The organism is Paenibacillus sp. FSL P2-0173 (assembly GCF_038008045.1).
Classification (GTDB): Bacteria; Bacillota; Bacilli; order Paenibacillales; family Paenibacillaceae; genus Paenibacillus; species Paenibacillus polymyxa_B.
Window position 1 is genome coordinate 171,187 of the sequence record NZ_JBBOYK010000006.1, and the last position, 57,671, is coordinate 228,857.

Here is a 57,671-nt window from a genome sequence, read left to right on the forward strand (position 1 = left end):
TAGTTGGATGTTTTTTTCACGGTTACGAGGGACAATATGTTATGCTGGAATGTAATCGCAGAGGTGTCTGTATATCAACCGGAAGCGCATGTGCCGCCGGACACCACGATCCTTCGCCTGCCTTACAAGCGCTTGGAGCATCCGACCGTGAAGCATTACAATTTATCCGTATTTCTTTCGGAAGGGCAACCACCATCGAGGAATTGAATGTACTGGTAGATATTTTGACAGACCTGACGCATCGACAAGAAAGGAGCTTATCCCGTTGACTGAATCTTTAAAGCGGTCAGGTACGGATCGCCGCGAGCAGCTGCTGTTGTGGCTGAAGAGCGAATCACCGCTGACCGGGAGCGAACTGGCACGCAGATCCTCCGTTTCCAGACAAGTAATTGTACAGGATATTTCCCTGTTAAAAGCAAGCCAAGAGCCTATCCTTGCAACGAGTCAAGGATACATTTATATGGAGCCTGCGGGTCAGACAGCCCCCTTAGCCTCACGTATTATTGTGTGTAAACATCGACCTGAACAGACAGAAGAGGAACTAAAGCTGATTGTGGACTACGGTGTAAGTGTGCAGGATGTTATTGTTGAGCATCCGGTATACGGGGATCTAACTGCTCCGATACGGGTTGGAACTCGCAAGGAAGTGGACGATTTTATCCGTAAAATCAGTTCCACCCAGGCCACTTATTTGTCCCAGCTGACGGGAGGCATCCACCTGCATACCTTGAATGCCTCGGATGAAGATAAAATTAACGATGCCTGCGCTGCACTGGAGCAAGCAGGCTTCCTGATGACGGACTAACTTAGTGCGCTATAGCGGAGTAAAGAAAATCCTGTCCAGTATGTGGAGTGCAACTGTGCTCCACATGGACGGTATGTAAGTAGCGAGAAATAAAAAAATCCCGGCCCCCTCATATAAGGGAATCGGGAATGAACTATGTGAGCTTAATTTCAAGCAACTCATATTTGATTACAGCCATGGGTGCATCCACATGAATGATACTGCCCACTTCTTTCCCCAAAAGTGCCTTGCCTAAAGGACTCTCATAGGAAATTTTGTTATCCAGAACATCCGCCTCAGCAGGACTTACAATTTTGTATTCCATCTTCTCCGAAAATTCGATGTCATTCAGAATGACAGTCGATCCGATACTAACGGTTCTAAGGTCTAAATTACTCTCGTCCACGACCCGGGCTTTGGTCAGCATCTTCTCCAATATGAGAATGCGGGTTTCCATAAATGCTTGGTCGTCCTTGGCTGAGTGATACTCACTATTTTCCTTCAAATCACCGTAGCTGATAGCCAACTTAAGCCGTTCGGCTAGCTCCTTACGTTTTACGGTCTTCAGTTCCTTAAGCTCATCCTCTAGCTTGGCCAATCCCTCTTTAGTTAACAATACTTCTTCATTCGACATATTTTATCTACAACTCCTATTTCAGCATTTGCTTAATTCCAATTCAACGCTCAAAAATACAATAAACGAACTAAACCGTTTCGGTCTAAACATTGCTGATTGGAAACGCTCTTGGGATGTATGCAAATTGCTCATTTGGCTTGCTTTATTGTAGTTTACTCTAAATCGGACCAACATGCGAAATAAATTACTGATAATAGTAGCCAACTACCTTCAGCCAGGGTGATTCTTATAGTAACCAATGCTCTCTTATTCGCATATCGTATGATCATAACGTATATTGATGAGCACATGCAGTGCCGCTGTCCTTGTCCCGAATTTTGTGAAAACCAGGCAGGAGCAGTATATGGCGGGAGGAAGATTCAATGGCTTCCTTAGGAAAGAATGGTAATGGGAATGGGAATCGTAAATCCAAATCCCCCCCCAACGGTCAAAAGAAAAATGGATTAAACAGTAATTCGGCTATCTTTTCTGCTCTTCAAGGGAAAAATGTGGAGGTCTTAGTGGCAGCCCTCCTACTAACAGGAAAACTAAACGTCGATTCCGTGACTTTATACAGACAAGCAACATTGTTTTTGGGACTCACAGGAAAATACAAAACATTAGCATCTACTCCTTCCAATGTCGATAATATGGTGAAATTTTTAAATGATAACGGGAACATGACACTGGACCAGGTAATACAGGCCTTTTCACAGAAAGTAAACAATTAACAAGTGGCGAAAGGAGATATTTGTGGTGAGTGAGTTTGATGGAGAATATTTTGCAGAGGTTGTCATTATTGTGATACTAGTTGCCTTGTTCTTCTATGGCTCCTCAGATATAGAGGGACTGTCTGCTCAACCAACACAATCCTAAAATGATAGTACCCGCTGCGGGTACTTTTTTCATGCTTCTCTCTTATATAAATACAGCTCGACAGAACACCATAGTGGCAGACATATCGTAAAAATAAAATAGAGCATCTATAGACTCTCGAAGGTCAATAGATGCTCTTGCTTTTTAACGATCCATCATTTTTACTTAACGTTCCTTCACTTCCACGCTTATCGTTTTACTACTAACTTCTCCTGAAGCATTGACTAGCTCGGCCCGATACTCATATGTACCCGGCTTTTGATTTTGGATGTTGGTGACTGCACTTTGGGCCTGCGGGCTTTGGCTTGGCAGATCCTGTGCGTCGATCAGTTCTCCATTTTCATATAAGTTGTATTTTGTCGCATTCGTGCCCCACCACATGTTCATTGTAAGGGTGTAGGTGCCGTCACCGTCCCAATTGTCATGAGACAGCACTGGAATGCCAGGGGATGCATCGGTCACTTCGACAGTTAATGGGTCGCTGGTCGTTTTACCAGAAGCGTTGATCAGTTCTGCAGTATACGTGTAGGTACCATTGGTCTTGCCTGTAACAGGAATGACTGCATGCTGTGCTCCAAGGGAAGCGGCTTGCAACGATTGGGTGCCAATCAGCTTGTCGTTTTCATACAACTTGAGCTCATCACCATTCGTACCCCACCACAGATTCATGGTGATGTTGTAGTTGCCATCCTTCAGCCCGGTGTCCTGCCCGTTATCATGCGACAGCACAGGTTTTCCTGGCACTTCACCTACAGCAGTCTTTTTGACTCTAACGGCTACAGGATTGGATACCACTGTTTGACCGTCCAAGGTGACGCTGGCTGTAATCTCCGCGCTCCCCTCTTTTAGGGCCTTAAGTTCTCCATACGTATCCAGTGAAACGGATTCATGACTGCTGATATACTGAACAGAAGCGCGGCTTAAATCAGCTTCGCTGCCATCTGTCAGCGTACCCTTGAGATGTGTCGCTGCCGTATCCCCAATGTTGAGGGTCGTTTGATCCAGTGAAAGCTCTACTTCCTGCAATGCTGCGCCTGTCTGAGCTGAAAAATCATCCAGTCCACGCGGTTTTAACTGATAATTCCCTTTGAAAATCGCCGAAATTCCCTTCAGCTTCACTTGCTGTCCTTCTTGATATGGAAAAGATGTCCGTGTTAAGCCTGTACGTGCATCGACGCGCACATGGTGACTTCCTTCACCAGATACTGCATCAAATTCAAACGAACCTACGGGAGTCGCGTCTATCACATTACGAATCATTGCCGTAGGAAGCTCAACTAACTGTCCTTGGTTCGCATCACTGAGTTCGGTGACTTGTACAGCTTCCGGCGTTTGTCCTTCTCCCGTTTTTTCAATTGCCACTGGATCGGTTAACTCTAGCTCACTATTATACAGTGCCAAGCTTGCTGTAAGCTTTACTCGATCACCTTGGTGAAAGCCGCTTTGGTTCTGATATACATAAATCCCACCACTTTCATCCTGCATGTAAAAGGCTTGACCCCCGAATGCACCTGGTTCTGTCGTCACAACACCCTCTAAGGTCACGACTTTGCCAGCCGGGAGACTCCGTGCTTCTGCGACACTGATACGAGCTGGAACCGTATTGCCTTCCTCAGGCAACGGCTGGGCCGGGACATCAGCCAGCACGACGGATTGGGTCAGCAGATTGCTGCCGTTTTGCCTCAGTCTAAGATTAGCTGAACCACTGGTTCCCGGCTTGATCCGCACCGTCAAGTCCTTATAGGCATGCCCTTTGCCGTTGGACTCCAGACTAAATGTTCCGCTATAGCCGTATGTGGTTGGCCAGCTTCCATCCGGATTTTGAATCTGGGCTACTTGATTGCCGCCCGCTACATAAATACCTGTGCTAAATCCGCTAATCGTGCTGTTAGGAGCCAGTTGGTCGGCAGTAACTCGAATTTGAAAAGGCTCTGCATTGGGCAGCTGCTCTTGACGAACGATGCTGTACACAGGCTGCGCACTGGCTGTAGGTCCGCCATAGGACCCTGCTTTGAATGTTTGCTGATCCCACCATTTGTAGCCGGCTGCGGGAGCGGACCAAGGCTCGGCTTGTGGTTCCGTGGAAGCCTGTGGCTCTTCAAAAGGCAGTAATGCCGTCGGCTGGTCCAGCTGTAAGCTTTTCACTTCCGTCAGGCTGGTATACTCCTCCTTGTTGGACAACCAGTCTACGATATTGACCAATAACACAGCGTCATCCTGCTCCTTAAAGCCGTCATACGTTGTCTTCTTGGTTCCTGTCTCTTCGCGCAAATATTTTGGCGTTGCATCTTCGACAGGAGACGAGTCCCCAATGAAAGCAGCTTTGCCTAGTCCTACTTTCGATACAGCTGCATAAGGTCCTTCTGGAATTCCGCCTCCGTTATAAACGCCCTGATCTACCGCGTTGCCCCAAGCCTGATTGGTTTTAGGAAGATATACGATTCCCTTGGCTTTCGCTGGGTCGATAATCGCGAGTGTTGATCCTGCATGCATTGCCACATTACTCACTCCAGCTGTAATGCCAAACGCCTGCGCTGGCTCGACAATCTGATTGGCCGTGATATCGCCTAATGCATTGTAGCGAAAGCGCACACCAAACTGGCTGCCCAGCCAATCTGAGCTGACTACGCCCTGCATTGCTGCCGAGCTTTTTTCTTCTGCACTCATTCCCTTCGCAGGGTCTTCCCATGCACCACGACGGTAGCCATTAATACTCTCCGATCCGTCCCAGCGATTCTTGTTGCGGTCCGCGTTATAATGATCTCCAATGAAAAAAATACTATTGCCTGCTTTTACATACTGCTCCATTGCAGCCTGTTCGCTCTGTTTAAAAGGAATATTTGGCTCTGCCGTAACAAATACATCATAATTCTTTAGATCATTGTAAGTAATAGACGTAGATTGGCGAAGCTCGTGTACATCATAGCCATTGCTCGCGAGGGCTTGGCCGAAGTCTGAAAATCCACCATTAATCACCCAATCTGCTGCGCCAGCCGTCTGTCCATGTGTATTATCAAACAGCACTTTTTTACCAGCGTTCTCATTGACCACTTTCGCAGCAATGAAGGGGGCTGGGTCCGCCGGACCTTCTGCCCGTACCGGTTGTATGCTGCCCGCAACACCAGCGTACAACGATAAAGTGAAAACCATAGCAGTTGCGTATTTGAAGCTACGGGATGTAAAGCGACGAAAGATTCCCATTATTCTCCTCCTGTTTGTTGGTTTAAAGCCCCTCTGGGGGGCATCAGATACAAATTTTAGCATTCATTTATGTTCGAATATGCATTGTTTTGTAAATCTTTAGGAATAATGAATAGGAAGTAAATTCCAATAAAAGAGATACACCGTATGCAGCAATGTGAGTACCGCAAATAGGATTTTCCCAGCAGCCCGGGGTCTCCTTTCCCCTGTAATCAGCTTTGCGCCATTCACGATCAGTACCCATACGGCAATGAGAGCTGAAATGAGCGGTAACGTGCAAATTCCCCAGATATACCAGGCGGAATAGCCATACACTATCTGATTGTTACCATAGATGACCTGCACCCCGAGAAAAATCGAATTTAGTGACGCAATGAATGCAAGGTTGGACGAAATGTGATTATTCGTTTTACGGATATCTCTGATCACATATCTTACGATCCAAATCAGCAAGGTTGTGATGAAAAATAAGGAGGCGGCAGCGTAGCTGACAAGCAGAGTCCAGGTACGGTGCCAAAGTGTCGTCTGCTTCATGGTCTTACTGTCTGGGGCAACCATCATCCAAGTACCGTTTTCCTGATACAGCAAAATTTTAAGCTGGCCCCCCTTTTCCACAAACAATCCATCACCTGCTGCTTGAAACACTTTGTCTGTTGCTTCATTCTCATTTGGGTGTTTTCCTTTAACAATTAACGTATGATCATCTTGAATTCGCACGGTGTATGTAATGCTTCCCAGTATCCGAATCCATTTTCCCCAACCATGAACAGGATTAGAATCCACCTGATATACGCCCTCGATCTCTGGCGAAAGTTTCACTTGTGTGGAAGAGCGAGCTAGTGACTGCGAAACGGCCTGCGGCTCTGAGGGCAGCATTTGGGCTATCGCATGGATGACTTTTCCATGTAGCAGGGTGTCCGTGTCAGCTGAATTAATGATCACAAAAATACCAATCTTTTGGGACGGAATCAATACCATCTCAGAAATAAAATCATCAATTTCCCCGGTAGCCCACAGCATAGGTACTCCCGTCTCCAAATGACCACGAAAAAATCCGTAGCCCACGCCATCCAGGCGTGCATCGACTGCAAATTGCTGCGCATGCATCACTTTTACCGTATGTGGCTGAAGCACCACTTTGCCCTCATACTTGCCTTGGTTTAAATGAGTGATCAGATAATGGGAAAACTCGTTGGGTGTGATGTTCAACGCTCCTGCTCCCGGCAGATTGATATACGACAAAGGCTGTTTCAAATACGCTCCGTCCTTCCACTGATACGACTGGGCCAGTGCAGGATGATTTAACGGCAATTCCAGTGTCGCGCTGGGCATATTCATCGGCTGGAACAGATGTGTACGGAGGTAATCATTCAGTCCCTGACCGCTTACTTGCTCCACGATATTACCGATCAGACCGTAGGCGACATTGCTGTAATCATACTGAATTCCAGGTTTGCGGATGGGAGGCTGATTTTGAAAATACGTGCTGAGATACTGCTCTGTGGGCAAAACGCCTGCCCGAGTCGAGCTGTTAATGTCGTACAGCGCTTCATCTAATCCCGAGGTATGTGTCAAAAGCTGATGCAAATTGAAAGGCTGATTTTGGTATTGCGTAGCTTTATAGCTGTGGAGATAGCTGTTCACGTCTTCATTCAAATCAAGCTTATTTTGCTCAACCAGCTGCATCGTGGCGCTTGCACTAAATGATTTGGTTAGAGATCCGACACGAACAATGGTCTTTGCTGGATCGAATACCACTTTCCGCTCCATATCTGCATATCCATAGCCTTTACTAAAAAGGATTTGGTTTTCCTGGGTCACGACGACTGCAGCCCCCGGAATATGCAATTTTTCCAATTCTGTACTCATAATATTGTCCACTGTTTTTTCCAATGAATCAGGTGTTATGCTGTCTGTTGCCCATGCCGAAGCAATGAGCAGGTTCGAGAGAAACAACGCTGCTAAAAAAGCGGATAGGTAGCAAATGCCTTTATTCTTCATATTGAAGTACCATCCTTACGTATGAAGTTGATTTAATGATTTGAACCGTGCGGTGATTGCATAGCGAGCAGATATTTATACTCCATATGGAAGCCATCAGCATGGCGCTATGGAATCATCGCACTTCCCATCGCGGGAGTGCACATAATAAAGCGAATCCTGATCGAGTCGCGTAAGCAGAAGGCTTCTTACCTGTCGATCAGGATTCATGTGTTACAGATTAAAAATTAGTGATTCAGTTCGTTACATCATCGACCGTAGATTTTCAAGATTTATGATGTGCCAAGTCTTGTGTCATGTCTTTGTCCGTGTTCCGAGTTATCTTTTGTATGGTGGCACGGATACTTTTTACATTTTCCTCGATAAATCCGGGTTCCAGCAGTTCATAATGATTGCCAATCAAGCTATGCTCTTCATAGCTACCTTGTGTAGCGTCTTTCCATAAAAGTCGATTATCTCCTGTACCCTTGACCGTTTCCGATCCAACGGCGACAAAGCCGTGAATATTCGCCTGAACGCTCTCTGTATTCACAAGCTGGTTGCCATATACCGCGTAAGCGATCATTTTACGTTGGTACGTTTCATTCAACAGCTCACGGTAGGAGTAGGGAACTTGTTCCAGCATGTCATGAATTTCATGCTCTGTTTCTTCAACTGTGAAGGGCAGGGCTTCCGCCCTTTTGACCGAATCGAGCATAAAAATATCGGATACAGTATGACCTTGACGTTCCAGTGTGTCAGCAACCTTATGCGCCAGATTACCACCTATGGAATAACCAAGCAGCACATACGGACCTTGCGCTTGCGTGCTGACGATCAAATCAACGTAACGTGCCAGCATGGCCTGCTCATCCGCAGCATCATCTACGAACTCCAACCCATACACGACTGCGTCCTGATCCAGTTGTTTCGCAAGCTCCGCGAACGACAGCCCGTATCCAAGCATAGGAGGAAAGCAGAAGATGGAGATCGGACCGTGTTCATTCAACCGAATGATTGGACTATCGGCCTTGTATTCCAGATCGGCTTTCAATAATGTGAGCGCCTGCGCTTCTATAGTCGGGAAGTCCAGAACACTACGGATGGGAAGCTCAATATCTGTAGCAAGGTGAACTTTGCGTATAAGCTCCAGTACTTTTAAGGAATGTCCACCTAACGTGAAAAAGTCATCGTGGATACCCACTTGTGGAATTTCAAGTACTTCCTGCCAAATGGCTGCCAGCAACTGTTCCACATCAGTTCGCGGTGCGACATATTCTATACCCGTGTGCAGCCCTTTGTCCGGCACAGGTAAAGCTTTGCGGTCGATTTTGCCGTTTGTCGTCAGCGGAAACCGATCCAGCTGTACAAATGCGGATGGAATCATATAGCTCGGCAGACTGGCCGACATCGCAACTCGAATCTCACGGATGGTCAGCTGTTCATCGGCGGTGAAGTAAGCACATAATTGCTGCTGACCCGCTCCATCCCGCAAAGCAATAACAACGCTATCCCGCACGGACGGTACACTTGCCAGCCGCGCCTCCACCTCGCCCAGCTCAATCCGGTAACCGCGAATTTTAACCTGTTGATCAATCCGTCCAGCGTATTCCAGTATGCCGTCTTCACGCCAGCGAACAAGGTCTCCCGTACAGTACAGGCGATCTCCGTCCACCCACGGGTTAGCTAGAAATCTCTCAGCTGTCAGCTCAGGACGGTTCAGATAACCACGTGCAACTCCGTCTCCGCCGACAACCAGCTCACCCCAAGCTCCGACCGGCTGCAGGTTAAATGACGAATCCACAACATACGCCGTCGAATTGCGGATGGGGCGTCCGATCGGCACAGAATCCAGCTGTTCTTCCGTAATGTGATACGTCGTCGAAAAGGTTGTATTTTCCGTTGGCCCATAGCCGTTAATGATGTTGATGTCCGGATTATCGCGCAGGACCCGGTTAATATGGGGTGCAGACAAAACATCACCACCAACCAGCAAATACTTCACATCGCCGAAAAGTTTACTATCCTGCTGTGAAAGCTGATTAAATAACGGAGTGGTCAGCCACATCATGGTGACGCGATGATCCCGTATCGTCTCTTTAAGCTTGGCCGCGTCCAATAGATCATCCTTATGCACAAGAACAAGCTGACCGCCGTTCAGCAGCGCGCCCCAAATTTCAAACGTAGATACATCAAATACAAACGCGCAAGTCTGCAGCATTCGGGTCGATTCATCAAATGGCACATAATCCGTATTGCGGACAAGGCGCACGACACTTTGATGCTCAACAACGACACCCTTAGGCTTACCTGTTGAACCTGAGGTATAAATGACATAAGCAGCATGATTACCCGCTCCATCTATACCCAGATTGGAAGCATCTGCACTGTAGGACGGATCCTCATTCAGATTGACAATCTGTCCATCAAAATAGCAACGATCCAGTAAATCCTGCTGAGCCAGCAGCAGCTTGGCTCCCGAGTCCTCCAGCATATAACGGATACGGTCCTCCGGATATTGAGGGTCTACCGGCACATACGCGCCACCAGCCTTCAAAATAGCGAGTGTTCCCGTAATCATATCCAGTGAGCGCTCCGTCAAAATGCCCACAGGTTCATCGGATTTCACCCCTGCATCACGCAGCGTATGCGCTAAACGGTTGGCTGTCTCATTGAGTTCCCGATAGGTCAATGATTGATGACCCAAAGCTACGGCAATATGATCCGGCGTGCGCTCTGCCTGCTCCTCAAACAGTTTTTGGATCGTGTGATTGCTTGGATATGCACAGGCAGTGTCATTAAACTCTCCTGTAATTTGTTGTTTTTCCGCCGCTGTAACCAGTTCCAGCTCTTCTACGCAAACATTCGGGTTAAGCAAAACTTGCTCCAACAGGTTCACAAAATGTCCATGCAGACGCTCAATGCCTGTTTGATCATAACTTAACGCGTTATACATAAAACGAATCTTGATGCATTCTCCCGGCATAACGACTAAGCTCAGATCATAGTTAGTCTGCTCTGCAGCCACCACGTTGGAAATCGGGAATGTATCCTGCCCGTCACTTCCCAGTTCCTCGACCTGCTCATCTACCGGATAATTTTCAAAAACCATAATATGGTTAATTAAATCCTGTTTCTGGTCGGTCAATGCCTGAATCTCAAACAGTGGATACGTATCATATGCATGAGAAGCCAGCGCCTGCTCCTGCGTTTTCTTCATAACTTCTGCAAAAGATTCCCCTGCCTCACTAAGGATGCGAACGGGAATGGTATTAATGAACAAGCCGATAATATCCTCTACCCCGATAATATCTGATGGACGGCCTGAGACGACACTGCCAAATACGACATCACTGTGGTTGTTATATTTTTGCAGCACAATCCCCCATGCGGTTTGTAATAACGTATTCATGGTCACTTGATATCGCTTAGCCGTCTCCTCCACCCGGAGGGTCAACTCACGTTCCAAAACCGTCACCCAATCACTAGCCGTGTTGCCTTCACTCTTGCGACCGGATTTTACAGCTGGTAACGCTGTTTGCTGCTCATATCCGGATAAATAGCTGCTCCAGTAGTCGGTTGCCGCCTTGCGATCCTGTGCTTCCAGCCATTCAATAAAGCGGCTGTACGGCACTGCCGGTGCCAGTTCTGGTACTCTGCCCTCCTGAAGTGCTGCATAGCTTTCAAACACTTCTTTGTTTATAAGGGACAGACACCAGCCGTCCATGACGATATGATGAAAGCTCCATACAAAATGATAGCTGTCTTCTCCGGTACGTAAAATCGCTACACGCAGGAGGACATCCCGACGCAGATCAAAGCCCCGTGCTTTATCTTGTAGCTTGAAATTTTTCACCCAGGAATCTATTTCATCCTCATCTAGATGGTGTAAATCTTCATATTGAAAGCCGCAATCCCGATTTCGATACACCACCTGCAACGGTTCCGTATCTCTGCCAAAATAAAAATGTGTACGCAGCGCCTCATGTCGCCGAACCAGAATATTCAGGCTTTCTGCGAAAGCCCGAATGTCCATCTGACCTCGCATATCATAAGAAACCTGCTCAAAATACGCGTCATTCGCAGCTGCTTGACTATCTAGCTGGCTGTGAAACAGCATCCCTTTCTGCATCGGGGTCAGTGCATATACATTGTCAATCTCACCCGCAGCACCCATTTCAGATAAGAGACTGTCCAAGCCCTCCACACTCATTCCTTTATAGGAAATATCACTTGGGGTAAGCTCCGGGTGTTCTTTATGGATGCAATGCGCCAAAATTTCACGCAGGCTCGATTCTAGAAATTTCGCCAATCGCTCGATCGTCTCCGCTCTATAGCTCGTACGGCTATAGCTAATCGTCAGACCCAGTTGGCCTCCCGAAATGATGCCGCCAAAATCCAGTGTATACGTTCGAGCCATGGTCGGGCTCAGCGGCATCCCACCCTCATATGAGGATGATTGCAAGTCGTTCCCTTTCATATCTTGATCGAACTGTCCCAAATAGTTAAAGCTGATTTCGGGATCTGTCGTAAATATGGCTGGAGATGCCTCCGGTGCCTGTGTCTGACGGTCGGATAAATATTTCAGTACACCGTAGCCAATCCCTTTTTGCGGGATACCGCGCAGTCCTTCCTTCACACCCTTGATCCGTTGCGAAAGTGCCAGTTCTTCCGGCATATCGAGCAAAACAGGATATTGGCTTGTAAACCATCCTATCGTTCGGGTAATGTCCACCTCTGGTAAAATGGCTTCACGTCCATGTCCCTCCAGATTAATCAGGAAACGCTCATGTCCGCTCCATGCTTGCAATGCCATTCCTACCGCCGTCAACAACAGGTCATTAATTTCTGTACGGTAGGCACGATTGGCCTGCTTGAGCAGCTGCTCTGTCTCTGCATGTGTCCACAAAGCAGTAACCGACTCACTATCGCCAATCAATGGCTTTTCGTGCTCGTTATGCCCGTAATCCTGCGGCAAAGTAGCCAGTTCCGCTTGTGCAAGTTTCCCCCAATACGCTCGCTCACGTTCCATAGCTGGACTGTTGGCATAAGCGTGCAGCTGCTCGGCCCACGTTTGGAACGAATCTGTTTTATGAGGCAGCTGAATCACCTGTTCACCCTTGGAGGCTTGATCATAGGCAGTCGCCAAATCCTCGAATAAAATGCGCCAGGATACCCCGTCCACCGCCAAATGATGAATCACGACCAGCAGATGATCTCCATCCGGGCAACGGAACAGCCCCAGTCTCATCAGCGGACCTTCGCTTAGGGAAATACCAGATTGAATTTCATTGCATTTCGCTTCAATTATCTTCGCCAAATCTTGCTTGTTTACATCGCTGTCATTATAGTCAAAGCACTCCAGATGGTACGGTTCGCCTTCCTCTACACTGCGGTTCCATGCTGTACATCCGTTCTCCGACAAACTAAAAACCATACGCAATGCATCATGGTGCGAAGTAATCTGATGGAGCGCCCGCCGTAGTGCCTGTTCGTCATAGCCTTCCTGACGATAGAGCATGACAGATTGGTTAAAATAGTGTGGTTCTTCCGTTGGCTGTTCAAAAAACCAGCGCTGAATCGGTGTAAGCACTACATTTCCTGTAACCTCGCCCTGCTCGGCTATTCGGTTAACAGGCTGAATATATGTGCTTAGTCCCGCAATTGTCGGGTATTTGAACATGTCCTTCATTTCCAGCTTGTATCCAGCCTGAAACAAGCGGGACGATACTTGGATGGCCTTGATGGAGTCACCACCCAAATGGAAAAAGTTATCCTGTATTCCGACTTTCGGGATACCAAGAATGGCTCCCCAAGCCGTAGCCAGTGCCTGTTGGACATCCGTTTCGGGTGCCACATAATCCATACCTGTATCGAGATTGTGCTCAGGTGCGGGCAGTGCCCTGCGGTCTACTTTGCCATTCAGCGTCAAAGGCAGTCTGGAGAGCTGCACAAAGTAAGACGGCACCATATAGCCAGGCAGATCCTGCGACAAAATGTTACGTAAGTCGCTGGCGCTCAATTCACTGTCTGTTGCAAAATAGGCACACAGCTGTTTTTGTCCGTGATCATCCTGCCGCACGGTAACAACCGATTCCTTCACACCTGGAATCGTGGACAATCGGTTTTCAATTTCACCCAGTTCAATGCGGTAGCCGCGAATTTTGACCTGTTCATCCATTCTTCCCTTGTACTCCAGTACACCATCAGCACGCCAACGCACTAAGTCTCCTGTACGATAGCAATATTCTCCAGACCGGAATGGACTTTCAATAAATTTTTCCGCCGTAAGCTCAGGCCGATTCAGATATCCTCGCCCAACACCGTCGCCACCGACGATCAGCTCTCCCCAGGCTCCGACAGGTTGCAGCTTCAACGAACGATTGACCACATAAGCGGTCGAGTGATCAATTGGACGTCCAATGGGAATAGCCTGGGTTTGCGGTTCTGTAATGTCATAGATGGTGGAAAAGGTGGTGTTCTCCGTCGGACCATAAATATTGGCCAGGCGAAGCTGCGGGTACTCCTTCAACACACGATTGACGTGTGGTACAGACAACACATCACCACCCACGAGCAACTCCTTCAAGGACGCAAACACTCCGATTTCTTGCTGCGAATACTGATTGAATAAAGCCGTGGTCATGAACATCGTGTTAACACGATACTTGTCAATTGCCTGTTTGAGCTTGGAGGCATCCAGAATAGTGTCATGGCTTACCACATACAGTTGTCCCCCGTTCAGCAGCGTTCCCCAGATTTCAAATGTGGAGGCATCGAACACAACTGCGCCCAATTGCAGCATACGTGTATTTTCATCAAGCATGGCATAGCTTTTGTTTTTCACTAGGCGCACGACATTACGGTGCTCAATCATCACGCCCTTCGGCTTGCCTGTCGTACCAGAGGTGTAGATCACGTACGCAAGATCGGAGGAAGATCCCCCTGTTGTAATCGCAATTGTTCCATCCGTCTGAGCGTCACATTCAGATTTGCTATTGCATCGCTGTTCATCACTCAAATCGATGACCGGAATGCCGGGTTCAAAAGGAATCTGCTCACGTCGCTGTAACAGTAACAGCCCAGCACTGGAATCCTCCAGTAAATAACGGATACGCTCTTCAGGATAATCAGGATCAATGGGAACGTAAGCCCCTCCGACCTTCAAAATCGCCAGCATACCGACGACCATTTCAATGGAGCGTTCAGCCATAATCCCTACTCGCTGTGTCTCTGGCTCGGACCCGCGCTGTATCCCATGGGAAGCGAGTATGCGTGCCAGACGGTCGGCACGTTCATTCAGCTCGCGGTAGGTAAGCTGCATGTCCGCAAAGGTGATGGCCAGCCGATCTGGTGATTGCGCTACCTGTTCCTCGAACAGCACATGCAGTGCTTGATCTCGTGGATACGGATAGTCTGCTACCGTATCATTGAATCTCTGCACAAGCAGCTCTTTTTCTTGGGCCGAAACCATTTCAATAGCCGAAAGAGCGATATCCGGCTGTTTTATAACCGCATTGATAAGCTGCTGCAAATGTTCAGTCAGTCGTTCGATGGTTTCCCGTTTGTACAGCCGAGTTCCGTATTGAAGAGCACAGGAAATTTGTTCTCCATCCTCCACTGCGAACAGACTCAAATCAAATTTGGCCGCCGTTTGTTCACTTGGATAAGATGCCAATTGCAGCCCCGCCAGCTGCTGCTCTTTTTGCTCTATGTTTTGTAGTGCAAACATGGTATCAAATAACGGATTACGGCTTAAATCTCGATCCACGCCCAGCTTCTCCACCAGCTCTTCAAACGGATAATCCTGATGTTCAAAAGCCTTTAACGCGTTTTCCTTGACCTCCAACACATAATCGCGGAACGTTTTCCCGCCTTCTGGATAATTACGGATTGCCAGTGTATTCACGAACATCCCGATCAGACTGCCAAGATCTGCATGGGGCCGCCCTGCAATTGGCGAACCGACAATAATATCTTCCTGCCCGCTATAGTGGCTAAGCAAAGCCGAATAGGCAGCCAACAGCACCATATATAATGTCGATTCCGTCTGCACCGCAATGCTTTTTAAGCCTTCGCTTTGTCGTTGGTCAAGCGTAAATTCCAGCACATCTCCTTCAAAGCTTCTCACCGCTGGGCGTGAATAATCAGTCGGTAGATCAAGCACAGGTAGCTCTCCTGCGAAGGTATTGAGCCAGTAGTTTTCCTGTTCCCGGTAGCGTTCACTTTGCTGCTGCTTCTGTTGCCAAGCGGCGTAGTCTTTATACTGAATGCGCAGCGATGGCAGCGTGTCGCCTGCATATAAATGAATGAAGTCCTGAATCAGTACATTTATAGAGGTACCGTCCGAAATGATATGATGCATATCTATGAGCAAAATATGATGCTCTGGGTCTGTTTCAATCAAACCAACTCGGAATAACGGAGCTTGCCCCAGATCGAACGGCTGAACAAAGTTATGTACCAGCTCATCCGTTTCCTTTGGGGCAGCTCCGTGAGCATAGGTCAATTCCATGCGAAAAGGAACCTCGTCATGTACTCGCTGGACAGGTTCACCGTTCATGGTCTCAAAACTTGTGCGCAATGTTTCATGGCGTTCAATAAGCTGACGGAACGCGTTATCCAGTGCCTTGTGATCAAGTGAACCGGTCAGAGTCAGGGCACCAGGTATGTTATAGCTAATTCCCGCTCCATCAAGCTGATTGAGGATATACATCCGTTTTTGAGCCGAAGAGACCGCATAAAATGGCTTATTCTCCGTAACAGGGATGGATTCATAGGTGGTTTGCTCCAGTGCTTCAATAACCTGCGCCAGCTGTTCAATTGTCGGATGCTGGAACAAGTCCTTTAGCTGCACATTTTTATGCAATTCCTTATAGATGAGTGATATGACATGTGTCGCCCGCAGGGAATGTCCTCCTGCCTCAAAAAAGTTATCCTTAATCCCAATGCGCTCAAGCTCCAGCACATCTTTCCAGATGCTAGCCAGTTGTGCTTGTAATTGATTTTGAGGAGGTACATATTCTGCGCCTGAGCTTACACCTCCCTCTGGCTGTGGCAACGCTCGGCGATCCACCTTGCCGTTGGGCGTCAGTGGCAATTGCTCCAGCTGTACAAAATACGACGGTACCATGTAACCCGGCAGCTCCTGACTCAAAGCACTACGCAGCTCACTTGTCGCTACTTCCGCATGGGTGACCACATATGCGCAGAGCAGCTTTTGCCCCTGCTCATCTTCATGTGCAATTACAACAGCTTCTCGGACTGCCTCCAGCTTCAACAGCTGTGCTTCCACCTCGCCCAGCTCAATCCGGTAGCCTCGAATTTTCACCTGCGCGTCGATTCGTCCCTTATATTCCAGCGTTCCGTCCGCATTCCAACGCACCAGGTCCCCTGTACGATAGCAGCGTTCGCCGCCACGGAACGGGCTGTCGATGAACTTTTCGGTCGTCAGGTCTGGGCGGTTGCGATATCCGCGAGCCACCCCGTCACCGCCGACGATCAGCTCCCCCCACGCTCCAATAGGCTGAAGCTGCATCGAACGGTCCACGACATATGCCGTCGAGTTATGGATCGGGCTACCAATGGGCACAGATGCCGATTGAACGCCGGTAATGGCATGTGTGGTGGAAAAGGTCGTATTTTCCGTCGGACCGTAGCCGTTAATGATATGTAGATTCGGATGGGCCTCCAATACCCGGTTAATATGCGGTACGGACAGCACATCACCACCAACCAATAGCTCCCGCATCCCCTCAAATAGTTCCAAGTCCTGCTGGGATAGCTGATTAAAGAGTGGTGCGGTCAGCCACATCGTGGTAATGCCGTGATTGCGAACAACTTCCTTGAGCTTGGGAGCGTCCAAAATAACATCCTGACTCACCAGCACCAGCTGTCCACCGTTCAATAACGCACCCCAAATTTCGAAGGTGGACGCGTCAAAGACAACAGACCCGGTCTGCAAAATGCGCGTGTCGGCATTCAAGCGTGCATAATTTGTGTTTGTCACCAAACGCACGACATTACGGTGCTCCACCATAACCCCTTTGGGCTGGCCTGTAGTCCCTGAGGTGTACATAATATAGGCCAAACGACCAGCTGCGCTCGCCTTCGGTTGTTCTCCAGCTGCATAAGCCTGCTGTATTTGTTCTGCTTGTTCTGATTGCGTAGCTTTTGGTTGCATGGTTTCTGGTTGTATGGTTGTCGTAGAAGCAAGTTCGGGACTGGCGAAAATGGAGTAGAACGGATCTAGGCAGTCCACGTATCCCGGATCAGTATTCGTCCCGTGATCATTCGGCAAAATTGGATCGTAACGATCAGCATCATCCGTTCCATAAATTGCAGCATCGCTAAGGTCAAGCACCATTCCCTTAAAATCAGTGGGCCGATGTTCCATTCGCTGCACGAGCAGTATGTCCGCACCGGAATCCTGCAGCAAATAGCGTATACGCTCATCCGGGTAATCAGAATCAATGGGTACATACGCTCCACCTGCTTTGAGAATTCCGAGCATACCGACAATCATCTCGATCGAGCGTTCAGCTACAATGCCGACCGTCTGCTCGGTGCGGATTCCCTGCTTACGTAAAGAATGAGCCAGTCGGTTGGCCTTTTCATTCAATTCTGCATAGGTTAGGCTATCTTGCCCACACACTACCGCCACCTGCTGTGGTGCCTGCTTCGCCTGTTTCACGAACAATTCATGAATAGACGCATGACGTGGATAATCCACATTTGTATCGTTGAAGGTATGGACCAGCTGCTCTACTTCTTGCTCTGACAGTACTTGTGCTGTGGAAATCGCCAACTCTGGCTGCTGCAAAACAATAGTGTACAGCCGCAGAAGCTGCTCAACAAAGCGCTCAATCGTCGTCTCGCTATAACGGTCGCTACTATACTTTATGTTCAGGGAGACCGCTTCATGTTCCCATTGAAACTGGAAATCCAGTTCAGATTGTACGTGATTTAAAAAATCAGAAATATGAATATTTTGCAAGGATACTGTGGTGTGAATAAGAGGCTTTTCATCCTCATTACGTTGAATGTCAAGTAATTCAGAATAGTTCCAAAAAGGAATGTTTTGATGTTCAATAGCTTCGCCGACAGAGGTTTTGATTTGAGACAGCAAAGCTTTGAAGGTTGTGCTGGAATCCAGCGTATTTTTCAATAAAAGCAGATGGTTGATCGGCTTTGTAGCACCGTTGCCAGACTTGGCTACCGGGATGCCCAGCAGCACACGTTCCTCACCTGTGTATTTATGCAATAAGCTCTCTACTCCAGCAAGCAGGACCATAAACACGGCCCATGGAGCGCCGCCTGTTATAGATGATATTCTTTGGGAAATTTCAGTTGGAAATGTGAGTGTGTTCGTATGGGAATTTAAACTCGTTACAGTTGTACTTCTGGACACATGGTTGGTGTATGGTAGGCAGATGATATGATCCTCAGATTCCAGTTTATGACTCCAGTAATTTTTTTCCTTCTCAAATAAGGCTTTCAATGACATCCCTCCTGCTTCTCGGGGCCTGTTCCCCCGGTTGGATGGTGCGCGTTGTTACGTACATGAGCGTTGTGTCAGAAAAAGAATACTTTGCAGGCAAGGGCAGTCGGACAAGCCGCCGCCCTCTGCACAGCAAAGTGAAATCATTGCATCTTAGAAAACTGATTTAGAAAACAAAATCGATGGAATCCGGCGAGAAGCCTTCTGGCTGCTCGTCCGTGTTCACCTGAATATCGCTTAACAGCAAATCTGGGTCGGTTCCAATCTGGGACAGGATCGCTATCAAATCTCTGGTTAATCTCTCAATAGCGTCGGCCCCAAACAGCTTCGTGCAATATTCAAAGGAACCCTTGATTTCCCCATCTTCATCACTCATGGACAAAGTCAAATCGAATTTGGAGATACGATGCTCCTGAACATACGGGCTGAAGGACAGCGTCTCAAGCTGCGCTTCCTGTGACTCCGTATTTTGCAGTACAAACATAGTGTCGAATAACGGGTTACGGCTTGCATCCCGTGCTACATCCAGCTTTTCCACCAACTCTTCCAGTGGATAATCCTGATGCTCGAAGGCTTGCAACGTACGATCTCTGGCTTCCAGCAAGTAGCTGTGGAACGTTTGGTTGCCCTTCGGCTGATGCCGGATGGCTAGCGTGTTGACGAACATTCCGATCAGTGGCTCCAGTTCAGGCAACAAGCGGCCTGCTACCGGCGTACCGATGATCAAATCGTCCTGACCGCTGTATTTGGACAGCAGAACGGTGTAGGCACTCAATAGCACCATGTACATCGTACTTCCGGTCTGTGCCGCAATTCGGCGCAGTTGCTCAGATACATTCGCGTCCACTGTAAATTCATACATCGTACCCTCGAAGCTGCGAACAGCAGGTCTAGGATAAGCAATTGGCAAATCCAGTACCGGTAATTCTCCAGCTAAATGCTCCAGCCAGAAGTGTTCCCGGCGTTGGTATGACTCACGCTGCGTCTCCTGCTGCTGCCATACGGCATAGTCCTTGTACTGAATTTGCAGCGGCTCCAATTCCTGCCCTTCGTACAGTTGTACCAGCTCCTGCACGATATTGTTAGACGATACACCGTCTGAAATAATATGGTGCATGTCGTACATCAGGAGATGGCGCTCTGGTCCGGTTTGAATAAGACGGACACGCAGCAGTGGTGCCTGGCGAAGATCAAAGCTGCGTACAAAGGACTCGATATAGGCTTCGGCTTCGGACTCTCTGGCCTGCAGGTGCTCTACTGCAAACTCCGCTTGATCGTAAATCCGCTGAACGACCTCGCCTTCCACCATTTCAAAGGAAGTCCGCAACGTTTCATGACGGGCTATTAACTGACGGAACGCATCCTCCAGCCGATCGGCCTGAAGCGGTCCCTCCACGGTTAATACACCCGGCATATTGTAGCTGAGATCCCCACCTTCCAGATGGCTCAAAATGTACAGTCGTTTTTGAGCCGAGGAAACCGGGTAGTACGCCTGTTGCGCCGCCGCAGGGATCACCGTATAGGTGTCTGTACCGTGCGTTGCGATGAGCTGGGCTTGCTGCTCAATCGTGAAGTGTTGGAACACCTCACGCAGCGTAATCCGACTGTCCAGTTCCTGATGGATTTTAGCCACCAGCGTCGTTGCCCGCAGGGAGTGTCCACCCACGTCAAAGAATGAGTCGGTGACTCCTACGCTGGACAGCTTCAAGACATCCTGCCAGATTTGGGCTAGCTTGGTTTCCAGCGGTGTCCGCGGTGCAACGTACTCCAGGCCTCCTTCGAGGCGTGCTTCCGGTGCCGGCAACGCCTTGCGGTCGATTTTCCCGTTCGGTGTCAGCGGGAAACGATCCAGTTGTACCACATACGTCGGGATCATGTAATCCGGCAGCTTCGGCTGCAGCGCATTGCGCAGCTCCGGCAAACTCAGGGACTCTGAAGCTATGATATAGGCACACAGGTCCTTGTGTCCGTCTTCGTTGTCCCATGCTGTGACCACGGCTTTCTGAATGCCGTCCACGGTCAGCAGCTGCGCTTCCACCTCGCCCAGTTCGATCCGGTACCCCCGGATTTTCACCTGGTGGTCGATCCGGCCCAAATACTCAATACTGCCGTCTGGCATCCACCGTGCCAAGTCGCCCGTCCGGTACATCCGGTTTGCGTGATCCGCTGGATCAGCTGCTGCCGCATCAGCGAACGGATTCAGGACGAACTTCTCTGCCGTCAGCTCCGGCAGGTTCAGGTATCCTCGTCCCACACCTGCACCTCCGATATAAAGCTCACCTGCGATACCGATCGGTACCAGCTGTTGCTGGCTGTTCAGGATGTACACCGACTGGTTCGCTATCGGCGTTCCGATGGATACTGTGTGCTCCCCTTTTTCCAGCAGTACGTTCAGGGACTCCACATCTTCAATCGTATAAGCAGTCGCATCTACCGTCGTTTCGGTCGGGCCATACACGTTCGTAATGACTGGACGATACCCGGACCACTTGTGCAAGAACACATTTACCAGTTGCACGGATAATGCTTCGCCACCGATCAGGTAATGCTTCACTTCCGGCGCTTCCGTCACACTGACGCTTTCGTTCAAAATATGCAGATGTGCAGGTGTGCCGTCCGACAGATCAATCCGGTGCGTGCGGTAGTAGGCGATCAAATGCTCTCCGCTCAGACTGACGTCACGGGACACCACATGCAGGGTGTGGCCTAACAGCAAGCTGGCAAAGATTTGCTTCACTGAAGCGTCAAATACAAATGCCGACAGCCATGCGACATGAAGCGGCTGTTCATAACGGCTGTATACTCGTTCCAATAAAGCATCTACCAGATTGCTAACACTGCCCTGCTCGATCATGACCCCTTTCGGCTGACCGGTGGTACCTGACGTGTAAATCATATAGGCCAGGTTGTGCGGGCCGGCGACAGGGATCAGATTGCCCGCATCCTGTGCTCCCAACTGAGCTTGAACGTCCTCGTCATCCAAGACTACAGCTCGAACTGTGGATGGCAAGCTGAGCGACAGGTTGGCGACTCTGCTTGTAATCACGACCTTGGCCCCACTGTCTTGGAGCATGTAGTCGATGCGCTCCTGTGGATACACCGTATCCATTGGTACATATGCGCCTCCGGCCTTAAGTACCCCCAGAATGCTCACCAGAATATCCGCAGAACGTTCCAGCAATACGCCAACCGGTTGATCTGCTTCGACCCCTTCCGCTCGTAACACACGAGCCAATTGGTTCGCACGCTCATTCAGCTCAGTGTAGGTCAGCGCGGTGGCCCCAGACACAACTGCTATCCGCTCAGGGTTGCGCTTCGCTTGCTCTTCAAAGCGCTCGCTGAGCGAACGGCCTTGTAATGCTCCAAGCAGGCTGTGCGCATTCGGATCATTGAACACCTTCAGAATCTGCTCGGTTTCTTCTGCCGTAATCAACTCCAGCTCACCCAATTTCGCATCCGGGTTCGCCGCGACGGCTTCGGCCAAGCGAACAAAGTGACGCGTCATCCGTTCTACCGTTTCGCGCTCGTACAACGCAGTTGCATACTGCAATCCGAACTGGATACCTGCCTCTTCCTCTCTGGCTTCCAGCGTCAAATCAAACTTCGCTGGCGTTTGTTCCAAGCCGTATGGACGGAAGCTCAGATCTGCCAGCTGCAACTCGCCTTCCTCGGTGGTTTGCAGGGTAAACATCGTATCAAACAGCGGATGGCGGCTCATATCCCGCTTAACATTTAGCTTTTCCACCAGTTCCTCAAATGGGTAGTCCTGATGTTCATAGGCTTGCAGAGCACAAACTTTCACTTCTTCCACGTAGCTGCGGAAGGTATGTTCCGCTGTCGGATAGTTTCGCAATGCCAACGTACCGACGAACATCCCGAGGATCGGTTCCAAATCTGCATGCGGTCGTCCGGCAATCGGTGTGCCGACCACAATATCTTCTTGCCCGCTGTATTGGTGTAAGAGCGCGGTGTACGCAGCCAGCAGCACCATATACAGCGTAGAGCCTGTGTGCGCCGCCAGTTCCTTCAGACGTTCGCTAGCTTCGCGCTCCAGCCCGAACACCACCGTATCACCTGCCGTACTTCGTACCGACGGACGGGCAAAGTCCGTAGGTAGATCCAGCACAGGCAGTTCACCCCGGAAGGTGTCGAGCCAGTACGCTTCCTGACGTTGCATCCACTCTTGATGGGCTTCGCTTTGCTGCCATACCGCATAATCCTTGTACTGGATACGCATTGGCGAAAGCTCTTCACCGTCGTATAAGCGGACAAATTCATCGGTCAGTACTCCCATGGACACACCATCCGAGACGATATGGTGCATATCGAGCATGAGCAAATGCTGCGGTTCCTGCTCGGTTTCTTGTACACCCAAATCTACCAAGCCTACCCGCAGCAGCGGAGCGACTTGCAGATCGAACGGACGTACAAACTGTTGCACACGTTCCTGTGCTTCCTGGCTGACCCTTGCGTCCGCAGTCGCACCCTCTACCTGTACCTTCGTATATTCCACCTCGAACGGCACGGTGTCCTCAATCCATTGCACCGGCTCACTGTCCACCAGTTCAAAGTGGGTACGCAACGTTGCATGACGGGCGATCAGTTGACGGAACACGTCCTCCACTCGCTTCACGTCCAGCGGGCCACTCACTTGCAGCACTGACGGCATGTTGTAGTTCACATCATTCGGGTCGAACTGATGCAGCACATACAGTCGTTTTTGCGCCGAGGAAAGCGGGTAGGAGCTGCGTTCTTCCGTCACCGGAATGGACGCATACGCCACTTGATCCAGACCTTCCATGACCGCTGCCAGTTGTTCAATCGTTGGCGCTTCAAAAATACTGCGCAGTGGAAGCGGCTTGTTCAGCTCCTTGTGAATTTTCGAGGCCAGCGTCGTCGCCCGCAGCGAGTGTCCGCCAATCTCGAAGAAGTTTTCCTTCACACCGACCTGTGCCAGACCCAGCACATCCTGCCAAATTTGCGCCAGCTTCACTTCCACCCATGTCCGCGGTGCTACATAATCCGCTCCGCTTTGCAGGCTGCCTTCCGGTGCTGGCAGTGCCTTGCGGTCGATTTTACCGTTCGGTGTCAACGGCATCTGCTCCAGCTGCACCAAATACGAAGGCACCATGTAGTTTGGAAGCTCCTCGCTCAGTAAGCTGCGCAGCTCACCAGTGCTCACTTCCCGTTCAGCAACATAGTACGCCACCAGTTGGTTTTGCCCCTGTTCGTCCGCTTGTGCCAGTACGATGACCTCTTGTACGTCCTCCACTTTCAAAATTTGTGCCTCGACCTCACCCAGCTCGATCCGGTAGCCCCGGATTTTCACCTGATGGTCGATCCGGCCCAAATATTCGATGTTGCCGTCCGGCATCCATCTCGCCAAGTCACCTGTACGGTACATCCTTTCATAGCCCGCTTCGCCAGCCGCAAACGGATTCGATACAAATTTCTCAGCCGTCAGCTCTGGACGATCCAGATAACCCCGAGCCAGACCCGGACCGGACACGCACAGTTCACCCGCTACGCCCACCGGAGCCAAATGTCCATGCACATCCACCATGTATACCCGATGATTCGGCACAGGGCGTCCGATGGAAATCAGTTGTCCGGCTCTCTCATCCTCGGATACCGGCCAGATGGATGTCGCCACCGAGTTTTCAGTTGGACCGTAGCCATTGTAGTACGCGACCTGATCCTTCCACTTGTACACCAATTCTGTTGAAGATGCAGAACCCGCAGTGAACAGAATACGCAGGTTTGGCATCCGCTCCGGCTCCAGATACACCGCATAGGTCGGCGGCAAAGCGGCCACGGTGATTTGATGATCCGCCATATATTGCTCAAACCGTTCGTAATTCAAAATCGTCTCTGACGTTGGCACATACAACGTGGCTCCGCAGAACAGCGCCTGGAAGATTTCCCAGCAAGCCGCATCAAACGAATAGCTGGCGAACAGCAACGTATGATCCGACGTGCGGATCTTGAGCGCCTGATCAAAATACGTTTTCAGATTGCATAGACCGCGATGCTCCAACATAACACCCTTCGGCTGCCCCGTTGTACCCGACGTATAAATGACATACGCCAGATCGTTCGGACCAGACAACGACTCCAAATTGGAATCATCCTCGTGATACACCGTTTGCTCCCCATCTAGCACCAGCACGTGACCGTCGATAGCTGCTTTGTCCACCAGATGGCTTTGCGTCAACAGCAGCTTCGCACCCGAGTCGTCTAGCATGTAGCGGATACGCTCCTCTGGATACGTCGGATCGATGGGTACATATGCACCCCCGGCTTTTAAAATCCCGAAGATGCCCACGATCATGTCCACCGAACGCTCGGTCATCAGACCCACCAAACGATCCTTCGTCACGCCTTGGTTACGCAAGGTACGAGCCAGACGATTCGCACGTGAATTCAGCTCGCGATAGGTCAGTTGCTCTCCTTCGAAGAACAACGCTGCCTGCTCCGGTGTCTGCGCCGTTTGTGTCTCGAACAAGCCATGGATCGTTTGCCCGCTTGGATACTCAGCAACTGTATTTCCCCATACGCTGAGAATTTGCTCACGCTCCTGCTCACTTACCATATCCAGCTCCTGCACTCGAATGTCCGGCTTCGTCACCACCTGCTCCAACAGCTGTATCAGATGGCCCTGAGTCCGTTCAACGGCTTCACGATCATATAACTTCGCATTGTATTCAAATCGGATTTTCATCGCTTCCTGCGGCATAACGACCAGATTGAAATCATAGTTGGTTTGTTCAATCATGCCCGCATTGCGAATTTCAAAATCCGCCTCTGCACCTTCGCCAAGTTGCTCGACCTGCTCCTCCACCGGATAGTTTTCAAACACGATAATGTGGTTGATCAGATCTTGCTTTTGCTCGCTCAAGGCTTGAATTTCATACAGCGGATACGTTTCATAATCTTGAGAAGTCAGCGCCTGCTTCTGATTCGTTCTGATCATGTCGGCAAAGGTGTCCTCAGCCCCGCTGCGGATCCGTATTGGAATGGTGTTAATGAACAAGCCCACCATATTTTCGATCCCCGGAATATCCGCTGGACGACCAGACACTACACCGCCAAAAACAGCGTCGTCACTACCGTTGTACTTTTGGAGCAGCAAGCCCCAGGCTGTTTGCAGCAATGTATTCGCGGTCACGTGGTGCTGCTTGGCCACCATTTCCATACGTCCGGTCAAGTCCTTGCCCAGATCGCACAGGATATGCTCAAATTGTGCACCGTCCGCTTTCACGCCTACTTTTCCGGTCGGAATCGAAGTTTGCTGATCATAGCCGAGCAAATAATCCTTCCAATAGGAAGTTGCAGCCCCTACATCCTGTGCTTCAAGCCACTCAATATACTGACTGTATGGAGTAACGGGGGCAAGCTTCGGCTCTCTATGCTCCACGGCTGCAAAATAAGCCTCAAACACCTCATCCGTGACTAACGCCACACACCAGCCATCCATCAAGATGTGATGAGAGCTCCACACAAAATAATAATCCTCGTCACCTGTTCGTAAAATCGCCACGCGCATCAACGCATCCCGGGACAAATCGAATCCGGCTGCCTTGTCCTTGCGAATAAATTCCTGCACATACGCGTCACGCTCCTGCTCATCCAGATGACGCAAATCTTCACATTTGAAACCAACATCCTTGCGGCGGAAAATAACCTGCACAGGCTCATCCTGCCAACCGCTGATGAAATTGGCCCTAAATATCTCATGCCGCTGCGCCAAATGATTCAAGCTATCTTGGAAAATATCCGCTTGGAAGCGTCCGTGCAAATCAAAGGTCGTTTGTTCAAAATAAGCACCTGACTCTGCATCCATCAGACTATGGAACAACATGCCTTTTTGCATCGGCGTCAGCGCATATACATTTTCCAGTTCCCCCATGTCACAAGTCTGCTCTACCAACTGATCCAGCTCGGCCATGGTTACATGTTTAAGCATGACATCGCTTGGCGTCAGCTCTTGCTGTTTGCGGCCTGTGCAATGCGCAATGATTTCCTGCAAGCTGGTTCTGAACGCTTCGGCTAACTGCTCCATCGTTTCATGGCGATATTCCTGCTTGCTGTAGCTGATCGTCAATTGCAGCTCGCCTTCCGAAATCAGTCCGTTCATATCCAGCGTGTGCGTTCTAGCTGCATGGGCGCTAAGCTCTGCACCGCTAGCGTAAGGAGATACGCCAATGGATTGATTTTGCATATCTTGGTCAAATTGTCCCAAATAGTTAAAGCTGATTTCGGGTTCGGTTACAAAACGCTCTTGCTCACGTGCTGCGGACAGGTATCTCAACATCCCGTAGCCAATGCCCTTTTGCGGAATGCGGCGTAGTCCTTCTTTCACATGTTTGATGCGTTGTGAAAGGTCTTGCCCCACGCTCATATCCAGCACAACCGGGAATTGAGTCGTAAACCAGCCCACGGTGCGCGTAATATCCAGTTCTGGCAAAATGGACTCCCGTCCGTGACCTTCCAGGCTCACGAGCACTCGTTCCAGGCCCGCCCAGCGATAAATAGTCAGTCCCAATGCGGTAAGCAGCAAATCATTCATATCCGTGTTGTAGGCACGATGTGCCTGTTTTAACAGCTGCTCCGTTTCCTGAGCTGTCCACGTGACCGTAATGTTCTCGCTGTCCCTATTCAAGGAATGAGAATGGGATTCGTCTTTTGGAAGCGGCTCATACATCCCCTGTTCAATTTCTTGCCAGAATGCGAGTTCTGCTACCATGGCCGGGCCGTTCGCATATTGAGACTGCCCATCAGCCCAGGTGCGGAACGAATCCGTTTTGTGCGGAAGACGAGCGGCTTGTCCGTTCAATGCCTGCTCGTAGGCGGTCGTAATATCCTCAAACAAAATGCGCCAAGATACGGTATCCACCACTAAGTGATGAATCGCCATCAGCAAATGATCTCCATCGGGACAATGGAACAGCCCCAGCTTCACCAGCGGTCCTTCGCTTACATGAATACCCGCTTGAATTTCATTTACTTTGGCCTCGATCGCCGTAGATACCTCAGACTCATTTCTGAAGTCGGCCCGATCCAGTGTATACAGCTCGCCCTCCCCAACCGCACGGTTCCAAGCTTCATATCCGTACTCCGTAGGACGGAAAATGATACGCAGTGCGTCGTGATGGCTCACGACGTGATCCATCGCTGTGCGCAGGGCCGTTTCATCAAAACCGTCCTTGCTATGCAGCATAATGGACTGGTTATGATGATGAGCATCCGTCAGGTTCTGCTCAAAGAACCATTGTTGAACAGGTGTCAGTTTCACAGCGCCCACCACTTCGCTCTGATCCGCCAATCGGGTCACCGTTTGGACTTTCAGTGCCAATGCAGACACGGTTGGATGACTGAACAGGTCTTTCATCTCCAGTCGATAACCTGCTTGCAGCAATCGGGAGGATACTTGCAAGGCCTTGATCGAATCGCCACCCAGTTCAAAGAAGTTATCCTGCGTGCCTACCGCTTCCACGCCGAGTACTCCGGCCCATACCGCAGCCAGTACCTGCTCCACCGTGGTACGCGGTGCCACATAGGCTGCACCGGTATGAATGCTTCCTTCCGGTTCCGGCAAGGCCTTGCGGTCGATTTTGCCGTTGTGGGTCAGTGGCAAGGTCTCCAGACGCATCAAGCGTGCAGGTACCATATGTGCTGGCAGTCCAGCTTCCAGCTCAGCCTGTACCTCCTCAATCCGCAGCTCTGCTTCTCCTGTGATGTATCCGCACAAATACTTGTGTCCACGCTCATCCGTCCGGTCGATGACTACCGCTTGACGCACACCCGGCACCCGCTGGATCGCCGTTTCAATCTCACCCAGCTCGATCCGGTAGCCCCGGATTTTCACTTGATAGTCCATCCGGCCGATAAAGTCCACATTGCCGTCCGGCATCCACCGCGCCAAGTCGCCTGTGCGATACAATCGTTCACCGGCTACATATGGATTCGCTACGAATTTCTCGGCCGTCAGGTCGGCACGGTTCAGGTAGCCTCGTGCTACCCCGGCTCCGCCAATGCACAGCTCACCCAGTACGCCGATCGGCACCGGATTCAGCTGGCTGTCCACAATGTAGAAGCGTGCGTTCAGCCACGCCTGGCCAATCGGTACACTGCCGCTGCTTGGCAGCTTTGACAGTTCTTCATCATAGAAGCTGGAATCAATCGCCGCTTCCGTAACACCATAGCTGTTAATGATGCGAATATCTGCGCCAAACCGTTCCTGCAGCACCCGATAATCCGTCACGCTGCAGCTATCCGAGCTGGTAATCAGCAATTCCAGGCTGCTCATGTCCAGTCCCTGTTCATATACATGCTGCATAAACGGTACGATCAAGGCCGGTGTTGATTCGAACACCGTAATCTGATAGTCGCGAATCCAGCCGTATAGACGGCTTGGATCAATCCGGTCGTCCTTCGGACAGATAACCATCGTGCCGCCGTTATAAAGCGTCCGGGCAATATCGCCGACGAACACGTCGAAGGAGAAGCTCGCCAGTTGTAGCAGTCGTACCGGGAACTGGTTTAGACGGTAACCCCGGCGATAGGCCGCAGCCGTATTCACCAAGCTGCGATGCTCAATCATGACGCCCTTCGGACGTCCCGTTGTACCGGAGGTGTAGATCACATACGCCAAATCCTGCGGTTCGTTGATGTGCTCGATATCGGTGGTGTCTCCGGTATACAGCGACTCATCGTCCAGCGCCAGCACGGTATGCAGACGCAAGTGCGCTGCGGGTTCGACTGTAGCTTCGCTTTCCTCCAGCCAGACCTGTGCACGCTCCTGCAAGCCCGTTTGGGTCAACAGTACCGTCGCACCACTGTCCTCCAGCATGAAACGAATGCGTTCGGACGGATAGTCTGCATCTAGCGGCACATATGCGCCTCCAGCTTTCCACACTGCCAATACGCCGACCAGCATGTCGACCGAACGTTCACTCAAAATGCCGACAATCGACTCGCGGCCAATACCTTCATTTCGCAGTCTGCGCGCCAATTGGTTCGCACGCTCGTTCAGTGTGCGGTACGTAAGCTGCTGCTCCTCGTACACCACCGCCACGTGATCCGGTACAAGCTGCGCTTGTTCTTCCACAAAGGTATGGAACAGTGCTCCTGCTTCTACCGCAGCAACATCCGACACCCCTACATCTCCAAAACCGTAGATGATTTGTGCCTTTTCCTCGACGGTTACCATATCCAAAGCTGCCAGTGACTGCTGCGGATGAAGGGTAATTGCACGAACAAGCTCGGTAAAATGCTGTGCCAATCGCGCGATGGTTTCAGGCTTGTACAGCGCCGTGCTGTATTCCAGACTGCACAGAATACCCTCCGGTTGCTCCACTGCATCCAAAGTCAGATCAAACTTGGCCGTATGATTGTCCGTCGGATACGTCTTAAAGGTCAGACCCTCCAGTTCGAACTCCTGCTGCTCAAATGTTTTCAACTCAAACATCGTGTCAAACAGCGCATTCCGGCTCGTATCCCGCGTTAAATTCAGCTTTTCAACCAGTTCTTCAAAAGGATACTCCTGATGTTCATAAGCACTGAGCGCATGCTCTTTCACCTCTTGCAAGTAATCCAGGAACGTTTTGTCGCCAGACGGATAATTGCGGATCGCCAGCGTGTTGAGGAATACGCCTACCAAGCCCTCCAGTTCCGCATGCGGTCTTCCGGCAATCGGCGTGCCGACGATGATGTCCTCCTGCCCCGAATATTTATGCAAGAGTGTGCTATACGCGGCCAGCAACACCATGTACAAGGTGGAGCCGGTTTGCGCGGCCAGCTGTTTCAACTGCTCGCTGTCCTCCAGGCTGATCGCAAATTCCAATCGAGCTCCTTCCAGACGCTGTACGGCAGGTCTTGCAAAATCCGTTGGCATATCCAGCGCTGGAATGTCACCAGCCATCGTGTTCAGCCAGTAGCTTTCCTGCTCACGAAGACGTTCACTTTGCATATCGGCATGCTGCCAAACGGCATAGTCCTTGTACTGGATGCGCAGGGACGGCAGTTCCTTGCCTTCATACAATTGAGAGAACTCCTGCACGATAATGCCTTCAGTCACGCCATCCGAAATAATATGGTGCATGTCATAGAGCATGACGTGACGCTCCGGTCCGGTTTCCACCAACTGAACCCGCAGCAACGGTGCTTGTGCGAGATCAAATGCACGTACAAAGTCCTGTGCGTACTGCTGGGTCTCTTCTTCGCTTGCCTGCACATGCTCCACGTTGAATGCGACGCCCGATTCAATCCGTTGAATAACCTCGCCATCCACCATGTCGAATCGGGTTCGCAGGGCTTCATGACGGACAATCAGCTGGCGGAAGGCTTGCTCCAGTCGCGTTTTATCCAAGGAACCTTCAATGATCAAAGCGCCTGGCATATTGTAGCTAACCTCTCCGCCTTCCAGGTGACTCAGCACGTACATCCGTTTTTGCGCCGAGGAAACGGGATAATATGCACGCTCCTCCGCCACAGGGATGGATACATACGTTTGCTGTGTCTGATCTTCTCCCATCACCTGCACCAGTTGCTCAATCGTCGGATATTGGAAAATATCTCGCAGGGCCAGCTTGTAATTCAGCTCCTGATGGATTTTCGCCATCAGTGTTGTGGCGCGCAGAGAATGTCCTCCCACTTCAAAGAAATGGTCCTTAATACCGATCTGCGGATGATTCAGAACACTTTGCCAAATACGTACCAGTTGCTCTTCCAGCAGTGTCCGCGGTGCCACGTACGCCGTGCCTCCTTCGAGGCGCGCTTCCGGCGCAGGCAACGCTTTGCGGTCAATTTTTCCGTTTGGTGTCAGCGGGAAATGATCCAGTTGTACGACATACGTCGGGAACATATAACCCGGTAGCTTGGGCTGCAGCATGTTACGCAGCTCGGGCAAATTCAGCGCCTCAGAGGCTACGACATACGCACACAAATCCTTGTCTCCGTCTTCGTTTTCCCAGGCGGTGACGATGGCTTTCTGAATGCCGTCCACGGTCAGCAGCTGCGCTTCCACCTCGCCCAGTTCAATCCGGAAGCCCCGGATTTTGACCTGATCATCCATCCGGCCGATAAAGTCCACATTGCCGTCTGGCATCCACCGCGCGAGGTCACCTGTGCGGTACAATCGTTCACCCGCTACATACGGATTCGCTACGAATTTCTCGGCCGTCAAGTCCGCACGATTCAGGTAGCCTCGTGCCACTCCGGCTCCGCCAATGCACAGCTCGCCCAGTACGCCGATCGGCACCGGATTCAGCTGGCTGTCCACGATGTAGAAGCGTGCGTTCAGCCACGCCTGACCAATCGGCACATTACCGCTGCTTGGCAGCTTCGACAGCTCTTCATCGTAGAAGCTGGAGTCGATTGCTGCTTCCGTGACGCCGTAGCTGTTCATAATGCGGATATCTGCGCCAAATCGTTCTTGCAGCACCCGGTAATCCGTCACACTGCAGCTATCCGAGCTGGTAATCAGCAGTTCCAGAATGCTCATGTCCAGTCCCTGTTCATGCACATGCTGCATAAACGGTACGATCAGGGCCGGGGTCGATTCGAATACTGTAATCTGGCAATCGCGAATCCAGCCATACAAGCGGCTAAAATCAATCCGGTCGTCTTTCGGACAAATAACCATCGTGCCGCCGTTATAGAGCGTCCGCGCGATATCCCCGACGAATACGTCGAAGGAAAAGCTTGCCAGCTGCAGCAGTCGTACCGGGAACTCGCTCAGACGGTAATCCCGACGATACGCCGCAGCCGTATTGATCAAGCTGTGATGTTCGATCATGACGCCTTTCGGACGTCCCGTTGTCCCGGACGTGTAGATCACATACGCCAGATCCTGCGGTTCGTTGATATGATCGACGTCTGTGGTATCACCGATGTACAGCGACTCATCATCCAAAGCCAGCATCGTCTGCAAGCGTAGTCCACTTACTTGTTCCGATGAGACCTTACTTTCCTCCAGCCATACCTGTGCACGCTCCTGTAAGCCTGTCTGGGTCAACAGTACCGTCGCACCGCTGTCCTCCAGCATGAAACGAATACGTTCGGACGGATAGTCTGCATCCAGCGGCACATAGGCGCCTCCAGCTTTCCATACCGCCAACACGCCGACCAGCATGTCCACCGAACGTTCACTCAAAATGCCGACAATCGACTCGCGGCCAATGCCTTCATTCCGCAATCTACGCGCCAATTGGTTCGCACGCTCGTTCAGTGTGCGGTACGTAAGCTGCTGCTCCTCGTACACCACCGCCACGTGATCCGGTACAAGCTGTGCCTGTTCTTCCACAAAGGTATGGAATAAGGCTTCTGCTTCAACCGCAGCAACATCCGATACCCCCACATTTCCAAATCCATGGATGATTTGTGCTTTTTCCTCGGCAGGTACCAGCTCCAAAGCTGCCAGTGGCTGTTGTGGATGCAGTGTAATTGCACGTACGAGTTCGGTAAAATGCTGCGCCAATCGCGCAATAGTCTCAGGTTTGTACAGCGCCGTGCTGTATTCCAGACTGCACAGAATACCTTCTGGCTGCTCTATTGCATCCAAGCTCAGATCAAATTTGGCCGTATTATTTTCCAGCGGATATGAATGTAAGGTCAGACCTTCCAGCTGGAACTCCTGTTGCTCCAATGTTTTCAACTCAAACATCGTGTCAAACAGCGCATTTCGGCTCGTATCCCGCGTCAAATTCAGCTTTTCAACCAGCTCTTCAAAAGGATAGTCCTGATGCTCATAAGCACTGAGCGCATGCTCCTTCACCTCTTGCAGATAATCCATGAACGATTTGTCGCCAGACGGATAATTGCGGATTGCCAACGTGTTGATGAAGACACCTACCAGGCTCTCCAGTTCCGCATGTGGTCTTCCAGCAATCGGCGTTCCCACTACGATATCTTCTTGGCCTGTGTATTTATGCAAGAGCGTAGTGTACGCCGCCAGCAGCACCATATACAGGGTTGCGCCGGTTTGCGAAGCCAGTTCTTTCAGGCGTTCGCTAACTTCACGCTCCAGTCCGAATTCGATCGTATCCCCTGCCGTACTCTGCACCGCCGGGCGGGCAAAGTCGGTTGACAGATCCAGCACAGGCACTCCGCCCCGGAAGGTGTCGAGCCAGTACGCTTCCTGACGCTGCATCCACTCCTGATGGGCTTCGCTTTGCTGCCAGACCGCATAGTCTTTGTACTGAACCCGCAATGGCGATAGCTCTTCACCGCCATACAAGCGAACAAATTCATCGGTCAGTACCTCCATCGACACACCATCCGAAACGATATGGTGCATGTCGAGCATGAGCAGATGCTGTGATTCTTTCTCTGCTCCTTGTACGCCCAAGTCTACCAAGCCTACCCGCAGCAGCGGTGCAGCTTTCAGATCAAACGGACGGACAAACTGCCGAACCCGTTCTTGTGCTTCCTGGCTGATCGTCGTGTCCGTAGCTGTGTCCTGATCTGTATCCGAAGCCGAACGCTCTGCCTGTACCTTCGTATATTCCACCTTGAACGGCACGGTGTCCTCAACCCATTGCATCGGCTCATTGTCCACTAGCTCAAAGCGGGTACGCAAGGTTGCATGGCGATCGATCAATTGATGGAACACATCTTCTACTCGTTTCACATCCAGCGGACCGCTCACTTGCAGCACCGACGGCATGTTGTAGTTCACATCATTCGGGTCGAACTGATGCAATACATACAGTCGTTTTTGCGCCGAAGATAACGGGTAGAAGCTGCGTTCTTCCGTTACCGGAATGGACGCGTATGTTACTTGATCCAGACTTTCTAACACCGTTGCCAACTGTTCAATGGTTGGTGCTTCAAAAATACTGCGCAGTGGAAGTGGCTTGTTCAGCTCCTTGTGAATCTTCGAGGCCAGTGTCGTCGCCCGCAGCGAGTGTCCGCCAATCTCGAAGAAGTTTTCCTTCACACCGACCTGCGTGAGGCCCAGCACATCCTGCCAAATGTGTGCCAGCTTCACTTCCACCCACGTCCGCGGTGCGACATAATCGGTTCCGCTTTGCAGGCTACCTTCCGGTGCTGGCAGGGCCTTGCGGTCAATTTTGCCGTTCGGACTCAGCGGCATCTGCTCCAGCTGTACAAAGTACGACGGCACCATGTAGCTTGGCAGCTCCCGGCCCAGCTCACTTCTCAGCTCGCTGGCGCCCATTTCTTGTCCGGCGACATAGTACGCCACCATTTGTTTTTGGCCCGTTTCATCCGCACGCGCCAGCACTACGGCTTCGCGTACCGATTCCACTTGCAGCAGCTGCGATTCGACCTCGCCCAGCTCAATTCGGTACCCGCGGATTTTGACTTGATGGTCGATCCGGCCCAGATATTCAATGTTGCCGTCCGGCATCCATCTCGCCAAATCGCCTGTGCGGTACATCCGCTCATAGCCTGCTTCCCTGCCAGCAAACGGATCTTTCACAAATTTCTCGGCCGTCAGTTCTGGACGGTTCAGATAGCCTCGGGCTACGCCGACACCGCCGATGCACAGCTCACCCGCAACCCCGATCGGCTGCAATTGCTCCGTGCCTTCCTTCACGATGTACAGACGAATGTTTTGAATCGGTTTCCCGATTGGAATGACCGTATATTCCTCTGACGGCTCGCAATCGAAGTACGATACGTCCACCGTCGCTTCGGTTGGACCATACAAGTTGACCAGCTTCGCTCCCGCTAGGCTCGACACGAGCCGTTGGAACCGTGCGACATGCTGTGGTGGCAATGCTTCACCACTGGCAAAGACGTGACGCAACGTACCCAGCTTCGCTTGCATCACTTCCCGTGGCTGCTGCTCCACGTACTCCAGGAACGCATGCAGCATGGCGGGTACAAAGTGCATCGTGCTCACGCCATCGCGGGCAATCGTGTCGACGATGTCTTCCGGGTTCTTTTCCCCACCCACCGACAGCAGGCTTACCTTTGAGCCGACCAGCGACCACCAGAACAGCTCCCACACCGACACGTCAAAGGTGAAGGCGGTCTTTTGCAGGATCGTATCTTCCGCACTCAAGCCGTAACGATCATGCATCCACAAAATCCGGTTCAGCACAGAATGGTGCTCCACCATCACGCCCTTCGGTTTCCCAGTGGAGCCAGAGGTATAGATGACATAGGCTACATGGTGCGGTCCGGCCAGTGGCTCCAAATTCGAGCCATCTTCGTGGTAAATGTCCTCGCGATCCAGCAACAGCACCTGGCCGTCGAAACTCAGTGATGCTTGCTCCGCCAGATGCGATTGCGTCAGTACCAACTTCGCTTCCGAGTCCTCCAGCATAAAGCGGATACGATCCGCTGGATAGTCTGGATCGATGGGCACGTAGGCTCCGCCTGCCTTGAGGATCGCGTAGATGCCTACGATCATGTCCAGCGAACGGTGAACTAGTATGCCTACAGGCTGATCCGGTTCAACACCTTCCGCACGCAGCGTCCGAGCCAAACGGTTCGCGCGTTCATTCAACTCCGCGTAGGTCAACGATTCCGCTCCGCACAACACTGCCACCTGATCCGGTGTTCGTGCCGCCTGCTGCTCAAACATTGCACTTAGCGTCTGATCCTGCGGATAAGCTGCCGCCGTATTTCCCCACACCTGAACGATCTGCGCCTGTTCTTCCGGTGTCACCAATTCCAGATCATTTACTCGGATATGCGGATTGTCGATAATTTGCTCGATGACATGCAGTACATGTCCTTGCATCCGCTCTATCGTAGACCGATCGTATACATTGGCGTTATATCTGAACATGATGCGGAAAAGCTCATCGGGCATCACAATCAAGTCCAGATCATAGTTCGTTTGCTCGACAACCTCTACATTCGTAATTTCAAAAGCGGACGGACGAACTTCACCCAGCTGCTCAACTTGCTCCTCTACCGGATAATTCTCAAATACCATAATGTGGTTAATCAGATTTTGCTTCTGCTCCGTCAGCGCCTGAATCTCGTATAGCGGGAAGCTGTCATAGGTTCCCGAGGTCAGTGCCTGTTCCTGCGTTTTCCGCATCACTTCCACAAAAGTGGCATTCCGTTCACTTTGAATCCGCACCGGGATCGTATTAATGAACAAACCGATCATATGCTCTACGCCGGCAATATCTGTTGGACGTCCAGATACGACACTACCGAAAATAACATCCTCATTGTTGTTATATTTCTGCAAAATAAGGCCCCACACGCTCTGCATCAGCGTATTAATCGTGACCTGCTGCTGCTTCGCAATCCGGTGTATGGCTTCGCTCCACGTTGGATCCAGATCTACCGTCATTTTTTCAGAAATATATTCGCTAGTCTCACTGGCAATAGTGGATGGAACATGTTCCTTTTCTTTTTCCTTGCTGTCCGGCGTTGGCTCCTTCCATAAAGCATCTGCACCCGGCAACAACGTTTGCTGTTCAAAGCCCGCCAAATAGCTGCTCCAATAATCTTTTGCCGCACGTTCATCCTGACGTCCCAGCCATTCGATATATTGGCCATACGGTGTGATCGGAGCAAGCTCTGGCTGCTTCTGCTCCAGCAGCGCAAAGTACGTACCAAACACTTCACCAGTAACCAGCGATAAGCACCAGCCATCCATGACAATGTGATGGAAGCTCCATACCAAGTGATACGTTTCTTCATGGGTTTGCAATACCTGTACGCGCATGAGTGCATCGGTTCCGAGATTAAAGCCTCTAGCTTGGTCCTCCAGTTTAAACGCCTGGATATACGCCTGTTGCTCCGCTTCCTGCATGCCGCGTACATCTTGGAAGGAAAGGTCGCTATCTTTGTAACGGAACACGATCTGCAATGGCTCCTGACTGTGCCCTGTCTCAAACATATGGAAATTCGTGCGCAACGCTTCATGACGCTGTGTCAGTACATCCAGACTCTTGCGGAAAATTTCAACATCAAAGCTTCCTTTTTGATCAAACGACGCTTGCTGGAAGTAGGCGCCTGACTGCGGCTCCATCAAGCTATGGAAATGCATCCCCTTCTGCATTGGCGAAAGAGCATATACATTTTCCAGCTCGCCCACAGAAGCCGTTTGCTCCGTCAATTGCTCCAGTTGCTCCAGTGTCAAGCCTTTGAACAATACATCACTTGGTGTTAGCTCACTCCGCTCTTTGGAGGCACAATGAGTGATCACTTCCTGCAAGCTTTCCTGCAGCAGCTGCGCAAAGTTTTCTACATTTTGCTGATGATATACTTTGCGGTCATAGCGAATTTCCAGTGTCAGGGCGCCCGCTGTAATCATTCCGTTCACATTCAAAGGATGCTCCAGTACGGTATGATCACTCATCGGCTCTCCACCTGGATGTGAAGACAGCGTGATATCCCCATTTTCCAAGTCCTGATCAAATTGTCCCAAATAGTTAAAGCTAATTTCAGGCTGCAAGGCAAGGGAATGATGGGCATCATCCTGAGACATATATTTCAAAATGCCGTAGCCAATGCCCTTATGCGGTACATGGCGCAGGTCTTCCTTCACCCGTTTGATTCGCTGCCCTACTTCTGCCTTTCCGTCCACACCCAGCAGCACCGGATATTGGCTTGTAAACCAGCCCACGGTACGGGTGATGTCGATATCTGGAACAATGGCTTCCCGGCCATGTCCCTCCAGATTGACCAGCACACGCTCCTGCCCGCTCCAGTTATATACCGCTGTGCCGAGTGCGGTTAACAGCAGATCATTGACCTCGGTGTGGTACGCACGGTGTACTTCTTGAAGCAACATCCGTGTTTCCTGCTCGCTCCAAGCCACAGTCACAGTCTCACTGTCTCTGATCAGAAAATGCTGCCCTTCCGCTCTTTCTTGATCCTTAGGCAACGATGCAATTTCTATTTGGGCAAGACGCTGCCAATATTCGCGTTCATCTTCGATGGCCGGACTATTCGCATATTGTGATAAGCGCTCTGCCCAAGCGGAGAAAGAGTCCGTTTTATAAGGCAGGCGAATCGCTTCTCCCCGCGCGGCCTGCTCATATCCCGTGGCAAAATCCTCAAACACAATCCGCCATGAAATGCCGTCTACGACCAGATGGTGAATGGCAATCAATAAATGATCTCCATCCATGCAATGGAAAAGCCCCAGCTTCACCAGTGGTCCTTCGTCCAGACGAATGGAGCTTTGGATGGCATTCGCTTTCACCTCAATTGCTGCTGCAACATCTGTAATGTTTTGCACATCCGTCAAATCCACAACGTCCAGACTGTACAGCTGACCTTCGTTCAAACCGCGATTCCACGCTTCATAGCCCTGTTCGGTCTGACGGAAGACTATACGTAGCGCATCATGATGCTCCGTTACCTTGGTCACCGTTTGATGCAATGCGGCTTCATCAAAGCCTTGTGCTCTATATAGCATCACTGACTGATTGAAATAATGCGGCTCTGCTGATGATTGTCCAAAGAACCATTGCTGTATTGGGGTCAATCTAACTGCCCCCGAAACCACCTGCTGATCGGCTGATCGGCTAACTTTGTGTACATGACCACTCAGCAACGAGACGGAAGGATATTGGAACAAATCCTTCATGTCCAGCTTGTAGCCCGCTTGCAGCAAACGGGAGGATACCTGGATTGCCTTGATCGAATCGCCGCCCAGATCAAAGAAATTATCCAAAATCCCGACTCTCTTCGCCCCCAACACGGCCCGCCAAATGGACACTAACGTCTGCTCCAGCGCTGTGCGCGGCTCTACATAGTCCGCTCCGCTTTGCAGGCTGCCTTCTGGTGCTGGCAGGGCCTTGCGGTCGATTTTACCGTTCGGCGTCAGCGGCATCTGCTCCAGCTGGATGAAATACGAAGGCACCATGTAGTTTGGCAGTTCCTCACCCAGTAAGCTGCGCAGCTCACCAGCGCTCACTTCCCTTTCAGCAACATAGTACGCCACCAGTTGGTTTTGCCCCTGCTCGTCCGCTTGTGCCAGTACGATGACCTCTTGTACGTCCTCCACTTTCAAAATTTGTGCCTCGACCTCACCCAGCTCGATCCGGTAGCCCCGGATTTTCACCTGATGGTCGATCCGGCCCAAATATTCGATGTTGCCGTCCGGCATCCATCTCGCCAAGTCACCTGTACGGTACATCCTTTCATAGCCCGCTTCGCCAGCCGCAAACGGATTCGACACAAATTTCTCAGCCGTCAGTTCTGGACGATCCAGATAACCCCGAGCCAGACCCCGACCGGACACGCACAGCTCACCCGCTACGCCCACCGGAGCCAAATGTCCATGCACATCCACCATGTATACCCGATGATTCGGCACAGGGCGTCCGATAGAAATCAGCTGTCCGGCTCTCTCATCCTCGGATACCGGCCAGATGGACGTCGCCACCGAGTTTTCGGTGGGACCGTAGCCATTGTAGTACGCGACCTGATCCTTCCACTTGTACACCAATTCTGTTGAAGATGCAGAACCCGCAGTGAACAGAATACGCAGGTTTGGCATCCGCTCCGGCTCCAGATACACCGCATAGGTCGGCGGCAAAGCGGCCACGGTGATTTGATGATCCGCCATATATTGCTCAAACCGCTCGTAATTCAAAATCGTTTCTGACGTTGGCACATACAACGTGGCTCCGCAGAACAGCGCCTGGAAGATTTCCCAGCAGGCCGCATCAAACGAATAGCTGGCGAACAGCAACGCATGATCCGACGTGCTCATCCGAAGCGTCTGATCAAAATACGTCTTCAGATTGCACAGCCCATGATGCTCGAGCATTACGCCCTTCGGCTGCCCCGTTGTACCCGACGTATAAATGACATACGCCAGATCGTTCGGACCAGACAACGACTCCAGATTGGAATGATCCTCATGGTACACATCCTGCGTTCCATCCAGCACCAGCACGTTACCGTCAAAAGCTGCTTTATCCACCAGATGGTTTTGCGTTAACAACAGCTTCGCACCCGAGTCATCCAGCATATAGCGGATACGCTCCTCTGGATACGTCGGATCGATGGGGACATATGCACCCCCGGCCTTCAAAATCCCGAAGATACCTACGATCATGTCCACCGAGCGCTCGGTCATCAGACCCACCAAACGATCCTTCGTCACGCCTTGGTTACGCAAGGTACGAGCTAGTCGATTGGCGCGTGCATTCAGTTCACGATAGGTCAACTGCTCTCCTTCGAAGAACAGTGCTGTCTGCTCCGGCGTCCGCGCGGTTTGCGCCTCGAACAAGCCATGAATCGTTTGCTCGTTTGGATAGGCTACCGTTGTATTGCCCCAAACCTCGACGATTTGCTCACGCTCCTGCGCGGTTACCATATCCAGCTCATGTACGCGAATGTCCGGCTTCGCTGTCACCTGTTCCAGCAGCTGTACCAGATGACCTCGAATTTGCTCTACACTTTCCCGTTCAAAGGCCAGTGCATTATAACCAAAACTCATGTGAATGGTGTTCCCTGGCAGTACCACCAGGTTAAAGTCATAGTTGGTCTGCTCGACAGACTCGGCTCCGGTGATACTGAAGCTGGACTCATCGTCGTTGCCTAATTGCTCCAATTGTTCCTCTACCGGATAGTTCTCAAAAATAAGAATATGATTGATCAAATCCTGCTTAAGCTCCGACAGCCCCTGAATTTCATACAGCGGGTACGTATCATAGGCATGGGAAGCAATGGATTGCTCCTGGGTTTGCTTCATCACGTCTGAGAATAAGCTGTCCACTTGACTGCGGATGCGTACAGGAATGGTATTGATAAACAAACCTATGATGTGCTCCACATTTGGAATGTCTGCCGGACGTCCAGATACCACGCTGCCAAACACCACATCATCTGTGCCATTATATTTTTGCAGCAAAAGGCCCCACACCGTCTGCATCAACGTATTGATCGTTACCTGATAACGCTTGGCTATGCGCTGAATGCCTGCCGTTAGCTCCGCGCCCAAGTCAAAATCTAGACGCTCCGCCTGATATCCTGTTTTGCCCTGAATTTTAGCCTGTGGCAGGCGGGACTGTTCCTCATATCCTTCCAGAACCTTGCTCCAGTAACCTGATGCGGCCTGACGATCCTGCTGCTCCAGCCATTCGATATATTGACTGTATGGCGTTACAGGGGCCAGTTCCGGCTGTTTATGGGCCAGTATCGAAAAATAACTTGCAAACACTTCATTGGTCACCAGCGACAAGCACCAGCCGTCCATCACGATATGATGGAAGCTCCATACAAAACGGTACGCATCCTCACCTATGCGCAAAACGGCGACACGCATCAAAGCATCCTGCGCCAGATCAAAGCCTCTTTGCTTGTCTTTGCGCGTATATTCGAGGATGTACTCGTTTTGCTGCACTTCCTCCATATCCCGCAAATCTTCCACATAGAGTTCACTGTGCTTATTGCGGTACACGACCTGCAGCGGTTCATCCTTCCAGCCACTGTAGAAGTTCGTGCGCAGTGCTGTATGCCGCTGCACCAATACATCCAAACTTGCCGCAAACGCATCGATATTAAAATGTCCTTGCAGATCAAAGGAGGCCTGTTCAAAATAAGCTCCCGATTGCGAGTCCATCAGATTGTAAAAGAGCATGCCCTTTTGCATCGGCGTCAGCGCGTATACATTTTCCAGCTCACCTATATGTGCGGCCTGGGCTGCCATGTGCTCCAGCTCTCCAGTCGTCAGACCCTGGAAGGACACATCACTCGGCGTCAGCTCCGGCTGTTCCTGAGCGACACAATGTGTAATCACCTCTTGCAAAGCGGATTGCAGAAGTCCCGCCACACGTTCCAGCGTTTCTTTGCGATACTGCTTACGACTGTAAGCGATCGTCAAGCGCAGCGTGCCTTCCGAGATCATCGCATTCAAATCCAGCGTATATTGCAGCGGTGAATGGGCATCCTCTGTCTCCCCTGCGCTATAGGATGACAATGAGATTCCACTGTTTTGCACATCCTGATCGACCTGTCCCAAATAGTTAAAGCTGATTTCCGGTTCTGCTGCAAACGCATGGGACGCAGGAGACAAGTAGCGCCAAGTTCCATACGTCAGCCCTTTATGTGGAATCCGGCGCAAACCTTCCTTCGTTTCTTTGATGTGCTGTGCCAGTGTCATTCCCTTGCCCATTTCCAGCAGCACCGGATACAAGCTCGTAAACCAGCCTACCGTACGTGTTATATCCACCTCTGGCAAGATCGCTTCACGACCGTGTCCCTCCAGGTTCACCAGCACCTGTCCCGCGCCTGTCCAGTTGTGCATTGCCAATCCTAACGCGGTCAACAGCAAATCATTGACCTCGGTGTTATAGGCGCGATGGGCCTGCTTCAGCAGCTGCTGAGTTTCAGCTTCGGTCCACTCTACCGTCAGCACTTCGCTGTCTGCATTCAAGGAGCCCTCATAGGCAAAATCCTTAGGCAGCGGCGCCGCTTCCGCTTTGGCCTGTTCCAGCTGCTTCCAGTAAATTTCATCCGACGCCTCCGCAGGACGGTTGGCGTAAGACGACAGCTCCCGTGCCCATGTTTGGAAGGAATCCGTTTTATAGGGCAATCGTACCGACTCGCCCTTGATCGCCTGTTCGTAGCCAGTCGAGAAATCTTCAAACAGAATCCGCCACGACACCCCGTCTATCACCAAATGGTGAATGGCTATGAGCAAATGATCTCCCTTTGCTGTGCGGAACAATCCGAGTTTGACCAAAGGTCCTGCGGACAGGTCGATGCTGCTTTGGATTTCATTTGCCTTCACTTCCAGCGCTTCCGCATAGGCTACTTGTTCACGGTAGTCTGCGGTTTCCAGCGTATACAACGCGCCTTCATCTACACCGCGTGTCCAAGCCGTATAACCCGAGGAAGTCTGACGGAAAACTGTGCGAAGCGCATCATGATGCTTCACGATGTGATCCATGACTTGGCGAACCGACGTCTCATCAAAGCCCTCGGCACGATAGAGCATGACCGCCTGATTAAAGTGCTGCGGACGCTCGCGCTCCTGCGCAAAGAACCAATGCTGGATCGGAAGCAAAGCGGTTTCCCCTCTCACTTCTCCTTGATCTGCCATACGACTGACCTCGTGCATATGCGGTGCCAGTGTTGCAACCGTTGGATACTGGAATAAATCCTTCATGTCCAGCTTATAGCCGGCCTGGAACGCACGCGATGCGATTTGGATCGCCTTGATCGAATCGCCGCCCAGATCAAAGAAATTGTCCAAAATACCGACAGTCTGTAGTCCCAGTACCGACTGCCAGACCGCTGCCAGAGCACGTTCTTGCGCGGTACGCGGCTCAGCATAATCCGCTCCGGTTTGCAGGCTGCCTTCCGGTGCTGGCAGGGCCTTGCGGTCGATTTTGCCATTTGGACTCAGCGGCATCTGCTCCAGCTGTACAAAGTACGACGGCACCATGTAGCTTGGCAGCTCCCGGCCCAGCTCACTTCTCAGCTCGCTGGCTCCGAGCTCTTGTCCGGCGACATAGTACGCCACCATTTGTTTCTGGCCCGTTTCATCCGCGCGAGCCATGACTACGGCTTCGCGTACCGATTCCACTTGCAGCAGCTGCGACTCGACCTCGCCCAGTTCAATCCGGTAGCCCCGGATTTTGACTTGATGGTCGATCCGGCCCAGATATTCAATGTTCCCGTCCGGCATCCATCTCGCCAAATCGCCTGTGCGGTACATCCGCTCATAGCCTGCTTCCCCGCCAGCAAACGGATCGGCTACGAATTTCTCTGCCGTCAGCTCTGGACGGTTTAGGTAACCGCGGGCTACGCCGACACCACCGATGCACAGCTCACCCGCAACCCCGATCGGCTGCAATTGCTCCGTGCCTTCCTTCACGATGTACAGACGAATGTTTTGAATCGGTTTTCCGATCGGAATAACTCCATATTCCTCATCCGGTTCACAATCAAAGTACGATACGTCCACCGTCGCTTCGGTTGGCCCATACAGGTTGATCAGCTTCGCTCCAGCCAGGCTCGACACAAGCCGTTGGAACCGCGCGACATGCTGTGGCGGCAATGCTTCACCACTGGCAAAGACATGGCGCAGCGTTGCTAGTTTCGCTTGCATCACTTCCTGTGGCTGCTGCTCTACATACTCCAGGAATGCATGCAGCATGGCAGGTACAAAGTGCATCGTGCTCACGCCATCGCGGGCAATCGTGTCGACGATGTCTTCCGGGTTCTTTTCCCCGCCGACTGACAGCAGGCTCACCTTTGAGCCGACCAGCGACCACCAGAACAGCTCCCACACCGACACGTCGAACGTGAAGGCCGTCTTTTGCAGAATCGTATCTTCCGTACTCAAGCCGTAACGATCATGCATCCACAAAATCCGGTTCAGCACGGAATGATGCTCAACCATGACGCCCTTCGGTTTCCCCGTGGAGCCAGAGGTATAGATGACATAGGCTACATGGTGTGGTCCGGCCAGTGGCTCCAGATTCGAGCCATCTTCGTGGTAAATGTCCTCGCGATCCAGCACCAGCACCTTGCCGTCGAAACTCAGTGATGCTTGCTCCGCCAGATGCGATTGCGTCAGAACTAGCTTCGCGCCCGAGTCCTCCAGCATAAAGCGGATACGATCCGCCGGATAGTCTGGATCGATGGGCACGTAGGCTCCGCCTGCTTTGATGATCGCGTAGATGCCTACGATCATGTCCAGCGAACGGTGAACCAGTATGCCTACAGGCTGATCTGGTTCAACACCTTCCGCACGTAGCGTCCGAGCCAAACGGTTGGCTCGCTCATTCAGCTCCGCGTAGGTCAACGACTCCGCTCCGCATAGTACCGCCACTTGCTCCGGTGTGTTCGCTACCTGCTGCTCGAACAGCACACTTAACGTCTGATCCTGCGGATAGGCTGCCGCCGTATCCCCCCAGACCTGAACGATCTGTGCCTGTTCTACCGGTGTTACCAATTCCAGCTCATTCAAACGGATATTCGGATTGTCCACAATTTGTCCGATGACATGGTCGATATGCCCCTGGATACGCTCCATGGCAGACCGACTATACACCAGAGCATTGTATTCAAGCAGGATGGAGATATCCTCGTCAGGCACGACAATCAGGTTGAAATCGTAGTTGGTTTGCTCGGCAAGTGCCACATTGGCAATAGAGAAGCCATTTTGTGCTCTTGTCTCACCGGAACCGCCCATCTGCTTCATCTGTTGCCCGATCGGGTAGTTTTCAAAGACCATAATGTGATGAATCAGGTCTTGTTTTTGTGCAGTCAGTGCCTGAATGTCGTATAACGGGAACGTGTCATAGACACCAGAGGCCAAAGCCTGCTCCTGTGTGCGCTGCAATACTTCTGCAAATGTAGCATCCGGTGCACTGCAAATGCGTACCGGAATCGTGTTGATAAACAACCCGATCATATTCTCCACACCCGGAATGTCTGCCGGACGACCGGATACCACACCACCAAATACAACGTCCTGATGATTATTGTATTGCTGTAAAATAACGCCCCACACGCTTTGCAGCAAGGTGTTAATCGTGACATGTTGTTGCTTGGCCATTTGGTTCAATGCCGCGGTCCGTTCTTTACCCAACATAAATGGCAGCTTTTCTGAAACATAGCCGGAACGGGAACCCGCACCGCTTCCGTCTGGTTCTTCATCCCGTGCGACTACAGAAGCTTGTGCGTTCTCACCAGGCAACAAGGTTTGCTGCTCATAACCCGCCAAATAGTCACTCCAATAACGGGTCGCTTCCTGTGCATCCTGATCTTCCAACCATTCGATATAGTCACTATACGGCTTGACAGGTGCGAGCTCTGGCTGCTTGTGCTCCAGCAGGGCAACATAGGCACCAAACACTTCATCCGTCACCAGCGACAGGCACCAACCGTCCATCACAATATGATGGAAGCTCCATACAAAACGGTAGGAGCTATCACCCGTGCGGAAGACGGTTACGCGCATGAGCGCATCCTTGCCTAAATCAAAGTTTTGAGCTTTATCCTGGGCCACAAATTCAGCTATAGCGTGCTCACGGCCTCGGACATCCTCATAACGGAAGCTCGGATTTTTATGACGATAGACGATCTGCAACGGTTGACCATACCAGCCGCTGTAGAAATTCGTCCGTAATATAGCATGCCGGCTAACCAGCAGCTTCAAGCTTTCCTCGAATAGGGACGGCTCCAAGTGGCCCTCCAGATCAAAGGTCGCCTGCTCAAAATACACGCCTGTTTCTGCATTCATCAGACTATGGAACAGCATCCCCTTTTGCATGGGGGTTAACGGATACATATTTTCCAATTCCCCAACCGTCTTGGTCTGCTCCTTAATCGTATCTAATTGCTCCAGGGTCAGACCTTTTAGCAATACATCACTTGGAGTCAATTCGGTCCGCTCCTGCGTAACACAATGCTCGATCATTTCAAGCAGATTGGATTTTAACAGATTAGCCAGCATGTGGACGGTGTCCTTACGAAAGGCTTTGCCGTTATACCGAATGCCCAGTTCCAGGATGCCGTTCGTTACGATTCCGCTCACATCCAGAGCATATTTCATCTTCGTCCGGTCACTAACGACCGATCCAATCGAGTAAGGAGACATACGCATATCGCTATTTTGCAAGTCCTGATCAAACTGGCCGAGATAGTTAAAGCTTACTTGTGGCTCGGCAAAAACTTGATGTTGACCAAGGTGCTGTGCATCTGCTTGCTGACCAACGGCTTGGCCGGATTCACTCAAATATCTCCAGATTCCGTAGCCCATTCCTTTATTCGGAATATGACGCAGACTCTCTTTGACCTGTTTGATGCGTCCCGACAAGGCGTGATCACGACCGATGTCCAGCAATACAGGATATTGACTCGTAAACCAGCCTACCGTACGAGAAATGTCCATATCCGGCAAAATGTCCTCACGTCCGTGTCCCTCCAGGTTGATCAGGCTGCGTTCATGGCCGGTCCATGTGTACAGCATCATGCCCAAAGCAGTCAGAAGCAGATCATTCACTTCCGTGTTATATGCGCGGTGTGCTTGCTTCAACAGCCGTTCAGTCTCTTCTTCCGTAAGCTGGACGACCACTGTATCCGTGTCAGCCAAGGTAAATGGCTCAGCCTGCGCTTGATCCTCAGGCAAACGCACTTGGTCAGCCCAAGCGGCTGCGTTCAGTTGCTCCCAGTAGGTGTGTTCACTGTCCATAGCTGTGCTATTCGCATAGGTGGAAAGTTTTTGTGACCAGGAACGGAAGGAATCCGTTTTGTCCGGCAGCTGAAGCACTTCCTGATGAACAGCCTGTTCATAGGCAGTAGCCAAATCCTCAAACAAAATACGCCAGGATACCCCGTCCACCGCCAAATGGTGAATCACTATCAGCAGATGATCCCCATCGGCACAGTGGAACAAACCAGCCTTTAACAGCGGTCCTTCTTGAAGCTGGATACTGCTTTGAATTTCGGTGGATTTCGCTTCAATTGCCGCGCTGAGCATGGCTTCATCCGTCAAATTTCTAAAGTCCAGCACGTCCAGGTGATACAGCTCGCCTTCCTGTATTCTGCGGTTCCACGCTTTATAGCCTTGCTCGGTCTTGCTGAACACCATCCGCAGAGCATCGTGGTGCTCCGTCAGCTTGCCAAGCGCCTGACGCAAAGCAGCTTCGTCAAAGCCCTGCTCCCGGTGCAGCATAACGGCCTGATTAAAGTGATGCGCATCCACTTGCTCCTGTGCAAAGAACCCGTGCTGGATCGGAAGCAACGCCGTATCTCCGCTCACTTCTCCCTGATCTGCCATACGACTGACCTCGTGCATATGCGGTGCCAGGGTTGCGACGATGGGATAGCGGAACAAATCCTTCATGTCCAGCTTGTAGCCTGCCTGGAACGCACGGGACACGATTTGAATCGCCTTGATCGAATCGCCACCCAGGTCAAAGAAATTGTCCAACATTCCGACGGTTGGCACGCCTAGGACGTATTGCCAGACCGCTACGAGTGCCCGTTCCGGTGCAGTGCGCGGCTCTACATAATCCGCTCCGCTTTGCAGGCTGCCTTCCGGTGCTGGCAGGGACTTGCGGTCGGTTTTACCGTTTGGTGTCAGCGGCATCTGCTCCAACTGAATGAAATACGACGGCATCATATAGCTTGGCAGCTCCCGCCCCAGCTCATGTCTCAGTTCACCGGCTCCAAGCTCTTGACTCGCGACGTAGTACGCCACGAGCTGCGTTTGACCCGTTTCGTCCCCACGGGCCATGATGACCACTTCTTGTACCGAATCCACCTGCAACAGCTGCGATTCGATCTCACCCAGTTCGATCCGGTAGCCCCGGATTTTTACCTGATGGTCCATCCGCCCCAAATATTCAATGTTGCCGTCCGGCGTCCATCTTGCCAAATCGCCTGTATGGTACATCCGCTCATGGCCTGCCTTGCCACCAGCAAATGGATTATTTACAAATTTCTCAGCCGTCAGTTCTTCACGTTTCCAATACCCACGGGCTAATCCTTCCCCTGCAATACATAACTCGCCCGGCACACCGACGGGCTGCAACTCTCCACTCGCATTCATGATATAGATTTGGGTATTCGCGATGGGACGTCCGATATTAATGTCTTGAGCATGGGTCAGTTCCTGTACGGCCGACCACACCGTCGTTTCTGTAGGTCCGTACATGTTATAAATGCGGGGACCGTTTATTTCTTGCAGTGCTGCGAGCAGCTTGGACGGAAGGGCTTCACCCCCGACCATAATGACCTTCACGTTTCGCAGCGCGCGGGAACCTGCTTCATGACCCAGCAGCATTTGCAGCCGGGATGGGGTCATTTGCAACATCTCAATAGAATGTTGAGTAATCAACTCACCAAGCGCCTGCGGATTCACCTGATGCTGGCGGTCGCCAAGCACAACAGACATTCCACCCAGCAGGGGCAGGATGGTTTCCAAGACGAAAATATCGAATGAAATGGTCGTGAGTGACAAAATGGTTTGGCTCGTTTCAAAGTCAATGGCTTCGCGCATCCCGGTAATAAAGTTGAGTACCGAGCGATGCTGGAGCATAACTCCTTTCGGATTTCCAGTCGAACCCGAGGTATAGATGACGTAAGCCAAATGCTCTGGGCGGGCAATCGTCTCCAGGTTGCTACTTTCTCCCTGATACAATGCGGCATCCTCAAGAAACATGGTATTGGCATGGCAATGGTGCTCTTCTGCCAGCTCACGACTGGTCAGAAGCACTGCGGCCTCGCTGTCTTCCAGCATGTATTCAATACGAGAGGACGGAAATTCGGGATCGATTGGCACATAAGCACCACCTGCTTTGAGAACGGCCAGCAGACCTACGATCATTTCCACTGAGCGCTGCACCATCAGACCGACCAGCTTGTCAGGTCCTACTCCCTGGGCTTGAAGCATTCGGGCCAATGAATTTGCCCGTTCATTCAGCTCCCGATAAGTCAGACTCTGATTTCCAAACACCAATGCCACTTGGTCTGGCGTACACTCCACCTGATCCTCGAACAGCTGATGGATCGTCTGTTTGGACGGAAATGCACAAGCAGTGTCATTAAATGCTGCTGTAATCTGTTGCTTTTCCGCTGCTGTGACCAATTCCAACTCTTCAACCCGAACATTTGGGTTGAGCGAAATTTGCTCCAGGAGGCGGGTAAAATGTCCATACAGACGCTCAATGCCTGCTTGATCAAAGCAGAGCGTATTATACATAAACCGAATCTTAATACCTTCTCCCGGCATAACAGCTACGTTCAGATCGTAGTTGGTTTGCTCTGTAGCCACCACATTCGAAATCGTGAATGGTTCCTGTCCTTTACCTCCCAGCTGCTCTACCTGCTGCTCCACCGGATAATTTTCAAATATCATAATATGATTGATTAAATCCTGCTTCTGCTCGGTGAGTGCTTGAATTTCATACAGCGGGAAGGCATCATAGGCATTGGAAGCCAGTGCTTGCTGCTGTGTTCGTTTCATCAGCTCGTTAAAGGCTTCGCCCTCTTCAGACTGCACACGCACTGGAATCGTATTAATAAATAGCCCGATCATGTGCTCCACACCTGGAATATCGCCTGGACGACCAGACACTACGCTACCGAACACGACATCCGAACTGTTGTTATATTTTTGCAACAGAACGCCCCATACGGTCTGAATCAACGTGTTGACCGTCACCTGATTTTGCTTCGCCACCCGTTCGATCTGAGCAACCAGCTCCGGCTGGAAGTCACATTCCAGATCTTCAGCAACATATTCCCCATCTTGCATCGATTTAGGCTGTGTTTTTTGCTGAGGAAGCGTAATTTGCTGCTCGTAGTCTGCCAGATATCCACGCCAGTATTGCAAGGCTGCCTCACGGTCCTGACGCTCCAACCATTCAATAAATCGACTAAACGGCGTGACAGGCTCCAGCGTTGGCTCATGACCCGCACGCAGTGCCAGATAGCTACCGAATACCTCCTGTGTCATAAAGGACAAGCACCAGCCATCCATCAAAATGTGATGGAAGCTCCAAACAAAGTGGTACGTATCATCCCCGGTTTGCAAAATGGAGACACGAATGAGTGCATCCTCTGCAAGATTGAATCCTTTCGCTTTATCCTCGATGACAAAAGCTTCAACACAAGCTTCTCGTTCCTCTTTTTCTAGTCCGCGCAAGTCTTCATAATATAATTGCCCGCTACGATTACGGAAGACGACCTGCACAGGTTCATCCTTCCATGAACTGATAAAGTTCGTCCGTAACGCCTCATGACGCTGTACGAGCAAATCAAAGCTTTTGCTGAAAGCAACCACATCAAAACATCCATTCAATTCAAAGGTTGCCTGCTCAAAATAAGCTGCCGAACTCTCATCCATTAGACTGAAGAAGAGCATGCCCTTTTGCATCGGCGTCAAAGCATACACATTTTCTAGTTCACCCATATCTTGTGTATCTTTCACCAATTGCTCCAGCTCGTCCAGCGTTACATGTTTTAACAAGACATCACTTGGGGTCAACACCGTTCTTTCCTGCGCAATGCAATGGCTAATCACCTCACGCAAGCCGGATGCCAGTAGTTCTCCAAGCCGTGCAATCGTTTCGTGCCGGAATTGTGTGGTACCGTAGCGAATAGTGAACATCAGCTCGCCATCCTCGATTAATCCATTGATATCTAGTGCAAAATCCATAGCCGCGTTCGTGCTAACAGGCACACCAATGGAATAGGAGGAAGGCTTCAGATCGTTACCTTTATAATCCTGATCGAATTGGCCCAGATAGTTAAAACTGATCTCAGGCTGAGTCTTTAACTGCACGCCTGCTTTCTCCAGAACATTCATATCTGACAGGTATCGCAAAATACCATAACCGATGCCTTTTTGCGGAATATGACGCAGCCCTTCCTTGACCCGTTTAATCAGCCGAGCGGTATTTCCACCTTGTCCCAGACTTCCATCCAGTACAACCGGAAATTGGCTCGTAAACCAGCCGACTGTGCGCGTAATATCCACGTCGGGTACAACGGCTTCCCGTCCGTGGCCTTCCAAGTTAACCAGCACCCGTTCGGAACCAGACCATTCATACACGGCTTTGCCGAGTGCGGCCAGCAGCAGGTCATTCATTTCCGTGTTATACGCGCGATGAGCTTGTTTGAGCAGCTGCTCGGTTTCCTGCTTCGTCCAGCTGACTGTCACTACCTCGCTGGCTCCAAGCAGAGCATTGTCATTCGCAAAATCCTTCGGCAGAGGCTTCGCGAGGCTGGCTTCCGCCTGTTCGATATGCTGCCAGTATGCAAACTCCCGCTCCATCGTCACACTATTTGCGTAGGCTGACAGCTGTTTGGCCCATACCTGGTAGGAATCTGTTTTATGCGGCAATCGGATGGCTGTGCCTGTTTTACCTGCAACGGCCTGCTCATATCCGGCTGCCAAGTCCTCCAGCAAAATGCGCCATGATACACCGTCCACAACCAAATGATGAATCACGATTAGCAAATGGTCGCCTCCAGCGCAATGGAACAGACCGAGCTTCACAAGTGGACCCTCGCTCAAGTGAATGCTCGCTTGAATTTCACTCGCCTTGGCTTCTACTGCGGTGGATTCATCTTCAACTCCGCTAAAATCTACGATGTCCAGCGTGTATAGCTCGCCTTCCACCACACTGCGGTTCCAAGCGGCATAGCCTTGCTCCGTCTCACGGAATACAGTGCGCAATGCGTCATGATGCTGGACAATACGTTCCATCGTACGGCGCAGCGCGTCGACGTCAAAGCGCCCGGCTCGATACAGCATCATCGCCTGGTTGCTGTGGTGCAGATCAACCGGCTGCTGCTCGAAGAACCACCGTTGAATAGGTGTCAGATCTACCTGGCCTACTGCCTCTTCCTGGCTGGCAATCTTGCCATCTGTACGAAGCAAAGGACTGAGTGACGCTACCGTCGGATTGCTGAACAAATCCTTCATGTCCAGTCGATACCCTGCTTGTAGCAATCGGGATGATACTTGCAATGCTTTGATCGAATCGCCGCCCAGTTCAAAGAAGTTATCCTGCGTGCCTACCGTTTCGGCACCCAGCACCCCGGCCCACACTGAAGCTAAAACCTGTTCTACCGTAGTACGTGGAGCCACATAGGCTGCGCCGGTATGGATGCTTCCTTCCGGTTCCGGCAAGGCCTTGCGGTCGATTTTGCCGTTGCTCGTCAGCGGGATCATCTCCAGTCGCATCAAGCGTGCCGGCACCATATGTGCTGGCAGTCCGGCTTCCAGCTCCGCCTGTACCTCCTCGATCCGAAGCTCCGCTTCTCCCGTGATGTATCCGCACAAATACTTGTGTCCGCGTTCGTCCGTCCGGTCGATGACTACCGCTTGACGCACACCCGGCACCCGCTGGATTGCCGTTTCAATCTCGCCCAGCTCGATCCGATATCCCCGGATTTTGACCTGATAATCCATCCGGCCGATAAAGTCCACATTGCCGTCCGGCATCCACCGCGCGAGGTCACCTGTGCGATACAATCGTTCACCCGCTACGTACGGGTTCGCTACGAATTTCTCGGCCGTCAGATCCGCACGGTTCAGGTATCCCCGTGCCACCCCGGCACCGCCAATGCACAGCTCGCCCAGTACGCCGATCGGCACCGGATTCAACTGGCTGTCCACGATGTAAAATCGTGCGTTCAGCCACGCCTGACCAATCGGCACACTGCCGCTGTCCGGCAGCTTCGACAGTTCTTCGTCGTAGAAGCTGGAGTCGATTGCCGCTTCCGTGACGCCATAGCTGTTCATAATGCGAATATCCGCACCAAATCGTTCTTGCAGCACTCGGTAATCCGTCACGCTGCAGCTATCCGAGCTGGTGATCAGCAATTCCAGACCGCTCATGTCCAGCCCGTGTTCATGCACATGCTGCATAAACGGTACAATCAAGGCCGGGGTTGATTCGAACACCGTAATCTGATAGTCGCGAATCCAGCCGTATAGACGGCTTGGGTCAATGCGATCATCTTTCGGACAGATGACCATCGTGCCACCGTTATAGAGCGCCCGCGCGATATCGCCGACGAACACGTCGAAGGAGAAGCTCGCCAGCTGTAACAGGCGTACCGGGAACTGGTTCAGACGGTAATCCCGGCGATAGGCCGCAGCCGTATTCACCAAGCTGCGATGCTCAATCATGACCCCTTTTGGACGCCCCGTTGTACCGGACGTGTAGATCACATACGCCAGATCCTGCGGCTCATTGATATGTTCCACATCCGTGGCATCCCCGGTGTACAACGACTCATCGTCCAGCGCCAGTACGGTGTGCAGACGCAAGTTCGCTGCGGATTCGGATGCTGCTTCGCTATCAGACTCCGAATCTGATTTCAAGCTTAATCCCTCATTAAGGCTGTCTCTTTCCATCGTTTCAATGCTAACCGCCGTTTCCAGCTCACCCTCAGCCTTTCCTTCGGCCAAAGCCCATCGGCTTTCATTCAGCCATGCTTGGGCACGCTCCTGCAAACCTGTTTGAGTCAGTAGCACCCTAGCGCCGCTGTCCTCCAGCATAAAGCGGATACGGTCAGACGGATAATCCGCATCTAAAGGTACATATGCACCTCCGGCTTTCCATACCGCCAATACGCCGACCAGCATGTCCACCGAGCGCTCGCTCAAAATACCAACAATGGATTCGCGCCCAATGCCTTCATTCCGCAATCTACGAGCAAGTTGGTTCCCACGCTCGTTCAGCTCGCGATACGTAAGCTGCCGCTCCTCGTATACAACTGCCACGTGATTCGGCACAAGCTGCGCTTGTTCTTCCACATAGGCGTGGAACAACCCTTCTGATTGCTTTTCATCACTCCATGCAGATACGCCCACTGATCCAAAACCGTCGATGATTTTCGCTTTTTCCGAAGCAGTCACCAACTCAAGCTCATCTACCAGCGCATCTGGTCTGTTAATCGCTTCTTCAATAATATGCAGCAAATGCCCGCGGATTTGCTCTATAGCTGTACGTTCCAATACTCGCGCGTTGTACTCTAAATGGACATGAATTTCATCACCCGGCACAACCGTAATGTTGAAATCATAGTTCGTTTGCTCCGATACGGAAGCATTTGTAATCGTAAAACCATTCTCACCACGGCTACCCATTTGCTCCATACGCTGTTCCACTGGGTAGTTTTCAAACACCATAATATGGTTCACCAGGTCCTGTTTTTGCTCTGTCAGGGCCTGAATTTCATACAACGGATAGGTTTCATAAGCACGGGAAGCCAGTGCCTGCTCCTGTATCTGCTTCATTAACGCAGCAAACGTAATATCTTTCTCACTGTGAATCCGTACAGGAACCGTATTAATGAACAAACCAATCATTTTGTCTATGCCCGGAATATCCGCTGATCTGCCGGATACGACACTGCCAAATACAACATCCCGACTGTTGTTATACCGTTGCAGCACAACGCCCCATGCTGCTTGCAGAAGGGTGTTGACCGTCACTTGCTTTTGCTTAACCAGCTTGTTCATCCGTTCCGTCACTTCGCGGCCCAGTGTAAACGAAAGCTTGTCCGCTTCATATTCTTTAGCGTGACCGTCCAGCTGTTTTGCCTGCGGCAATACCGTCTGCTGCTCGAAACCAGCAAAGTAATCACTCCAGAACCGTTCAGCCTCCGCGTTGTCCTGTCGCTCCAGCCATTCAATATATTCGCTGTATGGCGTTATCGGGACAAGCTCCGGCTTGCGGTCTTCGAGGATGGCAAAGTACGTATTAAATGCTTCCCCCACAACCAGGAACAAACACCAGCCGTCCATCAAAATATGGTGGAAGCTCCATACAAAACGGTACGACTCCTCGCCTGTACGCAAAACAGACACCCGCATCAGCTCGCCTGAGCTGAAATTAAAACCTTCGACTTTGTCACGCTCAGCAAAATCAGCAATGTATGCGTCCTGCTCTTCTTGTCCCATTGAACGCACATCTTCTAAACGGAACCCGGCATGTTTGTGGCGGTACACCACCTGTAAAGGCTGCTCATTCCAGCCGCTATAAAAATTCGTTCTGAATATTTGATGTCGATCCACCAGTTGATTTAAACTTTCGGCAAAAGCCTCCACTTGAAAGCTGCCTTGCAGATCAAATGTCGCCTGCTCAAAGTACGCCCCGGATTTCGGCTCCATTAAGCCGTGGAACAGAATCCCTTTTTGCATGGGTGTGAGCGAATAAATGTTTTCCAGTTCTCCCGCAGCAGCCGTCTGCTCTACAATATGATCCAGCTCTACAGCCGTCAGTCCTTGGAAGGACAAATCGCTTGGCGTCAGCTCTGGCAACTCTTTTTCCACACAGTGAGCCAATACCTCACGCAAGCTCTCCTGAAGCAGATCAGCCAGCTTTTTGATTGACTTTTTCATGAACATTTTGTTGCTGTAGCTGATCGTCAACTCCAGTGCACCGTCCGTGATCATGCCGTTGATATCCAGAGCATACCGCTTGGTTAACGTGTCACTAATGGAAGCTCCGATGGAATAAGGAGACATGCGAAAGGCATTATTCTTTAAATCCTGATCGAATTGTCCGAGATAGTTAAAGCTGATTTCCGGCTCGCTGATAAAAGGTGCTTCCCCTTCCCTGTCAGCAAGATATCTCAAAATCCCGTATCCAATCCCTTTATGCGGCAAACGGCGCAGTCCTTCTTTGACGTTCTTGACACGCCGTCCCACATTCTGTTCCTCGCCCATATCGAGTACAACCGGGAATTGGCTGGTAAACCAACCGATCGTACGCGTAATGTCTACATCCGGCAAAATGGCTTCCCGTCCGTGCCCCTCCAGATTTACAAGCACCTGACGGATGCCTGCCCACTCCTGAATTGCAGTGCCCAGAGCTGTCAGCAACAGGTCGTTTGCTTCCGTATTGTAGGCGCGATGAGCTTGTTTCAAGAATTGTTCCGTTTCTTGTACCGTCCACGCTACTGTCAGTGTCCGATCATCGCGAAGCTGTGGCTTAGCCTGAGATTTACGAGTGTAATCTTTAGGCAAGGATGCCTGACTCTTCCCTGCTTGCTCAATCTGCTCCCAATACGCACGCTCATTCTCCAACGCTCCACTGTTCGCATAAGCGGATAGCTGATCTGCCCACAGACGGAAGGAATCCGTTTTGTTGGGTAAACGGACAGACTCGCCCTGTAAAGCCTGCTCATAACCGGATGCCAAATCCTCTAGCAAAATACGCCAAGACACGCCGTCGACCACAAAATGGTGGATCGCTACCAACAAATGGTCTCCATCGGTGCAACGGAACAGACCCAGCTTCACCAAAGGGCCTTCATCTAGACGGATATTG

General features: G+C 51.1%; 8 protein-coding genes (2 of these 8 only partly in view). 3 read left to right on the forward strand and 5 right to left on the reverse strand.

Annotation, left to right across the window (positions count from 1 at the left end):
- Both MKX30_RS25110 and MKX30_RS25115 read left to right on the forward strand, forming a co-directional pair.
- Positions 1 to 269 carry the 3' portion of an IscS subfamily cysteine desulfurase gene (locus MKX30_RS25110; RefSeq protein WP_053325364.1) on the forward strand. 886 nt of this gene lie to the left of the window's left edge, so the window shows 269 of its 1,155 coding nt (coding positions 887-1,155); its start codon lies beyond the left edge, outside the window; the stop codon is at positions 267 to 269.
- Positions 266 to 805 (forward strand): transcription repressor NadR, encoded by a 540-nt coding sequence (locus MKX30_RS25115; RefSeq protein ID WP_028541390.1) that lies wholly within the window; start codon positions 266 to 268, stop codon positions 803 to 805. Before MKX30_RS25110 ends, MKX30_RS25115 begins: the two co-directional genes overlap by 4 nt.
- 133 nt (positions 806 to 938) lie before the next feature.
- Here the strand turns inward: MKX30_RS25115 and greA are convergent, their stop codons facing one another.
- Positions 939 to 1,418 (reverse strand): transcription elongation factor GreA, encoded by a 480-nt coding sequence (gene greA / locus MKX30_RS25120; protein ID WP_013310174.1) that lies wholly within the window; start codon positions 1,416 to 1,418, stop codon positions 939 to 941.
- A gap of 365 nt (positions 1,419 to 1,783) precedes the next feature.
- Here greA and MKX30_RS25125 point away from each other — a divergent pair, with 365 nt between their 5' ends.
- Positions 1,784 to 2,131 (forward strand): hypothetical protein, encoded by a 348-nt coding sequence (locus tag MKX30_RS25125; RefSeq protein WP_023988452.1) that lies wholly within the window; start codon positions 1,784 to 1,786, stop codon positions 2,129 to 2,131.
- A gap of 310 nt (positions 2,132 to 2,441) precedes the next feature.
- On the opposite strand, the gene MKX30_RS25130 is transcribed toward MKX30_RS25125, so the two are convergent.
- The 4 genes from MKX30_RS25130 to MKX30_RS25145 all read right to left on the reverse strand — a co-directional run.
- A complete protein-coding gene (locus MKX30_RS25130) occupies positions 2,442 to 5,477 on the reverse strand; it encodes an endonuclease (RefSeq protein ID WP_341063789.1) in 3,036 nt (1,011 codons plus the stop codon).
- Positions 5,478 to 5,576: 99 nt separating this feature from the next.
- Complete coding sequence (locus tag MKX30_RS25135; protein ID WP_341063790.1) at positions 5,577 to 7,478, reverse strand: serine hydrolase domain-containing protein; 1,902 nt, start codon at positions 7,476 to 7,478, stop codon at positions 5,577 to 5,579.
- A 265-nt stretch (positions 7,479 to 7,743) separates the two neighbouring features.
- A complete protein-coding gene (locus MKX30_RS25140; protein ID WP_341063791.1) occupies positions 7,744 to 18,957 on the reverse strand; it encodes an amino acid adenylation domain-containing protein in 11,214 nt (3,737 codons plus the stop codon).
- A 166-nt stretch (positions 18,958 to 19,123) separates the two neighbouring features.
- Positions 19,124 to 57,671 carry the 3' portion of a non-ribosomal peptide synthase/polyketide synthase gene (locus tag MKX30_RS25145; protein WP_341063793.1) on the reverse strand. The gene runs 3,563 nt beyond the window's last position, so 38,548 of the gene's 42,111 nt are visible here — the last part of the coding sequence; its start codon lies off the right edge, out of view — the gene reads right to left on this strand; it ends in the stop codon at positions 19,124 to 19,126.

Bases quoted from the DNA above. Each gene is read 5' to 3' on its own strand.
- greA (WP_013310174.1), bottom strand. From the start codon at position 1,418: ATGTCGAATGAAGAAGTATTGTTAACTAAAGAGGGATTGGCCAAGCTA.
- MKX30_RS25135 (WP_341063790.1), bottom strand. From the start codon at position 7,478: ATGAAGAATAAAGGCATTTGCTACCTATCCGCTTTTTTAGCAGCGTTG.
- MKX30_RS25130 (WP_341063789.1), bottom strand. From the start codon at position 5,477: ATGGGAATCTTTCGTCGCTTTACATCCCGTAGCTTCAAATACGCAACT.
- MKX30_RS25125 (WP_023988452.1), top strand. From the start codon at position 1,784: ATGGCTTCCTTAGGAAAGAATGGTAATGGGAATGGGAATCGTAAATCC.